This is a genomic window from Ancylobacter oerskovii (genome assembly GCF_018390555.1).
In the GTDB taxonomy this organism is placed as follows: domain Bacteria; phylum Pseudomonadota; class Alphaproteobacteria; order Rhizobiales; family Xanthobacteraceae; genus Ancylobacter; species Ancylobacter oerskovii.
In genome coordinates this window covers 170303-226770 of record NZ_JAHBGB010000027.1, presented here as the reverse complement: position 1 = coordinate 226770, position 56468 = coordinate 170303, and the positions used below count along the sequence as shown (strand labels likewise).

At 69.3% G+C, this 56468-nt stretch carries 52 protein-coding genes (2 of these 52 running past the window's edge); 26 read left to right on the top strand and 26 right to left on the bottom strand.

All coding sequences use genetic code 11. From position 1 onward, the window contains the following. From KHC19_RS12900 to KHC19_RS12885, 4 genes are all read right to left on the bottom strand, one after another. On the bottom strand, positions 1-362 hold the 5' portion of the coding sequence (locus tag KHC19_RS12900) for an NAD-dependent malic enzyme (RefSeq protein WP_213352761.1). It extends 1258 nt beyond the left edge of the window; only the first 362 of its 1620 coding nucleotides appear in the window; the start codon lies at positions 360-362; its stop codon lies off the left edge, out of view. A gap of 180 nt (positions 363-542) precedes the next feature. Beyond that, entirely contained in the window at positions 543-2615 is a 2073-nt protein-coding gene (locus KHC19_RS12895; protein WP_213352760.1) for a TRAP transporter permease, read from the bottom strand. A 15-nt stretch (positions 2616-2630) separates the two neighbouring features. Continuing rightward, positions 2631-3611, bottom strand: a complete 981-nt coding sequence (locus KHC19_RS12890; RefSeq protein ID WP_213352759.1) for a TAXI family TRAP transporter solute-binding subunit — start codon at positions 3609-3611, stop codon at positions 2631-2633. 241 nt (positions 3612-3852) lie between these two features. Continuing rightward, a complete protein-coding gene (locus tag KHC19_RS12885) occupies positions 3853-4746 on the bottom strand; it encodes a LysR family transcriptional regulator (RefSeq protein WP_213352758.1) in 894 nt (297 codons plus the stop codon). Positions 4747-4889: 143 nt separating this feature from the next. Between KHC19_RS12885 and choX the strand changes: the two genes are divergently transcribed. Beyond that, positions 4890-5846 (top strand): choline ABC transporter substrate-binding protein, encoded by a 957-nt coding sequence (gene choX / locus KHC19_RS12880; RefSeq protein WP_213352757.1) that lies wholly within the window; start codon positions 4890-4892, stop codon positions 5844-5846. Positions 5847-5922: 76 nt separating this feature from the next. Next, on the top strand, positions 5923-7437 hold the full coding sequence (gene betC, locus KHC19_RS12875) for a choline-sulfatase (RefSeq protein WP_213352756.1): 1515 nt from the start codon (positions 5923-5925) through the stop codon (positions 7435-7437). 112 nt (positions 7438-7549) lie between these two features. On the opposite strand, the gene KHC19_RS12870 is transcribed toward betC, so the two are convergent. Next, positions 7550-8227 (bottom strand): GntR family transcriptional regulator, encoded by a 678-nt coding sequence (locus KHC19_RS12870; protein WP_246548803.1) that lies wholly within the window; start codon positions 8225-8227, stop codon positions 7550-7552. 256 nt (positions 8228-8483) lie between these two features. Between KHC19_RS12870 and KHC19_RS12865 the strand changes: the two genes are divergently transcribed. Genes KHC19_RS12865 through mdcH form a run of 8 tightly spaced genes read left to right on the top strand, consistent with a single transcriptional unit; the run spans position 8484 to position 15859 of the window. Further along, on the top strand, positions 8484-9827 hold the full coding sequence (locus KHC19_RS12865; RefSeq protein WP_213352755.1) for an SLC13 family permease: 1344 nt from the start codon (positions 8484-8486) through the stop codon (positions 9825-9827). A gap of 10 nt (positions 9828-9837) precedes the next feature. After that, positions 9838-11490, top strand: coding sequence for a malonate decarboxylase subunit alpha (gene mdcA, locus KHC19_RS12860; protein ID WP_213352754.1), 1653 nt, complete (start codon positions 9838-9840; stop codon positions 11488-11490). A 3-nt stretch (positions 11491-11493) separates the two neighbouring features. Continuing rightward, complete coding sequence (locus tag KHC19_RS12855) at positions 11494-12369, top strand: triphosphoribosyl-dephospho-CoA synthase (RefSeq protein WP_213352753.1); 876 nt, start codon at positions 11494-11496, stop codon at positions 12367-12369. Between the two features lie 3 nt (positions 12370-12372). Then, positions 12373-12660 (top strand): malonate decarboxylase subunit delta, encoded by a 288-nt coding sequence (locus KHC19_RS12850; protein WP_213352752.1) that lies wholly within the window; start codon positions 12373-12375, stop codon positions 12658-12660. Further along, positions 12657-13520: a biotin-independent malonate decarboxylase subunit beta gene (locus tag KHC19_RS12845; RefSeq protein WP_213352751.1), complete on the top strand. Its 864-nt coding sequence runs from the start codon at positions 12657-12659 to the stop codon at positions 13518-13520. Before KHC19_RS12850 ends, KHC19_RS12845 begins: the two co-directional genes overlap by 4 nt. Further along, positions 13513-14319: a biotin-independent malonate decarboxylase subunit gamma gene (gene mdcE, locus KHC19_RS12840; protein WP_213352750.1), complete on the top strand. Its 807-nt coding sequence runs from the start codon at positions 13513-13515 to the stop codon at positions 14317-14319. Before KHC19_RS12845 ends, mdcE begins: the two co-directional genes overlap by 8 nt. After that, complete coding sequence (locus tag KHC19_RS12835; RefSeq protein WP_213352749.1) at positions 14310-14975, top strand: malonate decarboxylase holo-ACP synthase; 666 nt, start codon at positions 14310-14312, stop codon at positions 14973-14975. The genes mdcE and KHC19_RS12835 overlap by 10 nt, the downstream gene beginning before the upstream one ends. Then, the gene (gene mdcH, locus KHC19_RS12830; protein WP_213352748.1) at positions 14972-15859 is read left to right on the top strand and encodes a malonate decarboxylase subunit epsilon; all 888 of its coding nucleotides are present in this window, start codon (positions 14972-14974) and stop codon (positions 15857-15859) included. Before KHC19_RS12835 ends, mdcH begins: the two co-directional genes overlap by 4 nt. Before the next feature lie 25 nt (positions 15860-15884). On the opposite strand, the gene KHC19_RS12825 is transcribed toward mdcH, so the two are convergent. From KHC19_RS12825 to KHC19_RS12775, 11 genes are all read right to left on the bottom strand, one after another. After that, positions 15885-17609, bottom strand: coding sequence for a nitrilase-related carbon-nitrogen hydrolase (locus KHC19_RS12825; protein ID WP_213352747.1), 1725 nt, complete (start codon positions 17607-17609; stop codon positions 15885-15887). 419 nt (positions 17610-18028) lie between these two features. Beyond that, positions 18029-19018: an acetamidase/formamidase family protein gene (locus KHC19_RS12820; protein ID WP_213352746.1), complete on the bottom strand. Its 990-nt coding sequence runs from the start codon at positions 19016-19018 to the stop codon at positions 18029-18031. Between the two features lie 27 nt (positions 19019-19045). Next, entirely contained in the window at positions 19046-19759 is a 714-nt protein-coding gene (locus KHC19_RS12815; RefSeq protein ID WP_213352745.1) for an ABC transporter ATP-binding protein, read from the bottom strand. Next, complete coding sequence (locus tag KHC19_RS12810; protein WP_213352744.1) at positions 19752-20507, bottom strand: ABC transporter ATP-binding protein; 756 nt, start codon at positions 20505-20507, stop codon at positions 19752-19754. The genes KHC19_RS12815 and KHC19_RS12810 overlap by 8 nt, the downstream gene beginning before the upstream one ends. Next, positions 20507-21583, bottom strand: a complete 1077-nt coding sequence (locus tag KHC19_RS12805) for a branched-chain amino acid ABC transporter permease (protein WP_213352743.1) — start codon at positions 21581-21583, stop codon at positions 20507-20509. Before KHC19_RS12805 ends, KHC19_RS12810 begins: the two co-directional genes overlap by 1 nt. 17 nt (positions 21584-21600) lie before the next feature. Next, positions 21601-22473, bottom strand: a complete 873-nt coding sequence (locus KHC19_RS12800) for an ABC transporter permease subunit (protein WP_213352742.1) — start codon at positions 22471-22473, stop codon at positions 21601-21603. Between the two features lie 448 nt (positions 22474-22921). Continuing rightward, on the bottom strand, positions 22922-24172 hold the full coding sequence (locus tag KHC19_RS12795; RefSeq protein WP_213352741.1) for an urea ABC transporter substrate-binding protein: 1251 nt from the start codon (positions 24170-24172) through the stop codon (positions 22922-22924). Positions 24173-24191: 19 nt separating this feature from the next. Then, a complete protein-coding gene (locus KHC19_RS12790) occupies positions 24192-24848 on the bottom strand; it encodes an ANTAR domain-containing response regulator (protein WP_213352740.1) in 657 nt (218 codons plus the stop codon). Beyond that, positions 24848-25993: a transporter substrate-binding domain-containing protein gene (locus tag KHC19_RS12785; RefSeq protein ID WP_343207710.1), complete on the bottom strand. Its 1146-nt coding sequence runs from the start codon at positions 25991-25993 to the stop codon at positions 24848-24850. Before KHC19_RS12785 ends, KHC19_RS12790 begins: the two co-directional genes overlap by 1 nt. A gap of 285 nt (positions 25994-26278) precedes the next feature. After that, a complete protein-coding gene (locus KHC19_RS12780; protein WP_213352738.1) occupies positions 26279-26734 on the bottom strand; it encodes a GNAT family N-acetyltransferase in 456 nt (151 codons plus the stop codon). A gap of 177 nt (positions 26735-26911) precedes the next feature. Further along, entirely contained in the window at positions 26912-27205 is a 294-nt protein-coding gene (locus tag KHC19_RS12775) for a YciI family protein (RefSeq protein WP_213352737.1), read from the bottom strand. A 345-nt stretch (positions 27206-27550) separates the two neighbouring features. Here KHC19_RS12775 and tauA point away from each other — a divergent pair, with 345 nt between their 5' ends. From tauA to KHC19_RS12760, 3 genes are all read left to right on the top strand, one after another. Continuing rightward, the gene (tauA, locus tag KHC19_RS12770; protein WP_213352736.1) at positions 27551-28555 is read left to right on the top strand and encodes a taurine ABC transporter substrate-binding protein; all 1005 of its coding nucleotides are present in this window, start codon (positions 27551-27553) and stop codon (positions 28553-28555) included. Between the two features lie 131 nt (positions 28556-28686). Then, entirely contained in the window at positions 28687-29463 is a 777-nt protein-coding gene (locus KHC19_RS12765) for an ABC transporter ATP-binding protein (RefSeq protein WP_213352735.1), read from the top strand. 95 nt (positions 29464-29558) lie between these two features. Then, positions 29559-30350 (top strand): ABC transporter permease subunit, encoded by a 792-nt coding sequence (locus KHC19_RS12760; RefSeq protein ID WP_378297105.1) that lies wholly within the window; start codon positions 29559-29561, stop codon positions 30348-30350. A 101-nt stretch (positions 30351-30451) separates the two neighbouring features. Here KHC19_RS12760 and KHC19_RS12755 read toward each other — a convergent pair whose 3' ends face one another. Beyond that, a complete protein-coding gene (locus KHC19_RS12755) occupies positions 30452-31402 on the bottom strand; it encodes a DUF2950 domain-containing protein (protein WP_213352733.1) in 951 nt (316 codons plus the stop codon). 21 nt (positions 31403-31423) lie between these two features. Next, the gene (locus KHC19_RS12750) at positions 31424-32854 is read right to left on the bottom strand and encodes a DUF3300 domain-containing protein (RefSeq protein ID WP_213352800.1); all 1431 of its coding nucleotides are present in this window, start codon (positions 32852-32854) and stop codon (positions 31424-31426) included. A 747-nt stretch (positions 32855-33601) separates the two neighbouring features. Between KHC19_RS12750 and KHC19_RS12745 the strand changes: the two genes are divergently transcribed. The 11 genes from KHC19_RS12745 (at position 33602) to KHC19_RS12700 (ending at position 45480) form a co-directional block, all read left to right on the top strand. After that, a complete protein-coding gene (locus tag KHC19_RS12745; RefSeq protein WP_246548798.1) occupies positions 33602-34579 on the top strand; it encodes a formylglycine-generating enzyme family protein in 978 nt (325 codons plus the stop codon). A 1-nt stretch (position 34580) separates the two neighbouring features. Continuing rightward, entirely contained in the window at positions 34581-35642 is a 1062-nt protein-coding gene (locus KHC19_RS12740) for an HAD family hydrolase (protein WP_213352732.1), read from the top strand. A 1-nt stretch (position 35643) separates the two neighbouring features. Then, the gene (locus KHC19_RS12735) at positions 35644-36615 is read left to right on the top strand and encodes an AAA family ATPase (RefSeq protein WP_213352731.1); all 972 of its coding nucleotides are present in this window, start codon (positions 35644-35646) and stop codon (positions 36613-36615) included. A gap of 8 nt (positions 36616-36623) precedes the next feature. After that, positions 36624-37646 carry a DUF58 domain-containing protein gene (locus KHC19_RS12730; protein WP_213352730.1) on the top strand — a complete coding sequence of 341 codons (1023 nt, stop codon included), beginning with the start codon at positions 36624-36626 and terminating at the stop codon, positions 37644-37646. Next, positions 37643-38098 carry a DUF4381 domain-containing protein gene (locus KHC19_RS12725; RefSeq protein WP_213352729.1) on the top strand — a complete coding sequence of 152 codons (456 nt, stop codon included), beginning with the start codon at positions 37643-37645 and terminating at the stop codon, positions 38096-38098. The genes KHC19_RS12730 and KHC19_RS12725 overlap by 4 nt, the downstream gene beginning before the upstream one ends. Before the next feature lie 2 nt (positions 38099-38100). Next, positions 38101-39096, top strand: a complete 996-nt coding sequence (locus KHC19_RS26215) for a VWA domain-containing protein (protein WP_213352728.1) — start codon at positions 38101-38103, stop codon at positions 39094-39096. Beyond that, positions 39093-40019, top strand: a complete 927-nt coding sequence (locus KHC19_RS12715) for a VWA domain-containing protein (protein ID WP_213352727.1) — start codon at positions 39093-39095, stop codon at positions 40017-40019. Before KHC19_RS26215 ends, KHC19_RS12715 begins: the two co-directional genes overlap by 4 nt. Further along, the gene (locus tag KHC19_RS25905) at positions 40016-40663 is read left to right on the top strand and encodes a hypothetical protein (RefSeq protein WP_246548791.1); all 648 of its coding nucleotides are present in this window, start codon (positions 40016-40018) and stop codon (positions 40661-40663) included. The genes KHC19_RS12715 and KHC19_RS25905 overlap by 4 nt, the downstream gene beginning before the upstream one ends. Next, positions 40660-41973, top strand: coding sequence for a hypothetical protein (locus KHC19_RS12710; RefSeq protein ID WP_246548790.1), 1314 nt, complete (start codon positions 40660-40662; stop codon positions 41971-41973). Before KHC19_RS25905 ends, KHC19_RS12710 begins: the two co-directional genes overlap by 4 nt. A 49-nt stretch (positions 41974-42022) precedes the next feature. After that, positions 42023-43672 (top strand): arylsulfatase, encoded by a 1650-nt coding sequence (locus KHC19_RS12705; protein ID WP_213352725.1) that lies wholly within the window; start codon positions 42023-42025, stop codon positions 43670-43672. A gap of 152 nt (positions 43673-43824) precedes the next feature. After that, positions 43825-45480: a Na/Pi cotransporter family protein gene (locus KHC19_RS12700; protein WP_213352798.1), complete on the top strand. Its 1656-nt coding sequence runs from the start codon at positions 43825-43827 to the stop codon at positions 45478-45480. Between the two features lie 76 nt (positions 45481-45556). Here KHC19_RS12700 and KHC19_RS12695 read toward each other — a convergent pair whose 3' ends face one another. The 6 genes from KHC19_RS12695 to KHC19_RS12670 form a co-directional block, all read right to left on the bottom strand. Further along, positions 45557-46822: a four-carbon acid sugar kinase family protein gene (locus KHC19_RS12695; RefSeq protein ID WP_246548789.1), complete on the bottom strand. Its 1266-nt coding sequence runs from the start codon at positions 46820-46822 to the stop codon at positions 45557-45559. An 8-nt stretch (positions 46823-46830) separates the two neighbouring features. Continuing rightward, positions 46831-48117 (bottom strand): ribulose-bisphosphate carboxylase large subunit family protein, encoded by a 1287-nt coding sequence (locus tag KHC19_RS12690; protein WP_213352723.1) that lies wholly within the window; start codon positions 48115-48117, stop codon positions 46831-46833. A 109-nt stretch (positions 48118-48226) separates the two neighbouring features. Further along, positions 48227-48787: a VOC family protein gene (locus KHC19_RS12685; RefSeq protein ID WP_213352722.1), complete on the bottom strand. Its 561-nt coding sequence runs from the start codon at positions 48785-48787 to the stop codon at positions 48227-48229. Positions 48788-48825: 38 nt separating this feature from the next. Continuing rightward, positions 48826-50691 (bottom strand): TRAP transporter large permease, encoded by a 1866-nt coding sequence (locus KHC19_RS12680; RefSeq protein WP_378297107.1) that lies wholly within the window; start codon positions 50689-50691, stop codon positions 48826-48828. Between the two features lie 47 nt (positions 50692-50738). Next, positions 50739-51758 (bottom strand): TRAP transporter substrate-binding protein, encoded by a 1020-nt coding sequence (locus KHC19_RS12675; RefSeq protein ID WP_213352720.1) that lies wholly within the window; start codon positions 51756-51758, stop codon positions 50739-50741. A 72-nt stretch (positions 51759-51830) separates the two neighbouring features. After that, positions 51831-52628 carry an SDR family NAD(P)-dependent oxidoreductase gene (locus KHC19_RS12670; protein WP_213352719.1) on the bottom strand — a complete coding sequence of 266 codons (798 nt, stop codon included), beginning with the start codon at positions 52626-52628 and terminating at the stop codon, positions 51831-51833. Positions 52629-52919: 291 nt separating this feature from the next. Between KHC19_RS12670 and KHC19_RS12665 the strand changes: the two genes are divergently transcribed. After that, complete coding sequence (locus tag KHC19_RS12665; protein ID WP_213352718.1) at positions 52920-53972, top strand: LacI family DNA-binding transcriptional regulator; 1053 nt, start codon at positions 52920-52922, stop codon at positions 53970-53972. 24 nt (positions 53973-53996) lie between these two features. On the opposite strand, the gene KHC19_RS12660 is transcribed toward KHC19_RS12665, so the two are convergent. Both KHC19_RS12660 and KHC19_RS12655 read right to left on the bottom strand, forming a co-directional pair. Further along, positions 53997-54497 (bottom strand): hypothetical protein, encoded by a 501-nt coding sequence (locus KHC19_RS12660; RefSeq protein ID WP_213352717.1) that lies wholly within the window; start codon positions 54495-54497, stop codon positions 53997-53999. A gap of 85 nt (positions 54498-54582) precedes the next feature. Next, on the bottom strand, positions 54583-55761 hold the full coding sequence (locus tag KHC19_RS12655; protein WP_213352716.1) for an MFS transporter: 1179 nt from the start codon (positions 55759-55761) through the stop codon (positions 54583-54585). A 138-nt stretch (positions 55762-55899) separates the two neighbouring features. On the opposite strand from KHC19_RS12655, the gene KHC19_RS12650 reads away from it, so the two are divergent. Further along, positions 55900-56468: the 5' portion of an ATP-binding protein gene (locus KHC19_RS12650; protein WP_213352715.1), read on the top strand. 2281 nt of this gene lie beyond the right edge of the window; only the first 569 of its 2850 coding nucleotides appear in the window; its start codon is at positions 55900-55902; its stop codon lies beyond the right edge, outside the window.

Here is a 56468-nt window from a genome sequence, read left to right as displayed (position 1 = left end):
CCCTTGGCCGTGATCGGCAGGTAGAGGCCGCGGGGTGCCCGCAGGATATGGTCGAACTTCTGGCAGGCTTCGCCGACCGTTGGGGTATAGACCAACGGCATGAAGGTCGCCGGATCGGACATCAGCGTGGCGTAGTAAAGTGTCTCGTTGCGCGCCTGCAGATCGCTCAGCAGCAGGTATTTCTGCAGGTCGTCCTCCAGTACGCCCAGTTGCAGGTGGACACGGGCAATCTGGGTGGCCAGCGTGTCGGCGCCGGGTGGCAGCAGGCCTTCGAGGCCGAGCCGGGCCCTGTCCTCCAGCGGGAACGCGCTGCCGCGATTGTGAACCGGATCGTGAAGCAGGGTCGGGCCGGTGGCAGTCATGGCAATCCTCTGGAAATGTCGCGGTCAGCGCGTGGCCGCGGGCGGATGAAGGGGCGTCCGCAACCGGCGCGGTTCCGTCGCTCTCTCCGTGGATGGAAGGTCGCAAGCGATCAGGGCGCGCATTCTCCGCTATCGTGCCAAGACGCCTGCCGACCCGAACGCGCTTTCGGAACATCACCCCTATTGTGGCGAGAACGATCCGTGCTGGGCCTGCGTCCTTCTTGCCCGCTGGATGAGCAGCACCGGTATGAACAGGGCCAGGCCCAGCAGCGACGAGTAGAGTTCCGGGGCCACCAGCAGCAAGGCCGCCACCGCCAGCACCAGCCGTTCCCATGCACGCAACCCGGTAAGCATCCAGCCCGAGATGCTGGCGCCGAGGCAGGTGATGCCGATCACGCATCCCGCGAAGGCGAGCACGAAGTCCGGCCAGTTGAAGCCTTTGGTCACGAGCAGCAGCGACGGCGAGAACACGAAGACGAAGGGAACGAGCACCTTGCCGAGGCCGAGGCGGAAGGCGGTGTTCCCGGTACGGAACGGGTCGGCATTGGCCATGCCGGCGGCGGCATAGGCCGCCAGAGCCACCGGCGGCGTGATGTCCGCGAGGACGCCGTAATAGAACACGAAGAAATGGGCGACGATCGGCTCGACCCCGAGCAGGCCGAGCGCCGGCGCGGCGATGGTGGCCATGATGATGTAGTTCGCCGTCGTCGGAATGCCGCAGCCCATCAGGATGCAGACCACGCCGGTCATGAGCAGCGTGAACAGCAGCGTCAGCGTCTGCGGTGCGGCGAGGGCGGCCGGCAGCGCCGCGCCTGCCCAGGACGCCATCGAGGCGGCGGTCGAGGTGACGATGAACGACACCTTGAAGCCGACGCCGCTGAGCGTCACGACGCCGACGACGATGCCGACGGTGGCCGCCGCGGCACCGACGGCGAGTGCGTATTTGGCGCCGTCGCGCAGGCCCTCGGCGATGTCGGTGAGGCTCATCCGGTTGCGCGGGTTGAGCAGGCCGACGGCTATGCACAGCGTGATGCCCCAGAAGGCGGCGAGATAGGGGGTGTAGCCGGCGAGCAGGATGGCGATCAGCGCCACCAGCGGGATGATGGTCGGCCAGTCGCGCTTCAGCGCCGCCTTCACATCCGGCATCTCGTGCGGTTCGAGACCGCGCAGGCCGTTGCGCTTCGCCTCGAAATGCACCTGGATGAACACGCCGAAGAAATGCATGAAGGCCGGCACGATCGCCGCCAGGATGATCGTGGTGTAGGGCAGGTTCAGGAACTCGATCATCAGGAACGCCGCCGCGCCCATGATCGGCGGGGTGATCTGTCCTCCCGTCGAGGCGGTGGCCTCCACCGCGGCGGCGAAGTGGCGCTTGTAGCCGAGACGGATCATGGCGGGGATGGTGAGCGAGCCGACCGTCACGGTATTGGCGACCGAAGAGCCGGAGATCATGCCGAACAGCGCCGAGCCGAAGATCGACACCTTGGCCGGCCCGCCGGCATAGCGCCCCGCGACCCAGGCGGCGCAATCGAGGAACAACTGGCCGAGGCCGATGCGGGTGGCGAACACGCCGAACAGCACGAAATGGAACACATAGGTCGCCACGACGCCGAGGGCGACGCCGTAGATGCCCTGCGTGGTCAGGTAGAGATGGTCGATCAGCTGGGAGACGCTGGCGCCAGGATGCACCAATATGCCCGGCATGTACGGCCCCCACAGCGCATAGGCCATGAAGACGAGGGCGATGATCGGCAACGGCACGCCGAGCGAGCGCCGTGTCGCTTCCAGCAGCGCGAGGATGAGGAGGCCGCCGAGGATGACGTCGAGCGTCGTCGGGTTGCCGACCCGGAAGGCGAGGTCGTCCAGCGGGATCAGGGGAATGTGCATCACCGCCACGACGGCGGCGATGGCCAGTACCCAGTCCGGCAGAGCGATGCCGAGCGGACGCAGCAAGCCGGCGCGCGCCGGCTGCGTGTAGCCGCGTCGCGTCGCCGGGAACACCAGGAAGACAAGGCCGAGCACGAAGGACAGATGGATGCCCCGGTGCATCGTTTCCTGCAGCAGCCCGAAGCCCGCCGTGTAGTAGTGGAACAGCGACAGGACGACCAGCAAACCGCCGACCAGATAGCCCACTCCCGGCGCCAGCGGCCGGAAGCGGATCTCGGGATCATAGGCCTCTTCCAGCTCCCGGACCTTCGCCTCGTCGAGCTCGAGGCGGATGGCGTCGGGGGAGGGGGATTCTTCCTTGCTCATGGGAGGGCGCCGGGGCTACTTCAGCACGCCCGCTTCCTTGTAGAAACGCTCCGCACCGGGATGCAGCGGGACGCCGAGGCCGTTGGTGGCGTTCTGCAGGGTGATCAGCTTGCCCTTGGCGTGCCCGGCATCGAGCGCCGCGCGAGAGGCATCGTTCCACAGCACCTTGACGATGTCATAGACGAGCTGGTCGGGCTGCTTGGCACTGGTGAGCCACTGCGCATTGACCGAGATGGTATCCGTCGCGCCCACGCCCTTATAGGCATCGGCCGGCACCTTGTCCCTGGCGAAGAACTTGTAGTCGGCGAGCAGTTTGTCCACCTCCGGTCCGGCAATGGGAACGAGCTCGATGCCCGAGGACGAGGCGAGCTCCGAGATCGCGCCGGTTGGGTAGCCGCCTACGAAGAAGAAGGCGTCGAGCGCGCCGTCACGCAGCCGGTCGCCGGCGGGGCCGGGCTTGAGATATTCGGGCTTGATGTCCTTTTCGGTCAGCCCATAGGCGGCGAGCACGATGCGCGCATCGACCAGCGTGCCGGAGCCCGGCTCGTCGAGCGCGACGCGCTTGCCCTTGAGATCCTTCACCGACTTGATGCCGGCGGACTTGGCCGCGACGAGATGGATCGTTTCGGGGTAGAGCGTGGCGATGATGCGCAGGTCCTCGACCTTCGGCTTGCCTTCGTAGAGCCCGGTGCCGGTATAGGCCCAATAGGCGACGTCGGACTGGGAGAAGCCGGATTCGGCGCCGCCGGATTGAATGGCGTTCACATTGGCCACCGAGCCGTTGGAGGCGATGGCCGTCGCCACCAGGCCGGGAACGCCCTTGTCGCCGGCAGCCGAGATGGCGTTGGCGATCAGGCCGCCGATCGGATAGTAGGTCCCCGCCGTGCCGCCGGTGCCGATGCGGAAGAAAGTGGGTTGTTGAGCCAGCGCCAGCCCCGTCAGTGCCGTCAGGCCGGCAAGGGTCGCCACGAGATTCAACTTGCCGAAGAACTTCATGAGCCGTCTCCGCTTCTGCTTTCAGTGGTCGCGAAACCGCGATGGTGCGCTCTCGTTGCGGAACCGGCAAGAGAGCCCTGAAGATTGCGCCGATCTTGCCTCGGCTTCCATCGGGCCGTCTTGTCCAGTGTGCGCTCGTCGACGCCGCCGTTTGCATCGTGACCAGCTCGGGCCGGCTGGTGGTTCCTGGCCTTGGCAAAGCGCGATGCATCGCTCGATCCGGGGAGCGCCGTTCGCGGGATCAGCGCCGTACCTGTTCGATGATCCAGTCGATGAGGTCGCGTGCGGGAGCGGAGGTCTCGGGGCCGGGCCGCATCCAGTACCCGCTGTCGGGACGCGAGATCGATGGGCCGACCGCGACCAGCGTGCCGTCCGCGATCGCGCCGTCGATCAGGCCCGCCCATCCAAGTGCCACGCCCTGATCGGCGATCGCCGCCTGGACCACCAATCCGTAGGTGTTGAGGCCGAGGTCCCCCGGTCCCGGCTCGCGCGCCATATGCATTGCGGCGAACCAGTCGCTCCAGGTGAACCAGCGTGGAAACGGCGTGCTTTCCAGATGCAGCAGCGGCAGTTCGACGATGCGGCGAGGGTTGTCGGCCAGCCCGTGGCGGGCGGCGAATTGCGGGCTGCAGACCGGATAGACGCATTCCTCGAAGAGCAGAGTGGCGCCCTCGCCGAAATCCGGCCGTGCGCCGAACAGCACGGCGACGTCCTCGGCTTCGTCAGTGCCGGGATCTGCAGCGGCGGAGGCGATGATGTGCACCTCGGTATCGGGGCGCACCTGCCTGAACTGCGCGACGCGCGGCATCATCCAGAACGAGGCGAAGCCGTAGTCGGTGTACAACCGCACCACCGGCCGCCGGCTCATGCGGCGGATGGCGCGCGCACCGGCATCGAGCTCGGCGACCGCCGCGCTGGCGGCCCGGTGCAGGCGCTCGCCGGCCGGCGAGAGCGTGCTGCCGCGATGCCCGCGCAGCAGCAGGGAAGTGCCGAGCTGCTGCTCGAGAATGCGCACGGTGTAGCTGACCGCGGGTTGCGACAGGCCCAGCTCATGCGCCGCCGCGGTCAGGCTGCCGAGCCGTCCGACGGCTTCGAGCACCCGTATCCAGCCGAGGTCGAGGACACGCTCAGCCATAAAGATTCATGAGGGCTGCCATCGAAAAGACCGTGCTTCACAGGGGCAGCCATTTAACGGTCTGATGCGTCAGGGAACAAGATGGCGCAGATCCGAATACGGACAGCCTTTTCGCAAGTCATGTGGCTTCCAGAGGTTCGACCATGAATCGCTTCGCTAGGGCTGCTTGTGCCCTCTCCATATCTCTCCTCTCCACCTCTCTCCTCGCCGGGGCGGCCGCCGCCGCCGATGCGCCCGCCTGCCGGACGATCCGCATGTCCGATCCAGGCTGGACCGACATCACCTCCACCAATGCCATCGCCGGCGTGCTGCTGGCCGGGCTCGGCTACACGCAGGACGTCAAGACGCTCTCGGTGCCGATCGGCTATGAGTCGATGAAGAACGGCAATCTCGACGTCTTCCTCGGCAACTGGATGCCGGCACAGCAGAAATTCATCGATGCCCTCAACGAGGCCAAGGCGGTGGAGGTGCTGGCAACCAATCTGAGCGGCGCCAAGTTCACCCTCGCCGTGCCCAACTATGTCGCCGAGGCGGGGGTGAAGGACTTCAAGGATCTCACCGCCAATGCCGACAAGTTCGGCAAGCAGATCTACGGCATCGAACCGGGCGCGCCGGCCAATGCGAACATCCAGAAGATGATCGATGCGAATGATTTCGGCCTCACCGGCTGGAAGGTCGTGGAATCCGGCGAGCAGGCGATGCTGGCGCAGGTCAAGCGCTCGGCGAACGGCAAGGGATGGATCGTGTTCCTCGCCTGGGCTCCCCATCCGATGAACGAGACGTTCGACATCACCTATCTCTCCGGCGGCGACGCCTATTTCGGTCCGAACTACGGCGGCGCCGACGTGCGCACCCTGGCACGCACCGGCTGGCCGGCGCAGTGCCCCAACGCCGCGACCTTCTTCAAGAATCTGAAGTTCGACCTCTCCATGGAAAACGCCATGATGGGCAAGATTCTCGACGAGGGGCTGGAGCCCGCGGCGGCCGCGAAGGCGTGGCTCAAGGCGCATCCCGAGGTGCTCGAACCCTGGCTTGCCGGTGTCACCACGCTGGACGGCAAGCCCGGCCTGCCGGCGGTGAAGGCGGCTCTCGGGATCTGATCCGCCGCTACGAAATGTTCGGAAGGGTGCGCCGACGCAGGCGTGCCCTTCCTCCTTCTCCGCGGCGGAGCCCGGCATGACACGCCCGAACGTCCTCATCCTCATGGTCGATCAGCTCAACGGGACGCTGTTCCCGGACGGGCCGGCGGCTTTCCTTCACACGCCGCATCTCGACGCTCTGGCGCGGCGCTCCGCCCGTTTTGCGCATTGTTACACGGCAAGCCCGCTCTGCGCGCCGGCGCGGGCGTCCTTCATGTCCGGCCAGCTGCCGAGCCGCACCCGCGTCTACGACAATGCGGCGGAGTTCACCTCCGACATCCCGACTTTCGCGCATCATCTGCGCCGCGCGGGCTATCACACCGCGCTCTCGGGCAAGATGCATTTCGTCGGTCCCGATCAGTTGCACGGCTTCGAGGAGCGGCTGACCACCGACATCTACCCTGCCGATTTCGGTTGGACGCCGGATTACACGCGGCCGGGCGAACGCATCGACTGGTGGTATCACAATCTCGGCTCCGTCACCGGCGCCGGGGTGGCGGAGATCACCAACCAGCTCGAATATGACGATGAGGTCGCCTATCACGCCGGGCGCAAGCTCTATGATCTCGCCCGCCGGCAGGACGACAGGCCGTGGTGCCTGACGGTGAGCTTCACCCATCCCCACGACCCCTATGTCGCCCGCCGGCGTTTCTGGGATCTCTATGAGGGCTGTCCGGCGCTGGCCCCGGTGGTCCCGCCGATTCCGTTCGAGGCACAGGACCCGCATTCGCAGCGCCTCATGCTCGCGAGCGACCACGCCGCGAGCCATGTGACGGACGAGGATGTGCGCCGCTCGCGCCGCGCCTACTTCGCCAACATCTCCTATATCGACGAGAAGATCGGCGAGCTGATCGACATCCTCGAACGCTGCCGGTTCGCCGACGATACCATCATCCTCTTCGTCTCCGACCATGGCGACATGCTCGGCGAGCGTGGATTGTGGTTCAAGATGAACTTCTTCGAGGGATCGGCGCGCGTGCCGCTGATGATCGCCGCACCGGGTTTGCCGGCGGGGCGGATCGACCGGCCCGTCTCGACGCTCGACGTGCTGCCGACCCTCGCCGACCTCGCGGCACTGGACCTCTCGGGCATCATGCCGTGGACCGATGGTGAAAGCCTCGTGCCGCTCGCCCGCGGGAGCGGCGCGCGCTCCGCGGTGCCGATGGAATATGCGGCGGAAGGCTCTGAGGCGCCTCTCATCGCCTTGCGCGACGGGCCATGGAAGCTGGTCCTGTGCGAGCTCGATCCGCCGATCCTGACCAATCTGGAGGAGGATCCGCACGAAATCACCAATCGCGCGCAGGATCCCGCCTGTGCCGGGGTGCTCGCCGCCCTTACCGCGGCCATGCGCGCGCGGTGGGATCTCGCCCGCTTCGACGCCGAGGTCCGGGCGAGCCAGGCCCGCCGGCACGTGGTTTATGAAGCCCTGCGCAACGGCGCCTATTATCCATGGGACTTCCAGCCGCTGCAGAAGGCCTCGGAGCGCTACATGCGCAACCATATGGACCTGAACATTCTCGAAGAGTCACAGCGTTATCCGCGCGGGGAATGACGACGTGTGACCTCCGGCCGAATCTGGCGACGTCCGGCCCGGGCCGATCCCGGCGGGGTCACGTCGCGTCGTTCAAGCGCCTGCGCGGATCTTCCGGCCCAGGCGCCGGCGCCTAATCTTCGCCGGCATGGGCAAGGCTGGCGAAGAAGTCGCGCAGGCGATCCCCCTGGATCAGCACATGATCGCGCAGTTCGCGCTCGGCGCCCTCGGCGTCGCCGGCGAGGATGGCCGCGACGATCCGCTCGTGCTCGGCGAAGGAGGCCGCGATGCGGCGTCCGGCGCGCAATTGCAGGCGGCGATACGGTTGCAGCCGGGCCTGAAGCTGGCGGGACTGCTCCGCCAGAAAGGCATTGCGCGCCGCGCGATAGATGATCTGGTGGAAGACTTCGTTCGCCTGGTAGTAGCTGTCGCTGTCGCCGTCGGCGGCCTCCCGGCGGCAGGCCTCGAGCGAGTTCAACAGGGCCTCCCGGTCGGACGCCACTAGCCGCCGCGCCGCCAAGGCCCCGCACATGCCTTCGAGCGCCGCCATCATCTCGAACCGCTCGACGATCTCCTGGAAGGTGAGCGACACGACGAAGGCGCCGCGGCGGGGTTGCAGCGTCACCAGCCCATTGGCGGCGAGCTGCGCCAGGGCCTCCCTCAGGGGAGTCCGCGAGACGCCGAAGCGATCGGCAAGCCGTTGTTCGTCCAGTCTTTCGCCGGGCTTGAAGACCCCCGTCACGATGTCGGCTTCCAGCGCCTGGCGCAGCCGGTCGGCATGCCGGGTTCCGGTGTCGCGATCGGCGGCCAAACTCGTCAACATGAACCCCATTTTCCGCGGTGCTTGCAACGCGCCAAGCTAGCTTGCGCGATGGCCTTCGCACAATATCGAGCTTCTTGTATACGAAAAAGTTGACTTGGCATTCTATTCGGCGATGATCGCACACGGGTAGACATACAAACCAATCGCCCTGAGGAAACGCCAATGATTGTGACAGCGAAGCTGCGCCCCGGGCGCGGTTGGATGGCTCATGTGCGCGTCGCTCGCCGGACGGGGGAGGTGCGCCATGTCGCATGAACTGATTTCGATCTTCGGGCTGGTGCTGATGTTCGTCGTCGCGACGATCCTGCCGGTCAACATGGGTGTGCTGGCCTTCGCCGGCGCCTTCCTCGTCGGCACGCTGCTGGCAGGACTGACGGCGACGAAGATCATGTCGTTCTTCCCGTCGGGACTGTTCCTGACCCTGGTCGGCATCACCTATCTCTTCGCGATCGCCCAGACCAACGGCACCATCGACTGGCTGGTCCGCCTGGCGGTCCGGGCCGTCCGCGGCCATGTCGCGGCGATCCCGTGGATCATGTTCCTCATCGCGGCCGCGCTGACCTCGGTGGGGGCGGTCAGCCCCGGCGCGGTGGCGATCATCGCGCCCATCGCGCTGGGCTTCGCGGTGAAATACGGCATCAGCCCGTTGATGATGGGCCTGATGGTCATCCATGGCGCACAGGCCGGCGGCTTCTCGCCGATCAGCATCTATGGCGGCATCACCAACGGCGTGGTGGCTAAGGCGGGATTGCCGCTCGATCCGATCGTCACCTTCCTCGCCAGCTTCTTCGTCAACGGAGGTGTGGCGGTTCTGCTGTTCTTCGCCCTGGGCGGGCTGAAGCTTCTCGGCCGGCGGGCGGAGATGGCGGGCGCCCCTGCGGGCGCGGGCTATCCCGCGGCGACGCCGCCCCGCTACGGAGATGCCGAGACCGAGGCCATCACCCTGGAGCGGCGGATCGCGGAAGGCGGGGTGGCCAATGGCGATCCGATGGCGAACAACCGGCCCTACCAGTATCTCACCCTCGCCGGTCTGATCCTGCTGGCGGTGCTGACGCTGGCCTTCAATCTCGACATCGGCTTCTGCGCCATCACCATCGGCCTCGTGCTGTCGCTGGTGGCGCCGACGCTCCAGCGCAAGGCGGTCGCGCAGGTCACCTGGCCGGAGATCGTGCTGATCACCGGCGTGTCCACCTATGTCGGCGTGATGCAGGCCATGGGCACCATCGACTACGCCGCCAACGGCGTCGCCGGCCTTGCGTCCCCGCTCATGGCGGCACTGGTCCTGTGCCTCATCGGCGCGGTGGTCTCGGCCTTCGCCTCCTCGACGGCGGTGCTCGGCTCGCTGATCCCGCTCGCCGTGCCCTTCCTCCAGGCGGGGACAGGGGTGGAGGCGATCGGCTTCATCGCCGCCATGGCGGTGTCCTCCACCATCGTCGATGTCAGCCCGTTCTCGACCAACGGCGCCCTGGTGCTGGCCAACGCGCCGGAAGCCTCGCGCGACGGCTTCTTCAAGCAACTCGTCGCCTATGGCGCGATGGTCACCCTGGTCGCGCCCTTCGTGGTGTGGCTGCTCTTCGTGGTGTTGTGAGGAGGCATCCATGACCAGACCGGACGGGACGGAGCGTTCCTGGTCGACCCGGCGCGAGGACAAGCAGCGCCGCCTCGAGCGGGCGGCCGCCTTCGCCGACGGCCGCGTCCTGAAGCCCGACCGGATCGTCGAGGCGCTGGAGACGATCATCGTCTCCGGCGACCGCGTCGCGCTGGAGGGCGACAACCAGAAGCAGGCGGACTTCCTCTCCCGCTCCCTCGCGAAGGTCGATCCGGCGAAGGTCCATGACCTGCATATGCTGGTGTCCAGCATCAGCCGTCCCGAGCAGATCGACATCTTCGAGACCGGCATCGCCCGCCGCATCGACTTCGCCTATGCCGGCCCGCAAAGCCTGCGGGTCGCGCAGCTTCTGGAGGACGGCAAGCTCGAGGTCGGCGCGATCCATACCTATGTCGAGCTTTATGCCCGTATGTTCGTCGACCTCACGCCGCGCGTGGCGCTGGTGGCGGCGGAAAAGGCGGACCGTGCCGGCAATCTCTATACCGGCGCCAATACCGAGGACACGCCCACCATCGTGGAGGCGGCCGCCTTCGGCGGCGGCATCGTCGTGGTCCAGGTGAACGAGATCGTCGACGTGCTGCCGCGCGTCGACATTCCCGCCTCGTGGGTCGATTTCGTGGTGAAGGCCGACAGGCCGGCGGCCATCGAGCCCCTGTTCACCCGCGATCCGCGCCTCATCACCGAGCAGCACATATTGATGGCCATGCTGGCCATTCGCGGGGTCTATGAGCGCCATGGCGTGGTGTCGCTCAACCACGGCATCGGCTTCAACACGGCCGCCATCGAGCTGCTGCTGCCCACCTATGCGCAATCGCTCGGCCTCAAGGGCAAGATCGCCCGGCACTGGACGCTGAACCCGCATCCGACGCTCATCCCGGCGATCGAGAGCGGCTGGGTGGAGAGCGTCCATTGCTTCGGCGGCGAGGTCGGCATGGAGGGCTATATCGAGGCGCGCTCCGACGTGTTCTTCACCGGCCCGGACGGCTCGCTGCGCTCCAACCGCGTGCTGTGCCAGCTCGCCGGCCAATATGCGGTCGACATGTTCATCGGCGCGACCCTGCAGATCGACGGCGACGCCAATTCCTCGACCGTGACCACCGGGCGTCTCGCCGGCTTCGGCGGGGCGCCGAACATGGGGCACGATCCCGGTGGCCGCCGCCATGCCAGCAAGGCCTGGCTCGACCTCAAGACCGACACGAGTCCGCTGGCGCGCGGCCACAAGCTGGTCGTGCAGATGGCCGAGACCTTCCAGTCCGGCGGCGTGCCGACCTTCGTGGAAGAGCTCGACGCCATCGAGGTCGGCCAGGCGGCGGGCATGCCGATCGCGCCGGTGATGATCTATGGCGAGGATGTCAGCCACGTCGTGACGGAGGAGGGGGTGGCCTATCTCTATCTCGCCCGCGACGAGGAAGAGCGCCGCGCGGCGCTCGCGGCGGTGGCCGGCGTCAGCCCCGTCGGCCTCCGGCACGATCCCGCCCGCACGGATGACCTCCGCCGGCGCGGCCTTGTCGCCTATCCCGAGGATCTCGGCGTGCGGCCGACGGAGGCGAAGCGCTCGCTGCTGGCGGCGCGCACCATAGAGGATCTCGTCGTCTGGTCCGGGGGGCTTTATCAGCCGCCCGCGCGCTTCAGGAGCTATTGAGCCATGACCATCGCTCTCGTTCCTTCTCCCACGGCCCCGGACCGGCTTGCCCGCGCGGGGCTGGCCCAGGCCGAGCGGCTCGCCGCCCTGGTGGTGGACGCATTGGTGGCGGAGGCGGTGCTGACGCCGAAGCCCGGCCTCGTCGACAGGCGCGGCCCCGGCGCCCATGCCGATATCGAGCTCGACACGCTGATCGCTTCCGCCGGCGCGTTGCGTTCCTGCTTCGTGCAGATGGCGCAGGCGGGCGAGGGGCGTGCGGCCTCGCAGGAACTGCGCGAGGAGCTGGCACGGATCGGCCGCGCCGGCGAGGAGGCGATGTATGCCGTCACCGGCGGCGCCAACACCCATCGCGGGGCGATCTGGGCACTGGGCCTGCTGGTCGCGGCCGCGGCCGGCGCCGGTGGCTCGGTCGAGGTGGATGCGATCTGCGATCGTGCCGGAGCCATTGCCCGCCATCGCGATCGCTTCGCCCCGGGCGACGACACCCATGGCGCCCGCGCCTGCCGCATCTGGCGCGTTTCCGGGGCGAGGGGCGAGGCGGCCGCGGGCTTTCCCCATGCCCGCCTTGCCTTCGATGTCCTGCGCCGGCGGCGCGCAGCCGGTGCCGGCGAAGACGAGGCCCGGCTCGACGCCCTGGTCGCGGTGATCGCCCGGCTCGACGACACCTGCCTCCTGCATCGCGGCGGCCGCCGGGCGCTCAGGGTGGCGCGGCTCGGCGCCCGTGCGGTGATTGCGGCGGGCGGCATGCGCGAGCCCGCCGGGCGGGCCGCGCTCATGGCGCTGGACCGCCGGCTGCTGGCGCTCAATGCGTCCCCTGGCGGCGCCGCCGACATGCTGGCCGCGGCGCTGTTTCTCGATAGCCTCGGCAGGGAGGGTTGATCGATGGAGACGCTCGAACTCAGCTTTCCCGGGGAGCGCAGGATATCCGGGCGCGCCCATGTCGGTGTGGTGGCCTCGGGGGATCTCGAAGTGCTGCTCTGGCCGGCAGAGACCACGACAGTGACCGTGCGCACCAGCGTCGATGGCTTCGGCGCCGTCTGGCGCGCCACGCTGGAGCGCTTCTTCGCCCGGCATCCCGTCGCCGTGCGGGTCGAGATCAACGATGCGGGCGCGACCCCCGGTGTCGTCGCGCTGCGCCTTGCCCAGGCTCTCGAGGAGACCGCGACATGAATTCGGCCGCTCTTCTCGCTCGCGACAGTTTCGTCGAGATGGGTGCCCGCGAGCGCGCCCGCAGGCTGCTTGACGCCGCCGGTTTCCGTGAATTGCTGGGGCCGTTCGAAGGGGTCGAGTCGCCGTGGCTCGCCCGGCAGGGCGTGGTGCCGCAAAGCGACGACGGTGTCGTCGTGGCGCGTGGCACGCTCGACGGCGTGCCCGCGGTCGTCCTTGCCATCGAGGGCGCCTTCCAGGGCGGCAGCACCGGCGAGGTGTCCGGCGCCAAGATCGCCGGGGCGCTGGAACTGGCGCTGAAGGATGCCGAGGCCGGCGTGCCGATCCGCCCCGTCCTGCTGTTCGAGACCGGCGGCGTCCGGTTGCAGGAGGCCAATCTCGGGCTCGCCGCCATGGCGGATATCCATGCAGCGCTGATCGCGCTGCGCCAGCATGTGCCGGTGGTCGGCGTCATCGCCGGCATGGTCGGCTGCTTCGGCGGCATGTCGATCACCGCCGGGCTGGTCAGTCGGCTGATCATGACCCGGCAGGGGCGGCTCGGCCTCAATGGACCCGAGGTGATCGAGCAGAATGCCGGCATCGCCGAGCTCGACAGCCGCGACCGGCCGCTGATCTGGAGCCTCACCGGCGGCGAGCAGCGCGTCGCCACCGGCTTTGCGGACATACTGATCGAAGACGATGCCGAGGCCATCGGCCAGGCGGTGCGGGCAGCCTTCGCCGCCGGCATGCCGGCAGCCCATGCCAGCCAGCGCGTGGCGTTCTGGCGGGAGCGTCTGGCGCAGCTGCCGGAACGTGCGGAAGGTACGGCGCTTCGCCGACTCTGGTCGGAAAACGGCTCGGATCGGGAGGCGGGTGATGAGTGAGGCGGCAAGCCTGCGCGGCAGGCGTTGGTTCGAAGGGCTCGCCGGCGGCGTGTCGGCGCTCGCCGGCGACGTGGCCTCGGTGCTGGCCGCCGATGCTCCCCTCGGGCCGGATACGGCGCGTATCATCGCCGTGGTGCCCGATCCGAACAATCGCCTGCCCCGCGCACGGCAGGGAGAGATCGGCATCGACGAGGGGTGGGCGATCGCGGCCCGGGTGCGCGAGGCGATCGACGGCTCGGGGCGCCCGATCCTCGCCATCGTCGACGTGCCCAGCCAGGCCTATGGGCGGATGGAGGAACTGCTCGGCATTCACCTGTCCTGCGCCGGGGCGGTGGACGCGTATGCCACCGCGCGGCTCGCCGGCCATCCGGTCGTGTCGCTGGTGGTGGGAAATGCTCTCTCCGGCGCCTTCCTCGCCCATGGCTACCAGGCGAACCGCGTGCTGGCACTGAACGATCCGGGAGTATCCATCCATGCCATGGGCAAGGCGGCCGCGGCGCGTGTCACCCGGCGCAGCGTCGCCGACCTCGAACGGCTGGGCCGGGATATCCTGCCGCTGGCCTATGACGTGGCTTCCTTCGCCCATCTCGGCCTGTTGCATGCGCTGATCGACGGCGTGAACGCGGATTCGCCGACGGCGGCAGATGTTTCTCGCGTCCGCGAGCAGCTCGTCGCGGCGATCGCCGACGCGCGGCATGGCCCGCGGGACCTCTCCAGCCGCCGCCTTTCGGACGAGGCGCGTCGCAATCGGGCGGCTTCCATCCTCGTGCGCGAGAAGCTGGCGGCGGAATGGAACTGACCCTGGCCGACGACCGGAGGCCGCGGGAGCGCCAACTTGGGGTCCACGATCTGCTGCGGCTTTCTTCCCCGGACGCGGTCGCGGTCGCGGACCCTCCTTCATGGCTGGCCGGGGCGCTGGCGGCGACGCCCTGGGTGGTGGTCCGCCGGGCCCCGCCGCGCGGCGGACGGGTGGCCGTGGGCATAAGGGGGGCTGGCCGGGAGGAGCGTTGCGCCGCCTTCCTGGCACCCTCCGCGATCGTCGAGAGGGTTCGCCCCGAAGATCTGGCGCGTCGACGCGCCTGGGAAAGCGCGGACCGGGCCGGACATCCCGTCATGCAGGCACTACGGCACATCGCGCCGCGGCTCGATGCCGCCGGCCTCCCATGGGGCATCGCCGGCGGCGCCGGCTTCGAGCTGGCGACGGGGCGCCCGGTGCTGCGCGAACAGAGCGATCTCGATTTGATCGTTCGGGCGGAGCTTCCGTGTCCGCTCCTGCCACTGCGGCAAATGCAGGCGATCTGCGAAACGGCGGCGGTGCGGGTTGATGTGCTGGTGGAGAGCAGGCAGGGCGCGGTGTCGCTGGCGGAGCTCTGCGGCACGGCGGAACAGGTCCTGCTGCGCGGGGCGGAAGGGCCGCGGCTCGTCTCCCGCGCCATGCTGACGGCGCAGGCATGAGCACGGCGCTGCTGTTCCCCGGCCAGGGCAGCCAGATGCCCGGCATGCTGGCCGGGCTGCCGCCCCATCCGGCGGTTGCCGCCACGCTGGAGGAGGCGAGCGACCGGCTCGGTCGGCGCTGGCAGGAACTGGACACCGAAGCGGCACTGGCCGGCACCGAGGCCGCGCAGCTCGGCCTGCTTGTCGCCGGGGTCGCGGCGGCGAGGGCGTTGGCGGCTGAAGGCCGGCATGTCGATGCCGTGCTGGGTCATTCGGTCGGCGCCTTTGCGGCGGCTGTCGCGGCGGAGTGTCTCGACTTTGCCGACGCGCTGCGCCTGGTGTCGGCGCGCGGCTCTTTGATGTCCGGCCTGTTCCCGTCCGGCTACGGAATGGCCGCGATACTGGGCCTGCCGGCGCGCCGGGTGGAACGGCTGGTCGCCGAGAGCCGCGGCGCCGGCGACCTCTATTTGTCCAACTATAACGCGCCCCGCCAGATCGTGGTGTCCGGCAGCGACGCGGCGCTGGAGCTGCTGTGCCGGCTGGCCGTGCAGGCCGGGGCACGAAAGGCGGAGAGGCTCGCGGTCGTCGTGCCGTCGCATTGCCCGCTGCTGGCCCCGGTCGCGGAGGCGCTCGCCCGTGTCGCGAGGGACATTCCGTTTCGCGCGCCGCGCCTCGTCTATGCCAGCGCCCGCCGCGCGCGGGTGCTCGGCGCGGCTGAGGCCGTTGCGGAGGATCTGGTACGCAACGTCGCCGAGCCGGTGCGCTGGCACGATGCGATGGAGCTTCTCGTCGAGCGGGGCGTGAACGAGGTGCTGCAGGCGCCTCCGGGTAGGGTGCTGGCCGATCTGGTAGGGGAGGCGCATCCCGGGATGGTTGTGAGAGCCATGGAGCAGGCCTGGCCGTAGCCGTTCCTGGCCGTAGCCGGTCGGTCTATGCGATCAGGGGACGATAATGGTGGGGATGGCGCATCGCGACCAGATCCTTGCGTCGAACGACATTGGTGGGATAGCGCGTATCGAGGTTGGTGGTGTCCATCTCGGCGGTGACGCTGCCTTCTTCCCCATCGAGGATGGCTTCGCGGCGCGGAAACGCGAAGGTATCCGGCCCGAAGACGCCACTTTTCCCCTTGTAGCCAGCGGCTTCGTCGAGAATGTTGGCGAAGGCGAGATACAGGTTGTTCTCGCCGGCGCGGGTGCGCATGAGATGCCAATGATGGGCGGTGGCGCCGGTGGGGATCGGATAATCCTGCGGCACCTTCGATCCGGCATGGGCGGCGACCAGCGGGCCGCGCAGCGCGGCCAGGCAGAGCACCAGATCGCACCCCCTCAGCGCCAGCACCCGGCCCGCTTCCGGGAAGGCGGCGTCGTGACCGATCAGTAGACCGATGCGTCCAAATCCGGTGTCGAAGACGCCCCATCGATCGCCCGGCTTCGCCCAGTTGTGATCGGAGGCGTCGAGATGCAGCTTGCGGTAGCTGCCGACCACGCCTTGCGGGCCGACCAGCACGGCGCTGTTGTAGAGCGTGCCGTCCCGGTCCTCTTCCGCGAGGCCGGCGGCGATGTGGAGACGATGGCGCGTGGCGAGGGCGACGAGCCGGGCCACCGCCGGACCATCGAGCCGTTGGGCGTTCGGCGCGTCGAGGCCGGTGATCGCGCGCTCGGGGAACACGACCAGCTCGGCGCCGTCCTCGCGGGAGGCCTGCACCGCGAGTTGCTCGATGCGGGCGAGATTGGCGGCGACGTCGCCGGTCGGGGCGAATTGCGCGACGGCGATGCGCGAGCGCCGGCCGGGCGGCAGCGGGCGGTGGCCGTAGAGGCCGAAGAAATCCAGCGGGTTCCAGCTATAGGTGCTGGTCGCCAATTCCATGTAGAGCTCCGGCCGGCGCTGCTCGAACACTTTCTCGCCCAGCACCCGCCGCGCGCGGGCGCGTTGGAGGTCGAGCTCGGCAAAGGCGATGCCGTCGCCGGCGTCGATCACCGCCTCGATGGCGCCGTCCGGGCCGATGACGCAGCTGCCGCCGGAGAACTGCACCGTGCGCTCCAGCCCCCAGCGATTGGCCTCGATGAGGTAGCAGCTGTTCTCCGCCGCGCGGGTGATCCAGTAGGGGGCCGGAGTGCGCTCGGCCAGCCAGTTGGAGATATGGCAGATGATGTCGGCGCCGCCGAGCCCGGCGAGGCGCGCGGTCTCGACGAAATGGATGTCCATGCACACCAGCATGGCGATGCGGCCGATGGGGGTATCGAACACCTGATGGCCGAGATCGCCCGGCGCCGACCATTTCGGCTCGGAAATATAGGGGTGCGTCTTGCGGTGGGTGCCGACCACGCCTTCCGGCCCGATCAGCACGGCGGCGTTGTAATAGAGGTTGGTCGCCGGATCGACCTCCGGCATGCCGATGACGATGTAGCTGCCATGTGCGCGCGCCACGGCGGCGAAGCGTTCGGTGGTCGGGCCGGGGATCGGCTCGACGAAGGGCGCGACCTCCTCGCGGTCGAACCAGCAATAGCCGGTGGTGCCCATCTCCGGCGTCACGATCAGCTTCGCGCCGGCCGCGGCGGCTTCCGCGACCATGTCGAGGAGGCGGGCGATGTTGCGTTCCTTCTCGAACATGGTCGGCTCGAACTGGACGGTCGCGACTTTCAGCGGCGTGGTCATGGGAGGCTCCGGGCAAGGAGGGGGCGTCCGGCGCGCCGCAAGGGGCGGGCGGTCACCGGGAAAAGAGGTGGTTGGGCGATCTGTCGGAATCATCCTCTCCCCGCCCGAACTCGGCTGTTGCCGAGTTCGGTTCCGGCAAAGCCGAAGCCGGAAACATCCGGCTTCGGCGGAGAGGTGGCCCGCGAAGCGGGTCGGTGAGGGGTGACGACATTGGGGAGCCGGGAAGACCCCTCACCCCACCCCTCTCCCCAACGGGGAGAGGGAGGCGATAGCTTCCCGGCCGCACGCCATCCATGTTCCCTCACCCCAATCCTCTCCCCAATGGGGAGAGGGAGCTACGTTGCTTGGGGCGGTTGGGGTGGACGTCAGCCGAATTCGGTGCCGGGAGCGGGAGACACGTCTCTCTGCCGGGTCGTCCCTCAGCCGAGATAGGACTTCAGGATGGAGGCGCCCATCGTGTATTTGGGGTCCACCATGTTGCCGAGGCGCACGCGGCCGCACTGGGTGAGCAGCATGTAGGCCTCGATCTCGTCGAAGCCGTAATCGGCGGCCATCCAGCGGATCAGGTCGCGATAGGCCATGCGGGTGGCGTCCTCCATCGGGCGGGTGGAGCCGATGGACATGATGAAGTCCTTGGTCTCCAGCCGCGGCGTGTGGATGGTCCAGCCCTTGATCAGGTCAATCTGCACCGTGGTGACGGTCGGGTGCTCGAGCGCCACGCCGCACAATTCGCCGTCGCCCTGGGTGGCGTGGCAGTCGCCGAGATAGAGCAGGCCGCCCCTGGTGTTCACCGGCAGGTAGATCACCGCGCCGACGCCGACATCCGGCAGGTCCATGTTGCCGCCGTAATAATCCGGCTGCAGCGAGGTGATCGCCTCGATCTCCGGCGAGGTGCCGATGGTGCCGATGAACGGCACATAGGGCAAAGTGAGCTTGTCGCTCCATTTGGTGCCGGTCTCGGCGTCGACATGCAGCTTCTTGACCTTGATCGGCAGCGGCGCGTTGAGCATCGCCGTGTCCTTGGTCGGCACCAGCCCGCCGAAATCGGGCATGATCAGCGTGGTGCCGACCGGCTGCTCGCCGCGCGGGACGATGCTCTTGATGTAGACCGCCAGCGTGTCGCCCTTCTCCGCGCCCTCGACGAAGATCGGGCCGTTCTGCGGGTTCAGATAGGGGAAGTTCAGGATCTCGAGCGGGTTGTCGGTCTCGTGCCTGATCTTGCCCTCGAAGGCGTCATGCGTCTCGGCGGCGACCACCGCACCGGGCTGCACCTTCAGCACCGGGTCGACATAGGGGCCGTAGACATAATGGTAGGTGCCCTGCTCCGCCTCGGTGAGGGTGTGGGTGGCGCCGGCCTTGCCCTTGGCAAGGCCCTTGCGGGCCATGAGGGAGCTTTCGAGCCAGGACATGCTGTTCTCCTTGAAAATGGCGGTCGGTTAGACGGCGAGATGGCGGCGCATGGCGTCGCCGTCGGCGAGCTCCTCGCGCCCGAGCGCGGCGACGACGCGGCCCTTGTCCATGACGTAGCAGCGCTGGGCCATCGCCCGGATCATGTCGATGTTCTGCTCGACGAGGACGACGGTGACGCCGGTGTCCCTGTTGAGCTGCACCATGATGCGGGCGATGTCCTGCACGATGTTGGGCTGGATGCCTTCCGACGGCTCGTCGAGAAGGATCAGCGAGGGGTTGGCGACCAGAACCCGGCCGATGGCGAGCTGCTGCTGCTGGCCGCCGGACATGGTGCCGGCGCGCTGGTTCCAGCGCTCCTCCAGGATCGGGAAATAGCCGAGCACCCGCTTGCGGTCGGCCTCGGAGACGCCGCCGGCCCGCAGGCCGCCGACCGCGATGTTCTCGCCCACGGTGAGGCGCGGGAACACGTCGCGGCCCTGCGGCACGTAGCCGATGCCGAGCCGCGCCCGCTTGAAGGCGGAGAGCCGCTCGACCTGGCTGCCCTGATAGACGATGGAGCCGTCCATGGTGGGGACGAGGCCGATCAGGCTCTTCATCAGCGTCGACTTGCCGACGCCGTTGCGGCCGATCACCGCGACGATCTCGCCCTCGCGCACCTCGAGGTCGAGCCCCTGCAGCACCGGCTTGCCGCCATAGCCGGCCCGGAGGCCGATGGTGGAGAGCATGACTTCCTTACGCATGGAGCCCTCCCGGCTGCTGGTGGGCGGTCGCATGGGCCGTCGTCTGCCCGAGATAGATCGCGGCGACGTCCTCATTGGCGACGATGTCGTCGATGGACCCTTGAGCAAAAACCTTGCCGAGATGCAGCACCGTGACCTTGTGGGCGACCTGCCGCACGAAGGCCATGTCGTGCTCCACCGCCAGCACCGTCATGCCCTCGGCATTGAGGCGCTGGATCATCTCGCCGGTGGCGTGGGTCTCCTCCGGCGACATGCCGGCGGTGGGCTCGTCGAGCAGCAGTAGGCGCGGCTTGAGGCTGATCGCCATGCCGATCTCCAGCCATTGCTTCTGGCCGTGGCTGAGATTGCCGGCGAGGCGGCCGGCATCGGCGGTGAGCTTGAGGAAGGCGAGCAGCCGGTCGATCTCCTCGGCGAGATGCGCGGGCTCGTAATGGTGCTGCATCGCGATTTCGAGGTTCTGCCGCACGCTCAGTGCCTTGAAGATGCCCGGCACCTGGAACTTCACGCTCATGCCGCGGCGGATGCGCTGGAAGGATTTCAGCGCGGTGATGTCCTCGCCGGCGAACAGGATGGCGCCCGAGCTCGGCGTGTGCTCGCCGAGGATCAGCCGGAACAGCGTCGACTTGCCGGCGCCGTTGGGGCCGATGAGGCAGTGCACCTCGCCGGTCTCCAGCGCGAGGTCGACATTGTTGGTGACGTGCAGGCCGCCGAAGCGCTTGTTGAGGGCCCGGGTCTCGATGAGCGGCATTACGCGTCTCCCCGCAGGTTGTTGTTCTCCCGTCTGGTGAAGGGGCGGGCGACGAGCCTGGCGAGCGCGAGGATGAGGCCGCTCGGCGCCAGGAGCACGGTGAGCACCAGCATCGCGCCCATCACCACCAGCGCGTACTGGCTGCCGTGGATGGTGAGCGCCTGGAACACCGCGAGCACGGTGACGGTGCCGACCAGCGTCGTGGTGAGATCGGAGCGCCCGCCGACCGCGACCCAGACGATGGGCAGGGCGGCGGCGGTCATGCCCATGCTGGAGGGCGTGATGTACTGGCCCCAGCTGGTGTAGAGCACGCCCGACAGGCCGGCCAGCGCCGCGCCGATGACGAAGGTGCCGAGCTGGTACTTGCGGATGTCGTAGCCGAGCATCTCGGCGCGCTCGGGATTCTCGCGGATGGCGACCAGCACGTTGCCGAAGGGCGAGTTCACCAGGATGCGCAGGCCGAGATAGACCACCACCAGCATGCCGAGCACCACGTAGTAGAGCTGCACGTCGGGGAACAGCACGATGTCGCCGCCGGGCCAGGGCAGGGTGAGCGGCGGCATGTTGCTCATGCCGTTGAAGCCGTTGAGCCGGGCGTTGCCGATGCGCCATTCCGGGCCGGCGGTCTGCGCCATGAAGCGTTCCAGCACCAGCGTCACCGACAAAGTGACGATGCCGAGGAACACGCCGGAGATGCGGCCGAAGAACAGGAAGTAGCCGAGCAGCGCCGCGAACAGCGCCGCCAGCGCCACCGCGAGAATGAGCGCCACGAAGGTGAAGCCGTAGGCGGCGCCGAAATTGATGGTGAGGATGCCGTAGCCATAGCCGGCGATGCCGAAGAAGGCGGTCTGCCCGAAGCTCAGCGCGCCGCCATAGCCCCAGATGAGGCACAGGCCGAGGGCCATGAAGATCCAGGTGAAGAAATACACCGTGTTGCCGACCGTGTAGCCGTCCGAGAACAGCGGATAGGCGCAGGCGCCGGCGAGCACGACGAGGAAGCCGGCCCAGAAGGCGGGGCCGCGGCCCAGCGTCTGCGGCCCTTCGAGGCGGTGGAGGAAGCGGGTAAGCGCGTTCATGTGTCTCGTGTTCCCGCTCAGGCGCGCTCGCGCAGAAGGAGGCCGGAAATGCCGCGCGGCAGCACCCGGATGACGACGATCACGGCCATGAGCAGGCCGATCTGGCCGAAGAGCTGGCCGTACCAGGAGGTCATGGTGGCCTTCACCACCGCGAGCAGCGCCGCCGCCGGCGCGGTGCCGAGGAACACGTCGGCGCCGCCGACCACCACGGTCACGAAGGCCTCCATGATGAAGGTGGTGCCCATGGTCGGCACCAGCGTCATGGTCGGGGCGTAGAGCCCGCCCGCCAGCCCGGCGAGGCCGGCGCCGAGCGCGAAGGTGAGGCTGTAGACGCGGCGGGTATCGACGCCGAGCGCCGCGGCCATGTGCGGCACCTGGATGGTGGCGCGGGCCATGACGCCGAAGCGCGTCCAGTTGAACAGCGCGTAGAGCCCCGCCAGCACCGCGACCGCCGCCGCGAACAGCACGAGGCGATAGACCGAATAGGAATAGGCGCCGACCTGGAAGCTGCCGAACGGCGTGCCCACCCCGGCCATGGTGGAGCCGAGCAGGATCAGCGTGCCCTGGGTGCCGATCAGGCTGAGGCCCCAGGTGGCGACGATGGTGTCGAGCGGCCGGTCGTAGAGATGCCGGACCACCACGATCTCCACCAGTGCGCCGACCATGCCGGCGACGAGGGCGCCCAGCGCGATGGCCAGCGGCAGCGGCAGGCCGGCATGGGCGGCGGAGACGGTGACATAGGCACCGCACATGATGAACTCGCCATGGGCGAGGTTGATCACCCCCATCATCCCGAAGATGACGGCGAGCCCGCAGGCGGACAGCACCAGGAAGGCGAAGGCGTCGCCGAACTGGTAGAGGGCGGAGAAGGCGAGGGTTCCGACATCCATCGGCGAAGCGGCCTTGTGCTGGAAAAGGAAAGGGTTGCCCCGGCTCGAGGGGGGCGGCCGGGGCAACGGGCGCGGCGGGGAAGGGGACGCCGCCGCGCGAGAGAGCGGGCCGGACCGGCGATCCGGTCGGCAGCGGGCCTGAAGGGGCGCTTCAGAGCCCACCCAATTCCCTCTCCCCGCTCGAACTCGGCTGTTGCCGAATTCGGTCCTGGCGAGACCCAAGCCGGAAACATCTGGGCTCGGCGGAGAGGTGGCCGCCCTCGGGTCTCGCCGTCGGCGAGCCCGAGGACAAGGTCCGCGGGTCGGTGAGGGGCTCTAGCGATGGGGAGCCAAGGAAGACCCCTCACCCCAACCCTCTCCATCGAACCCGGCTGTTGCCGGGTTCGATGTTCCCGGATGCCAAACTCGGCAACAGCCGGGTTCGGTGCGGGGAGAGGGAGATTACCCGTCAGGGCTTCGGCGGCGGGTTCGAGGGCGTGTACTGCGCGCTCGGGTCGCTCTTGGTCAGGTCGCAGCCGGCTTCGCCCAGCCAGTAGGGCTTGATATCGGTCCAGACCTTCGGGAAGGAGATCGAGTGATCCTCGCCCACCTTCGCCAGATAGATGGTGTGCGACATGTGCTGGCTCTTGGGATCGAGGCAGACCTTGCCTTCCGGCGCGTCCATGCAGACGTCGCCCTTGGCGATCTCCTTGCGCAGGTCCTCGCGCTTGGTCGACTTCGCCCGCTCCACCATCTGCTTGTAGAGATAGACGGCGAGGTAGGAGTTCTCCGCCTCCTGGTTCACATAGGGCTCGTCGGGGAATTTGGCCTTGAACTTGGCGAGGAACGCCTTGGAGGCCGGGCTGTCGACTTCCTCGATGTAGTTGGTGGTGACGTACATGTCCTTGAGCGACGGCGGCTTGAAGCGCTTGTGCTCGTAGCCCTGCCCCACATTGACCGAGGAGGCCATCGGCAGGTTCACGCTCGCCGCGGCGGCCTGCTCGTAATAGGAGGCCTGCGCGGTGCCGACCAGCAGCGTCACCACGAAGTCCGGCTTGGCCTTCTGGATGTTCTGGATGTTCTGCGAGAACTGCGAGACGCCGAGCGGGATGAAGTCCTCGCCGACCATCTCGCCGCCATGCTCCTTGACGATGTTGCGCACCCATTCGGCCGAGATCTGGCCGAAATTGTAGTCGGCGGCGAGCGTGTAGACCTTCTTGCCGTACTTCTCCATCATCCACGGGATGAGGGTGGAGAATTGCTGCTCGGGCACCGCGCCGGTGACGATCATGTTGGCGTCGCAGACGCCGCCCTCATACTGGTTGTTGTAGAAGGCGAGCCCGTCGAACTGGTTGACGATCGGGCGGTAGGCCTCGCGCGAGGCCGAGGAGAAGCCGGCGAACACCGCGTCCACCTTGTCGCGCTGGAGCACGCGGCGCATGAACTCCTGGTAGCGGGTGTTGTCGGACTGGGTGTCGTAGACGACGAGTTCCAGCGGGCGCCCGTCAATGCCGCCGGCCTTGTTGATCTCCTCGGCGGCGAGCTGGATGGCGTGCACCTTGCCGATGGTGGCGGCGGCGAAATCGCCGGACTGATCCTCCAGCACGCCGAGCTTGATCGGGTCGGCGGCCAGCGCCGGGGTGAAGCCTTGGGCGGCGCCGAGCAAAAGCGTCCCCGAGAGGGCTGCGGCACGCAGCCCCCGCATGGTCTTCCCAGTCATGTGGTTCTCCTGTGAAAGGTTATCGTCTTGCCGCGCTATGTCCCGTGATGCGCGGTTGCACCGGTTGGCCGAGCGTCTCGGCCCTCTTCCTCATGAACGCCTCGCAATAGTCCTCGAGGGGCTGCCGCGAGCGCATGCTTTCGCGCCGAAGCCATTCATAGGCCTCGTCGTCATCCACGCCCGTCTCCTTCATGCAGGCGATGATGGCCTTCACCACCGCGCGGCGTCCGCGCCGGCGGCGATCCATGTCGTCGAGCCGCGCCCGCAGGTCGCCGCGCAACGTGAACTGGTTGATGCCCAGGAACAGGGCGGTGTAGACGGCGGCGCCATGCACCGGCTTGCGCAGGAACGCCGTCGCGCCGAGATTGACGAGGTGCTTCAGCCGGCTCGGGGCTTCCACCCCGACGAGGCCGATCACCGGCACCGGCGGCTGGCGCGAGCCGGGATCGATATCGAGCGCGATCGGATTGTCGAGGTCGCTGTCGATGAACAGAATGTCGCGCTCGGGCTGAAGGCCGGCGAGGTCGAGCGCCGCGCGCCCGTCGGCGAGGGGCACGAACTCGGCGCTCACGCCGAGCTTGCCGAGGGTGACGGGCAGCGCCTCGACGGCGGAGAGGCTGGTGGTGACGATATGCGCCCGGCCGCCATTGAAATTCTGGAGCAATCGAGGAGCCATCACCTCACCACCTTCAGCGACGTGTTGCGGGGAGCGACTGCATAGCGCGGCGAGGATTGCACCAGATAGGGATCCGGGCGCACCGGGCCGGGCGCCTCGACGAGGATGTCGAAGCGCGATTCCAGGTTGGAGATGCCGATGCGCGGCGTCAGATAGGCGTGCAGCGTCTGCGGATCGATGCGTACTTCGCCTTGCGGCGCGACGAGATGCTGGCGCGTCACCGCCTGCTTCACGGCCTCCACATCGTCCGTGCCGGCCTCCGCCAGCGCCAGGACCAGCAGCTTCATCGCGATGTAGGAAGCCTCCGCATCGGCGGAGGTGGAAGGGCCGTCCGGGAAGGTCTCGCGATAGGCGCGGGTGAAGGCGGAGCTGGCCGGCGTCGCGAGAGAGGAGAAATAGACGCTGGAGCTCAGATGACCGTCCACGGCCTCGGTGCCGATCTCCTCCAGCTCCGGCTCCGACAGCGTGCAGCTCGCCACCGGGATGACCCGCGGCTGGTCGATGCCGCGTGCCGTGCAGGCGGCGCGGAAGGCGCGGAAGAAGGCGTAGTTGCTGATGCCGATGAGATTGTTGAACACGAAGCTCGGCCGCGCCTCGAGGATCGCCTCCACCACCTGGTCGAATTCGGTGTCGCCCACCGGCACATAGCGCTCGGCCAGCACCCGCCCGCCCTGCGCCAGCATGGCCTCGCGGAAGATGCGGGTGTTCTCCCATGCCCAGATGTAGTTGGAGCCGATGCAGAAGGCACTGGTGCCGACATGCGCGAGCATGTGGTCGACGAGCGGCAATACGTGCTGGTTCGGCGAGGCGCCGGTATAGATGACGTTGTTGGAGCTTTCGAAGCCCTCATAATGCGAGGGATACCACAACAGCGCGTCATGCTTCTCGAAGCAGGGGATGACCTCCTTGCGGCTGGAGGAGGTGTAGCAGCCCACCACGTGCCGGATGCCGGATTGCAGCAGCTCGCGGCTGAGTTCGGCATAGCGGGCGAGGTCGCCGCCGGGATTCACCACCACCGGCTCGATGGCGACGCCGGGGACCGCCTCCGCCACCGCCAGCAGCGCACCGTTCAGCATCGAGTGCGGAACGACGCTGTATGGCCCCGTGGTCGAGAACATGACCCCTATGCGGTAGTGCTGCGTCACCCTGCGCTCCGACCAAAAACAAAAAACGCCCGCCGGCCGTCTGGCCGTGGGCGTCCTTGCCGCCAACCTGCAGAGCCGCGAAAGCAGCGCCGTCGTTGGAAATGTTCACCAATTTGCTGCGACATTAGGCATCCTTGCCCGTCGCTCGTTTCTTAGGCTCGCGTGAAGTCATGTTTTTGTCAAGTGCTTCCGTCGGGCAAAACCGGATAAAGGCGCGGTTTCGATGCCGAGATGGCGGGCGATCGCCGGCAGGGTTCGAGCCGGGGCCTCCGGCCGTGTTTGCCGTCAGGCCCGGGGCGCCAGCACGGCCGCCATGTGAACGGAGCGCGGGGAAAGCCCCATCCGCCGGTAGAAGCCCTGTGCGGCCATGTTGGCCGCCGATACGTTGAGGCTGAGCGCGCCGGCATCCTCTTCCTTCAGCCAGCGCCGCATGGCCTCGAACAGCGCGGCGCCATAGCCGCGTCGCCGATGCGCCTCGTCGATGCCGAAGGCCATGATGAAGGCCTCCCTGGGGTAGGGGGCATCCGGGCGCTGGGAGAAGTCCAGCAACCGGACGGCGCTCAGGCCGATGACCGTTCCGTCCCGCTCGATCACCATCGTCCGGCATTGCTCGATCAGCTGCAGCAGCCGCTCGTCGCTGCAGGACGGGCCGTAATCCGGCTCGTCGGCTTCCGCCGCGATCTGGCGGAGAAGGCCGATAATGGCCGCTTCATCGGCCGACGTCGCGTCCCTGACCAGCATGATGGCGGTTGCCCATTGTCGCCGGCGGCACGGGCGGCGCGGCCCTCTCCGGTGTCGTCATCCGGCGCTGCGCGGCGACCGCAGGCCATGGCCGCGTGACGCGTGTGAGGAGGGCGCGCCGTCTCCGGCCGGTGAGGGAAGGTAGGCCCCTGCCGATTCGGCGCGCTCCCGGTCGTGCTAGGCCGCGACCACGCCGTCCTTCACCACGACCCGGTAGCCCTTCAGCTCCACCCGCTCGAACAGCCCGGCATGGCTGTAGGGATCGTCGTTCACCAGCTTCTGCGCGGCCGCCAGGTCTTCCGCCTCGTACACGATGATGGAGCCGCAGGGCTTGCCTTCGGCGTCCAGCACCGGGCCGGCGAAGACGATGTTGGCGGCGATGGCGCGGAGATAGTCGAGATGGGCGGGACGAACCTCGAGGCGCAGCGGCAGGGCACCGGGACGGTCATAGGCGGTCAGGGCGAAATTCATGAACAGGCTCCAACAGGTGAGGGCGCCACTATAGCGGCTGGCCGGAGCCGTGGGGCAGGGAGTTTCGCCCTTGTGGACGGAAAGGCGGATTGGCGGGAATCGGGAATAATCTATATAAAAAGTCGAAAATATATTGACGTTTCGCCGCGCCTGCGTTCACATGATGAAACCGACGCCGGAGGCCCGCTCGCGAGCGGGCCGCGTCGAGGAAATGGGGGCGCAAAATGACCTGGACCTGTCGACGCCGCTGATCGTTCCGGCCCGTGCCGGTTTCCCGTACATCCCAATCCGGCCGTGACGCCGGCGCCATGCGAGCGCCGCGACGGCCCCGCCATGGAAATCCCGATGTCTTTCCTGTCCCGCCGCGCGCTCCTCGCCGCCACGGCCGTGCTCGGCCTGTTCACCGCCGGCCTCGCCCATGCCGCCGACGTCACCATCGCCTATCAGACCGGCGCCGATCCGGCCAAGGTCGCGCAGGCCGACGGCGCCTATGAGAAGGCCACCAAGGCCAGCATCGACTGGCGCAAATTCGATTCCGGCGCCGACGTCATCGCCGCCATCGCCTCGGGCGCCGTGCAGATCGGCTATGTCGGATCGAGCCCGCTCGCCGCGGCGGCGAGCCGCGAGGTTCCCATCGAGACCTTCTATGTCGCGGCCCTGCTCGGCGATGCCGAGGCGCTGGTGGTGCGCAACGGCGCGGGGATCGCCAAGCCGGAGGACTTCAAGGGCAAGAAGGTCGCCGTGCCCTTCGTCTCCACCACGCATTATTCGCTGCTGGCGGCGCTGAAGCACTGGGGCGTCGATCCCAGGAGCGTCGAGATCCTGAACCTGCGGCCGCCGGAGATCGCGGCGGCCTTCACCCGCGGCGACATCGACGCCGCCTATGTGTGGGATCCCGCGCTCGGCAAGATCAAGGAGAACGGCAAGGTCTTCACCTCCTCGGCGCAGGTCGCGAAATGGGGCGCGCCGACCTTCGACGCCTGGATCGTCCGCAAGGATTTCGCGCAGAAGCATCCCGAGATCGTGGCGCAGTTCGTCAAGGTGACCGCCGATTCCTATGCCGACTATGCGAAGAACGGCGCGTCCTGGACGGCGGCCTCGCCGCAGGTGGCCGCGATCGCCAAGCTCACCGGCGCCAAGCCGGAGGAGGTCCCGGATCTGCTCAAGGGCAACCAGTTCCCGCTGCTCAAGGAGCAGCTTTCCGAGGCGCTGCTCGGCGGCGGCACCGTCGAGGCGCTGGCGAAGACTGCCGCCTTCCTGAAGGAGCAGGGCCGGATCGACGCCGTCCTCAAGGACTACGGCCCCTATGTGAGCCGCACCCCGGCCGAGCAGGCCGCCAAGCTCAACTGATCCCCGGCGAGGTTCCCGAGCGCCGTGGTCGAGGCTACCGAACGGCGTCAACTCGGCCCGGCCCGCCGCACTCCGGTGCTGCGGCGCCGGGCCGCTCTTCTCGGGAGCCGGTTTCGCACAGGCTGAACGCGATGAAGCTCACCATTGACGGCCTCGCCGTCCGCTTCCCCACACCCGACGGCGGCACCGCCACCATCCTCGAGAACATCAGCCTCGCCGTCCCGGCCGGAGAACTCGTGGTGTTGCTGGGGGCTTCCGGCTGCGGGAAGTCGACGCTGCTCAACGCCGTCGCCGGCTTCAATCCGGCCTATGACGGGGCGATCCGCGTCGAGGGGCGGCTGGTGCGCGCCCCGGGGGCGGATCGCGGCGTGGTGCTGCAGACGGATGCGCTCTATCCCTGGCTCAACGCGTGGGAGAATGTCGGCTTCGGCCTGCGGATCAAGGGCCTGCCGCAACGCGAGCGCGACGCGCGGGCCGAGCAGGCGCTGGCCCTGGTCGGCCTCGCCGGCAAGGGCGATCATTCGAGCTGGCAGCTCTCCGGCGGCCAGCGCCAGCGGGTGAGCCTGGCGCGCGCCCTGGTCGCCGACCCGGAAATCCTGCTGATGGACGAGCCGCTCGGCGCGCTGGACGCGCTGACCCGCGAGCAGATGCAGGACCTCGTGCTCGATGTCTGGCGCCGCACCGGCAAGACCATCCTCTTCGTCACCCACGGCCTCGACGAGGCGCTGTACCTCGCCACCCGCGTGATCGTGCTTGCCGGGCGGCCGGGGCGGATCGTTGTCGACGAACCCTCGTCCTTCGGCCGCCGCTCGCTGGCGCCGGGCGTCGGCGCGAGCATCAAGTCGACGCCGGATTTCGCCGCCGCCCGCGAGCGGCTGCGTGCCGCCCTGTTCGAAGGAGCCGCCTGATGTCCTCTCCGGTGCCGGTCTCCGATTTCGCCTTGCCGCTGCTCGTGCCCGCCGAGGGGCTGCCGCGGGATTTGCCGCAGGGAAGGACGCCCGGGATGCGGGCGCCCCGTCAGCGCCGCTGGCCGCCGCTTCGCCTCGTCATTTCGCTTGCCACCATCGCCGGGCTGGTCGCCCTGTGGTGGGCGGCGAGCGCGACCGGGCTCGTCAGCAAGCTGTTCCTGCCCTCGCCAGCGGTGGTGGTCGAGCGGCTCGGGCGCATCGCCAGCGAAGGTTTCGTCGACGCCACGCTGGCGCAGCATCTGGGCGCCAGCCTCGCCCGGGTCTTCGCCGCCCTCGTCGCCTCGCTGGCGATCGGCATACCCGCCGGCTTCGCCATCGGCCTGTCGACGCTCGGGCGCGGCATGCTCGATCCGATCGTCGAGTTCCTGCGGCCGATTCCGCCGCTGGCCTATCTGCCGCTCGTCGTCATCTGGGCAGGCATCGGCGAAACCACCAAGGTGCTGGTGATCGCGCTCGCCATGCTGCCGCCGATCATCATCGCCACCTCCACCGGCGTGCGCGGGGTGGCGCGCGACCGCCTCAACGTGGCGCGCGCGCTCGGCGCCACCCGCTGGCAGGTGCTGCGGCTGGTGGTGCTGCCCTCCGCCCTGCCGTCGATCTTCACCGGCACCCGCATCGCGCTCGGGGCCGGCTGGTCGACGCTGGTGGCCGCCGAACTGGTGGCCGCCACGCGCGGCGTGGGGTTCATGATCCAGTCCGCGGCGAATTTCCTCGCCACCGACGTGGTGGTGGCAGGCATCCTCGTCATCGCCGGCGTCGCCTTCGCCCTCGAATTCGCCATTCGGCTCCTCGAGCGGTGGCTGGTCGGATGGGCCATGCAGGCCTGACGGGCGCCAAGCGCGGCAGGCAAGCGACGACGGCCCGGACGGACGGGATCAGGCGAGGCCGTCCGCCGGTTTCTCCGCCGGCATGATCGTCGGCGCCGCGGTCAATCCTTCACGATCTCCCAGCTCTTGTCCGGGTCGAAGCGGCGGATCTTCTCGACCCGCGCCGCGGTGTCGGGGCCGAGGTCCTTCTCGTAGACGATGCCGGCCTGGTTCACGACGAAGCTGTGCACGCCGGTTTCGCCATAGGCGACCGGCCAGGCGATCAGGCCGAAGCCGGCGATCATGTTGCCGTTGATGACATAGTCGTAGCGCCCGCCCGCCACCCTGTCGCCCTGGCCCTGCAGGATGCGGAAGCGGTAGCCGAAATAGCCCTTGCCCTGCTTCGCCTTCTCCAGCGAGCCGGCATCGATGGCCGGGCCGGCCGGGCTGTCGCCGTCGCCCTGTTCCGGCGGCCAGTAGAGGCCGTCGGTCTGGCCCGGCGAGCTGATGAGCTTGCGGGCGAATTCGAGCACGCCGTCGCCGTCATGGTCGGCGGTGGCGTAGGTCCGCTGGGCGTCGACATAGGCGCGCAGCGTGGCGATCGCTTCGATCTCGTTCTCGCCGATGCGCCGGTTTTCGATCTCGTCGAGCCCGGCGGCGGTGTCGAAGGCCCATTTTCCTTCGGCGTTCTTCACCAGCGGGAAGGGCAGGGGCCACAATTCCCGGCCGATATCGAGGATCTTGCGGTCGGCGGCGACATCCTCGACCTCCAGACGCTCGGCGGCGCCCTGCCGGATCTTGTCGAACGTGTCCATGACGCCGTCGCTGGCGCGCAGCTTGCCGGCATCGAGGCCGAGCAGGCGGGCCACGCCGTCGAAGTCGTTGCCGGCCAGCGCGGCCTTCAGCGCCTCCACCGCCTGGGCGGGATCGCCAAAGCCCGGCGATGGCTGGCGGGCGGCAACATCGGCCGGCGCCTGCGCCAGCGCCGCCGGCGTCCCCAGCGATGCGGCCCCCACCGCGACGACGAAGGCGGCCGCTGCCGAGATGGTTCCGCGACGAAGAGCGTTCAGCATGTCCATGTCCCTCCCTCCGTCTCAGCGCCGCCGGCCGCCGCCATGGCCGCCCATATGGCCACCGCCGCGCCCGCCGCCCATGGCCCGCGGGGGCATGGCGCGCTGGCCGCCGCCGCGCACCGAGGCGCCACGCGCCGAATGCATCTGCACGCTGCGCCCGGAGCGCACCTCGCCGAGCCCCGAGGGGACCCTCGGCCGGTTGTCGACCCGCCCGCCGGGCTTGGGCGCGCCGGACGGCCGGTGCACCTGCCCGCCGGACGGCCGGTTCGCCGGGCCGGCCCGGTCGCCGCCGGGGCGATTGCCGGCATTGGGGCGCTGGGCGATGGCGTTGCCGGCGCCGGGCCGGCCCGCGGCACCGGGGCCGGCGCCGGGACCGGGCCGGTTGCCGCCGCCCGCCTTCAACCCGTCGAGCGTGCTCTTGCGCACGTCGTTGACCGGGCCGGGGCGCGGCCTGCCGGGATTGTCGCGGCGGATGTCGCCGGCCTTCGCCCGGAGATCGTTGCCGTGATCGGCCTTGAGCCCGTCGCGGATATTGGTGCGGTCGATCCGGTTGATCTGGCTGCGGTCAATGTTCAGCTTGCTGCGATCGACATTGCGCCAGTCGATGTCGTTGATGTCGACCCGGCCGTTGAAGTTGCGGTTGTTGAAGCAGTTGTTGCAGTCGACATCGACGTCGCCGCGCCAGCGCCCGCCCCACACGCCCCAGTCGTCCCAATCGACCGCCGCCGCCCAGACGGCGCCCGTCACCGCCGCGGTGAAGAAGGTCGCCGCGGGCCAGAGATAGGAGGGGTAGGGGTCGGCATAGGTGACGGGCACCGCGGCATAGCCGGGCTCGTAGAGCATCTGCGGCGCGTATTGCGGCACATAGATCTTCTCGGGATTGGCGGACTGGATGACGACGTTGTCCTTGTCCTTCGTCACCGTGACCTTGTCGTCGGACTTGATGATGCCGGCGGCCACCGCCTGATCGCGCAGCTGCTGGATGGCGACCAGCACGTCCTTCTGCTGGTTGGCGAGCGCCTCGCCGAGCTGCTGCGTCCAGTCGAGGTCGTCGCTCATCATCTTGACGATCTCCGGGTAGTTGAGCAGCGAGATGACGCTGCCGTCCCAGCTCGCCTTGGGCTGCAGCTTCGGGTCCTTCTGGCGCGCGTCCAGGAAGCGCTGGGCCTCGACGATCTGCAGCGGATAGAGCGAGGCGGCCGAGATCAGGGCGACCAGTTCGTCCGGGTAGAGCGCGATGCGCGCGACCAGCACTTCCAGTTCCTGTTCGGTCAAGGGTTGCGGGGCGGCCTCGGCCTGCGGGGCGGCATCAGCCTGGGCGGCGGGGGCGGCCGGCGCGGCCTGGCCCTGCGCGAAGGCCGTGCCCGTCAGGTGCGAACCGGCAGGCGCGGCCGAGACGAACGCCGCGCTCAGCAGGAGAAACGGCCAGCCGAGCCCGCGGAAAGAGCGCATTGTTCGCGTGGCGCCGGCTTCGACGGTGCCGACGAGGCGAGGGGCGATCTGAAATTTCGCGCCGGAGCATGGGGCAAACAGAAATCTCATGATACCTCCTCCCGGCAGCCACGGCCCGTTTGTTGGTCGGCTATGGCCATTGCGCCCGCACTTTGCTCGACAGGCCTACGGGAAAGATGTCCGCAGTTCCACCCGGCAAGCAAGCGGATTCATGCGCCGTGAGGCAGGTGGTTGTGGGAAAAGAATGCAGTTTAGGTCAATGGCGCTGCCTTTGATCGTGGCATATGAAATGCATACGACGTTTCGATGCGAGAAAATTTTGTTTTGGGGATAATGACATCCATGTGAGTTTTTCCATTAAAGGAAAGAATTTAGATATGGCCTCTCGAAGAATATGAAATTCGACAAGCATGATTTGAAATTTAAAAAGAAGTATGGATATTTTCTTTGAGTTCAGGGGTTGGGGGGAAGGAAAATCCAGGCGAATTCGTTGCGGAAAATGACGAAGGGCACGCTCGGGAGCCGGATGACCGGACGCGTCGGCGGCGGATCGTCAGGGAGGGCAGGGCTCCCCACTCTTGGCGGGCACGCAGGCCCCCGCGCCGGAGCGTCATCGGAAGCGAATACGCGCATGTCGGTTGTCGGCTATCAGGACAGATCCGCACAGATCGGCATTCGCTCTCCCGAGCCGCCTCGTGGTGGCTTATACTGCCGCTTCAATGCCCGCTATCAACTGGATCATGCGGCATGAACCGACATCATCGCCAGCGTTCCCCTGTGACGCCGTCGCTCGCGGACGAGATGGTGTGGGTAGAGGGCGGCACCTTCCACATGGGCTCGGACCGGCACTATCCCGAGGAGATGCCGGCGCATCGCGTGACGGTGGACGGGTTCTTCATCGATGCGACGCCCGTGACCAATGCCCGGTTCCGCGCCTTCGTCGAGGCGACCGGCCATGTCACGGTGGCCGAGATCGCCCCCGATCCCAAGGATTATCCCGGCGCCCGGCCGGAGATGCTGAAGGCGGGTTCGCTGGTGTTCACGCCGCCGGACCATCCGGTGGACCTGCGCGACTGGCGGCAATGGTGGGCGTTCCGCTTCCGCGCCAGCTGGCGCAAGCCCTATGGGCCAGGCTCCTCGCTCAAGGGGCTGGACGACCATCCGGTGGTGCACATCGCCTATGCCGATGCGCTGGCCTATGCGCGCTGGGCCGGCAAGGACCTGCCGACCGAGGCGGAGTGGGAATTCGCCGCGCGCGGCGGGCTCGACGGCGCGGAATATGCCTGGGGCGAGGAATTCACCCCCGACGGCCGGCAGATGGCCAATACCTGGCAGGGGGAGTTTCCGTTCCAGAACCTCGCGCTCGACGGTTTCGAGCGCACCTCGCCGGTGAAATCCTATCCGCCCAATGGCTACGGGCTCTACGACATGATCGGCAATGTCTGGGAATGGACCGCCGACTTCTGGACCACGCGCCATCCCGAGGACGCGCCCAAGGCCTGCTGCGTGCCGCAGAACCCGCGCGGCGGCGCGGAGGAGGCGAGCTACGATCCCGGGCAGCCGGCGATCCGCATCGCCCGCAAGGTGGTGAAGGGCGGCTCGCATCTGTGCGCGCCGAGCTATTGCCGGCGCTACCGGCCGGCGGCGCGTCATGCCGAGCCGGTCGACAGCTCGATGAGCCATATCGGCTTTCGCTGCGTGCGGCGGCCGGCACCGGAGGCGTGACATGAGACGATCCAGCCCTGGCGCCCTGCGCCCCACCCGTCGCCATGTCGTCGCGGCCTTGCTGTCATGGATCGCCCTGGCCGGGTTGCCGGGAGCCATCGTCCCCCACGCCAACGCCCAGTCGGTCGCCGCCCAAGCCGCCGACCCGCTGCCCTCATGGAACGAGGGGACGGCCAAGCAGTCGATCCGGGCCTTCGTCGAGAAGGTGACGCAAGAGGGCGGCGGCGACTTCGTGCCGGTGGCCGAGCGCATCGCCGTCTTCGACAATGACGGCACGCTGTGGTCGGAGCAGCCGGTCTATTTCCAGTTCATGTTCGCGCTCGACCGGCTGAAGGAGCTGGCGAAGGCCAATCCGGCGCTGGCCGGGCAGGAGCCCTACAAATCCGCGCTGTCGGGCGACCCGAAGGCGCTGGCCGCACTCGGCGAGAAGGGGCTGCTGCAGATCGTGGCGCTCACCCATTCCGGGATCACCGTCACCGAGTTCAACACGCTGGTGCGCGACTGGCTGAAGACCGCCCGGCATCCGCGCTTCGACCGGCCCTATACCGAGCTCGTCTTCCAGCCGATGCTGGAGCTGCTCGCCTATCTGCGCGCCAACGGCTTCAAGACCTTCATCGTGTCGGGCGGCGGGGTGGAGTTCATGCGCGCCTTCACCGAGACGGTGTACGGCATTCCGCCCGAGCAGGTGGTCGGCTCCTCCGGCAAGACCGAATTCGTGCTCGACGGCGACGTGCCGGCGCTGCGCAAGCTGCCGGAGGTCGAGTTCATCGACGACGGCCCCGGCAAGCCGGTGGGCATCAACCGCTTCATCGGCCGCCGGCCGGTCTTCGCCGCCGGCAATTCCGACGGCGATCAGCAGATGCTGCAATGGACGACGCTGAACACCGGCCCGCGCTTCGGCCTCATCGTGCATCACACCGATGCGGTGCGGGAATGGGCCTATGACCGTGCGTCCCATATCGGCAAGCTCGACAAGGCGCTCGACGAGGCGCCGGCGCGCGGCTGGCTGGTGGTCGACATGAAGGCCGACTGGAAGACCATCTATCCGTTCGAGGCAAAGTGACATGTCGGCACGCGAATCCGTCCTCGAGATCCAGTCCCGCGTGAACCGCGCCGTCATCGGACAGGAGCGGGTGGTCGAGCGGCTGGTCATTGCCCTGCTGGCCAATGGCAACGTGCTGCTGGAGGGCTTGCCGGGCCTCGCCAAGACCCGCGCCATCAAGAGCCTGTCGCAGGCGCTGGAGAGCGAGTTCAGCCGCATCCAGTTCACCCCGGACCTGCTGCCCTCCGACGTCACCGGCGGCGAGATCTACCGCACCGATGCGCAGGGCACCGGCAGCTTCGAGTTCCGCAAGGGGCCGATCTTCGGCAATCTCGTGCTCGCCGACGAGATCAACCGCGCCCCGGCCAAGGTGCAGTCGGCGCTCCTGGAGGCGATGGAGGAGCGGCAGGTCACCGTCTCCGGCACGCGCTACCCGATGCCGGACCTGTTCATGGTGCTGGCGACGCAGAACCCCATCGAGCAGGAAGGCACCTATCCGCTGCCCGAGGCGCAGATGGACCGCTTCCTGATGCATGTCACCATCGGCTACCCGAGCGATGCCGACGAGGCGAAGGTGCTGCGGCTGGTGCGCGCCGAGGAGGCCGGCACCGCCGAGGCGCCGCCGCCGAAGATCGCCCAGAGCATCGTCTTCGACGCCCGCAAGGAGATCGACGCGGTGAAGATGGTGGAGGCGGTGGAGAGCTACATCGTGTCGCTGATCGCCGCCACCCGCCGTCCGGCCGAGTTCGGCGACCAGCTGAAGCAATGGATCGGCATCGGCGCCAGCCCGCGCGGCACGCTGGCGCTCGACCGCGCCTCCCGCGCCTATGCCTGGCTGCAGGCACGGGACTATGTGACGCCGGAAGACGTGCAGGCCGTCGCCCATGACTGCCTGCGCCACCGCGTCTCGCTCACCTATGAGGCGAGCGCCGACGGCAAGCGCGCCGACGACGTGATCGACGAGCTGATCCGCCAGGTCGCGGTCGCGGTGTAGGGGGGGCGATGGCACGGACCGTCCAGCCAGAGGCCCGCGCATCCGAGGCTCGCAGGGGAGACGCCGCCACCCGGCAAGCGCGCGCTTACGTCACCCTCGACGAGCTGCTGCGGCTGAACCACCGCGCCAAGGGCTTCAGCTTCCTGCCGAAACAGCCGGTGCATTCGCTGCTGGCCGGCCGCCATGCCTCGCGGCTGCGCGGGCGCGGGCTCGAATTCGAGGAACTGCGCCACTACTACGAGGGCGACGACGTGCGCGCCATCGATTGGCGGGCCACCGCCCGGCTGGGCGAGCCGCAGCTGCGCGTCTATACCGAGGAGCGCGACCGGCCGGTGCTGCTGCTGGTCGACCAGCGGCTCTCCATGTTCTTCGGCAGCCGGCTCGCGATGAAGTCGGTGGCGGCGGCGGAGGCGGCGGCGCTGGCGGCGTGGCGGGTGACGTCGCTCGGCGACCGCATCGGCGGAATCGTCTTTTCCGAGAATGGGATGGACGAAATCCGGCCGCGCGCGCGGCAGGCGGCGATCGGGCCGCTGTTCGAGGCCGTCATCCGGCACAACAACGCCTTGCGGGCCGATGATGCGCGGCCCTCCGACCCCGGCCTGCTCAACGCCGCGCTTGAGAGGGTGCCGCGGTTGCTGCCGCATGACGGGCTGCTGACGCTGATCACCGATGCGGCCGGGGCGGATGCCGAGACGGTGCGGCTGGTGACGCAGATCACTGCCCATAACGACGTGCTCACCGTCTTCGTCTTCGATCCGCTGGAAGAGGAACTGCCGGAGATCGGCCGCGCCGTGGTCGCCGATGCCGGAAGCCAGATCGAGATCGATAGCTTTTCCAGCGGGTTGCGCCGGGATTTTGCCGCCGACTTTCAGGAACGGCGGGAGGCGATCGACGGCTTTTCCCGCCGGCGGGCCATTCCGGTGCTGCCGCTCTCGACCGGGCGCGACACCGCCGACCAGTTCCGCGAACTGCTCGGCCGGCGGCTGGCGCGCCACGTCGCGCCGGAGCATCAGGCGAGTGCGGTGAGATGACCGATCAGGCCGATCTGTCGCGTCTGGCCGATATCGTGGTGCCGCCGCCGGTGCCCTGGTGGCCGCCGGCGCCGGGCTGGTGGATCCTGCTGGCGGCGCTGCTCGCCGCGATCCTCATCCTGCTGGCGGCGGGGAGCCGGCATTATCGCCGCAACGCCTATCGGCGGGAGGCGCTCGCCGCGCTCGACAGGTTGGGGACGGTCTCCGACGCCGCCGGGATCGCGGCTGTCTCGGCCGTGCTCAAGCGGACGGCGCTCGTCGCCTATCCGCGCCGGCAGGTGGCCTCGCTGACCGGGGGGGAATGGCTCGCCTTCCTCGAGCGCACCTCCGGCCGCGGGGACTTCGCCGCCCTCGGCTTTGCCGGGGCGCTGTCCGGCGGGCCGGCCGGCGACGGGGCGGCGCTGCTCGCGGCGGCGCGGCACTGGGTGAGGCGCCACCGGGAGGAGGGCTGACGATGCTGTCCGTCGCCTATCCCTGGCTGGCTTTGCTGCTGCCGGCGCCGCTGCTGGTCTATTGGCTGCTGCCGGCGCACGCGACCCGGCGCCCGGCGGTGCGGGTGCCGTTCTTCGCGACGCTGGCGCGGCTCTCCGGTGCGCCGGCGCGCGAGGGGGCGGGCATCGGCCGGCGCGGGCCCTGGCGACTGGCCGCGCTGCTGCTGTGCTGGCTGCTGGTCCTTGCCGCCCTGATGCGTCCGCAATGGGTGCTGCCCCCCGTGCATCAGGACCGGCCGGCGCGCGACCTGCTGCTGCTGGTCGACCTCTCCGCCTCCATGGACACGCAGGACTTCACCGACGCGGCGGGGCAGAAGGTGAACCGCCTCGTCGCGGTGAAGCAGGTGCTGGACGACTTCCTCGCCCGCCGGCAGGGCGACCGGGTCGGCGTCGCGGTGTTCGGCAATGCGCCCTTCGCGCTGGTGCCGTTCACCACCGATCTCGACCTCGCGCGGCAATTGCTCGGCGAGATGCAGGTCGGCATGGCCGGGCCGCGCACCGCCTTCGGCGACGCCATCGGGCTAGGCATCAACCTCTTCGCCGCCTCCACCGTGCCGGCCAAGACCATCATCGCGCTGACCGACGGCAACGACACGGCGAGCCAGGTGCCGCCGGCCGAGGCGGCGCGGGTGGCGCACGACAAGGGCATCGTCATCCATACCGTCGCGGTGGGCGATCCGGCGGCGGCGGGAGAGGAGAAGCTCGACGAGGCGGCGCTGAAGCAGGTGGCGGAGCTGACCGGCGGCGGCTTCTACCGCGCGCTCGACCGCGACCAGCTGGCGCAGATCTATACGCGGCTCGACCAGGTGGAGGCGCGCAAGGTCGACATGGTTTCCTTCCAGCCGAAGGTCGAGCTGTACTGGCTGCCGCTGGCGGCGCTGGCGCTGCTGTCGATGCTGGTGCAGGCGCTGCGGCTGCTGCGCTGGCCGCGCCGGCATGCGGCGGAGGCGGCGCCATGACGGGCGGCACCCTGACGGCAGCGCTCGCGCAGTTCCATTTCCTGCGCCCGTGGTGGCTGGTGCTGGCGCTGCCGGCGCTCGGCCTGTGGTGGCTGCAGCGGCGCGAGGCCGACACCACGGCGCGCTGGCGCAAGGCGATCGACCCGGTGCTGCTGCGCCATCTCACCATAGGCGGCGAGCGACGGCGGCGGTTGAGCCCGGAGAACCTGCTGCTGGCGGCCTGGGTCCTTGGCATCGTCGCGGTGGCGGGGCCGAGCTGGCGGCAGGTGCCGTCGCCCTTCGCGCAGGCGGCGCGCCCGGCGATGTTCGTCGTCAAGGTCACGCCCTCGATGCTGGAGCGCGACCTCGCCCCGACCCGGCTCGACCGCGCGCGGCAGAAGATGGCGGACCTGCTCAAGCTGCGCGAGGGAGCGCCGACCGGGCTGGTCGCCTATGCCGGCTCGGCGCATCTCGTGCTGCCGCCGACGCCGGATGGCGAGGCGCTGAACGCCATGGCCGGCGCACTGGCGCCCGACCTGATGCCGCGCCAGGGCGACGCGCTCGCCGACGCCGTGGCCATGGCGGCCGAGGTGCTGCGACGCGGCGGACAGGGCGGCTCGATCGTGGTGTTCGCCGATGCCGCGCCGGCAATGGCCGAGGGCGCGGCGGGAGCGCCGGTGTCGCTGTTCGCCATGCTGCCGCCGGACCGTGCCGCCGCCGATCCCGCGCTGGCCGCGGCGGCGGCGGCGCTGCATGCCGACAGGGTGGAGCCGACCCTCGACGACGGCGACGTGCAGGGGCTGGCGCATGTGCTCGCCACCGCCGGCCCGCCGCCGCCGGCGCCGGGGGAGGGCGAGCGCTGGGAAGAGGCCGGCTACTGGCTGACGCCGCTGCTCGCCCTGCTGGTGCTCGCCTGGTTCCGTCGCGGATGGGTGCTGGCATGAGGACGGGACGCGCCTTCGCCCTTCTCGGTGCGGTGCTTGTCGTGGCGCTGGCCCTCGGCTTCTGGATGGCCGGATGGCGCGGGCTGTGGGCCAGCCCCGACCAGCGCGGGCGCTATCTGTTCGAGCAGGGGCGCTTCGCCGACGCCGCCGAAAGCTTCCGCGACCCGATGTGGCGCGGGGTGGCGCAGTTCCGCGGCGGCGACTTCAAGGCGGCGGAGGCGAGTTTCGCCGCCATCGACACCGCCGACGGCGCGTTCAACCAGGCCAATGCACTGGTGATGCTGGGCAAATACCAGGATGCGGTGGCGCGCTACGATCATGCGCTGGAGCGTCGCCCGGGCTGGGCGGAGGCCGAGGCCAACCGCCGCATCGCGGCGCTGCGCGCCGAGCAATTGAAGGCGCCCGGCGCCGATGCCGGCGACCAGCGCGAGGGCGCCGACCAGATCGTCTACGACAAGGACGCGAAGAACCAGGAGGGACAGGAGACCCAGACGACCGGCGGGCCGATGAACGACGAGGCGGTGCGCGCGCTCTGGCTGAAGCGGGTGCGCACCGAGCCGGCGGACTTTCTGCGCGCCCGCTTCGCCTGGCAGTTGCAGGCGCAGCAGGCGCCCGCCGGCGCGGCCGGGGGAACGGCGCCATGAGGGCGCTTCTGGTCCTTCTGATGCTGCTGGGCCTCGCCTTGCCGCTCGCCGCGCAGGAGGCCGGGGCCCCGGCGGCGCCCGCCCCGCCGGGCGTGGTGGTGCGCCAGAGCGCCGATTCCGCGAACGGCATCGTGGTCGGCCAGCATGTCGCGCTCTATGTCGATGTCTTGTTCCCCGGCGAGATGCCGCATCCGCCGCGGGTGAGCCTGCCCGACGTGCCCGGCCTGCAGATCTTCCGCTTCGAGACGCAGGGGACGACGATGCGCGAGAGTATCGACAGCCAAAGCTATGTCGGCCAGCGTTTCGAGTTCGCCCTCTATGCGCGTCGCGGCGGCGCCTTCGACATCCCGCCGGCCGCCGTGACGCTGCTCGACCGCGAGGGCGGCGAGACGGGGAGGGCGCAGGGGCAGGCGCTGCGCCTTGAGGTGATGGTGCCGCCGGGCGTCGACGTCTCGCAGCCGGTGGTCGCCACCCGCCGGCTGACCCTCGGCGAGCAATGGGACCCGGTGCCCACCGGGCGCTTCAAGGCCGGCGACGCGGTGGTGCGGACCCTCATCCGCAGCGCCGAGGACGTGCCGGGCCTCGCCATGCGCGACCTCGCCTTCGCGGCGCCCGAGGGAGTGCGCGTCTATGCCGACCCGCCGGATATCGAGGACCGCAGCAATCGCGGCGTCGTCACCGGCCGCCGCACCGATCGCGTCACCTATGTGTTCGAGCATGGCGGTTCCTTCGTGCTGCCGGCGGTGGTGCAGCCCTGGTGGGACCTCGGCACGCAGCGGCTGGACACCGCGACGGCCCCGGCGGTGACGGTGGCCGTCGAGGCGGGCGCGGCGGCGGCCGGCGGTGGCCGGCACTGGACGGGGCGGGGGCTCGCCTGGACGGGACTCGCCTGGACGGGGCTCGGCCTCGTGGCGCTCGGCGCGCTGGGATGGGGCGCCTGGCTGGGAGCGCGGCGGCTGCGGGCCCGGCGCGCCGAGCCCGAGCGCGCGACCTTCGCGGCGCTGCGGCGCGCCTGTGCCGGCGCCGATGCCGCTGCGATCTATCGCGACTTCCGCGCCTGGGCGGACCAATTGCCGCCGTCGCGGCGGCGGACGGCGAACCGCGAGGCGGAAGCGCTGCAGGCGGCGCTGTTCGCCGGGCCGTCGGGAGCCGCTGGCCCGGGGGGATGGACCCCGGAGGATTCACGCCGGCTGCTGGCCGGCCTCGACGCTCTTCGCCGGCGGCCGCCGTCGGCCGAGGTGCCGGCGGCGCTGCCGCCGCTCAACCCCGCCATGCCGGCCCGGCAGGGCCGGCGGGAGGCAAGTGCATGAAAACAAGAAAATTGTCGCAGGCAACGTAGAGCACGAAGGAGAGAGACAGATGTCTACGGACGATACCGGCACGCCCACGAACGGCACGATGAGCCGCCGCTCGCTGCTGGCGGGCTCGACCGCGCTGGTCGCGGCGGCTGCGACGATGGCCACGGCATCGCAGGCCGCGGCGCAGGGGCAGCCCGCCGCCGGCGGCGCGGCCTCCGGCAAGCAACCGAACATCCTCGTCATCTTCGGCGACGACATCGGCATCTCGCAGATCAGCGCCTACACGATGGGGCTGATGGGCTACCGCACCCCCAATATCGACCGCATCGCCGCCGAGGGCGCCATCTTCACCGACAGCTACGGCCAGCAGAGCTGCACCGCCGGCCGTGCCTCGTTCATCCTCGGGCAGGAGCCGTTCCGCACCGGCCTGCTCACCATCGGCATGCCCGGCGATCCCCACGGCATCGCCGACTGGATGCCCACCATCGCCGACGTGATGAAGACGCGCGGCTACGCTACCGGCCAGTTCGGCAAGAACCATCTCGGCGACCAGGACCAGCACCTGCCGACCGCTCACGGCTTCGACGAGTTCTTCGGCAATCTCTACCACCTCAATGCCGAGGAGGAGCCGGAGGGCTATTTCTACCCGAAGGATCCCGACTTCCGTAAGAAGTACGGGCCGCGCGGGGTGATCCACTCCCATGCCGACGGGCGCATCGAGGATACCGGGCCGCTCAACACCAAGCGCATGGAGACGATCGACGAGGAGTTCCTCGGCGCCGCCAAGGACTTCATCGACCGCCAGCACAAGGCGGACAAGCCGTTCTTCGTGTGGTTCAACGCGACGCGCATGCACGTCTTCACCCACCTCAAGCCCGAGAGCAACGGCAAGACCGGCAAGGGCATCGAGGCGGACGGCATGGCCGAGCATGACGGGCATGTCGGCCAGCTGCTGAAGCAGCTCGACGATCTCGGCATCGCCGACGACACCATCGTGCTCTACACCACCGACAACGGCGCCGAGCTTGCGCTGTGGCCGGATGGCGGCATGACCCCGTTTCACGGCGAGAAGGGCACCACCTGGGAAGGCGGCATGCGCATTCCGATGATGGTGCGCTGGCCGGGGGTGGTGAAGCCGGGCTCGCAGATCAACGACATCGTCACGCTGATGGACTGGATGCCGACCTTCGCCACCGCGGCGGGGCTGCCGGACCTGAAGGAGAAGATGAAGACCGGCTTCCAGGCCGGTACCAAGACCTTCAAGGTGCATCTCGACGGCTACGACCTGACCGAGCTCCTGAAGGGCACCGCCAAGACGCCACCGCGCGACGTGATGTACTATTTCGACCAGGGCGGCAATCTGAACGCCATACGCTGGAACGACTGGAAGCTGAGCTTCGCCGTCGCCAGCGAGGGCAACATCGCCACCGCCGTGCGCGAGCAGCCGAGCTGGGCGCTGATCGCCAATCTCAGGATGGACCCCTATGAGCGGGGCATGAAGGAGGGCGGCGGGGCCGTGGAGTTCCTCGGCCGCAACATGTGGCTGCTGGTGCCGATCCAGGGCAAGATCAAGGAGTTCTTCGCCGACTTCAACGACTTCCCCTACCAGGAAGGCAGCACGCTCAATCCCAGCGGCATCAATTACGGCATGCTGCGCCAGCAGGCGGCGATGAAGCGCCTGCAGGACATGGAGCGCCTCGCGCCGCGCTGAGCCTCGATTGCGCGTCCCGGCGGCAGCAGGACCGCCGCCGGGGCGGGCAGGCCACCCGTCCGCCGCGACCGGCCGGCAGCTTCGCCGGCGCGGCGGGGGCGGGCTTCTGTAGGCCCTTGCCCCGCCGGGCGAAAAGGCATTTGCTCGCCCGCATGACCTTTCCCGCCAGCCTCATCGACCTCGCCGGTTTCATCGCGCTGCTGCTATGGGGCACCCACATGGTGCAGACCGGCGTGCAGCGCGCCTTCGGGCCGCGGCTCAAATCGATACTCGGCGCCGCGCTGGGCAACCGGTTGCGCGCCTTCGCCGCCGGCCTCGGCGTGACGACCCTCCTGCAGAGCAGCACGGCGACGGGACTGATGGTGACCGGCTTCGCGGCCGGCGGGCTGGTGGAGCTGGTGCCGGCGCTGGCGGTGATGCTGGGTGCCAATGTCGGCACCACGCTGATCGTCCAGCTTCTCTCCTTCGACATCGCCGTGGTGGCGCCGGCCTTCATCCTTGTCGGCGTGATGATGTTCCGCCGGGACTCGTCCTCCCAGACGCATGATCTCGGGCGGGTGCTGATCGGCCTCGGCCTGATGCTGATGGCGCTCGACAACCTGCTCGACCTCATGCGCGACTACGAGGACGCGCCCAGCCTGCGCATCCTGCTCGGCGCCATTTCCACCGTGCCGCTGCTCGACGTGCTGCTGGCCGCCGGGCTGACCTGGGCGGCGCATTCGAGCGTGGCCGTCGTGCTGCTGGTCATGTCGCTGGCGGCGAATGGCGCGGTGCCGCCCAACGCCGCCTTCGCCCTGGTGCTGGGCGCCAATATCGGCACGGCGATCAACCCGCTGCTGGAAGGCGTCGCCGGCACCGATCCGGCGGCGAAGCGCGTGCCGCTCGGCAACCTGCTGACGCGGCTGGTCGGCGTGGCCATCGCGCTGGCGGCGCTGCAGCCCATCGGCCGCTTCATGGTCACGCTCCAGCCGGTCGACGCCCGCGCCGTCGCGGACTTCCACACCCTCTTCAACGTCGTGGTGGCGGTGGTCTTCCTGCCGGTGCTCGGGCCGTTCGGGCGGATGCTGACCGCCCTGCTGCCCGACAGTAGCGCCCGGGCCGATCCCTCCCGGCCGCTCTATCTCGATCCGGCGGCGAAGGAGACGCCCATCGTGGCGCTGGGCGGCGCCGCGCGCGAGGCGCTTCGGCTGGCAGACGTGCTGGAGACCATGCTCACCGGCGCCCGCGACGGGCTGCGCAGCGGCGACCGCCGGCTGATCGCCGAGACACGGCGCCAGGACGACGTGATCGACCAGCTGAACACCGCCATCAAGGCCTATCTGACCTCGATCGATCCCGACGAACTGGGGCCGCACGACCATCGCCGGCTGCAGGAGGTCCTCAGCTTCACCATGAATCTCGAACAGGCCGGCGACGTCGTCGATCGCTACCTGCTGCCGCACACCTCCAAGGGATTGAAGCGCGGCCTGGTCCTGCCGCCGGACCGCCAGGCGGAACTGCTGGCGCTGATGGACCGGCTGATCGCCAATCTGCGCACGGCGGCGTCGCTGTTCATGACCGAGGACCCCCGCGCCGCCCGGCTGCTGGGCGACGAGAAGATGGCCTTTCGCGACGCGGAATCCCGCGCCACCCTCCAGCACTTCGAGGGGCTGCGGGACAGCGAGCTTCCGACCGCGCAGGCGAGCGCGCTGTATCTGGACCTGCTGCGCGACATGAAGCTGATCAACAGCCATCTCGTCGCCGCCGCGGCCTACCCGATCCTGGAGCGAAGCGGCGAGCTGCTGCCGAGCCGGATCGCGCGCAACTGAGGCGGGGAGGGGCTTCCCCGCATCGCCCGTCCCGGCCTGCCGCCGGCGGCCCGGCGGCCCGGCGGGTGGCGGGGCGCTATTGCCCCACCGCGGCGAAGAAGTCGCGCGGCCCCATCTGACCGCCCTTCAGGATGATCTCCAGCCTGTCGAGCCAGGGATGATCGGCATGCGCGCGGCACAGCGGCGCGCCGGGAACGCAGGCGGCGCGATAGGAAAGCCCCCAGATCGGCAACGCCCGAACCGCCATCGTCGAGGTGTCGCCGCCGGCGACGACGAGCCGCGCCGGCCGTGCTTCCTCCATCACGGCGGCGAGCAGCCTGCCGGTGGCCGTCGCCACCGCACCCGCCTCGACGGGCGGGCCGTCCGGGCGATCGGTGACCAGTATCGCATTGCCGCGGGCGAGGGCGGCGATCGCCTCGCTCCGCAGGTGCCGGCCATGGGCCGCATCGGACAGCAGCCGCCCCGGATCGACGGCGATCCTCGCATAGCCGTGCGCGGCCTCGACCTGGGCGCGGGTCACCGGCGACAGGCTGCCGACCAGCGCCAGCACCGGACCTTTCGCGCGGGGCGGCGGCGAGGGGGCCCGCGCGTCGGAGCTCGTCGCCTCCGCCGCGGCCAGGGCGCGGGCGACCGAGCTGGGACCGACGGCCAGCATCGGCCCGGCATCGAGGCGCGAGGCGACGAGCCGGCCGATGGCCGCGAGATCCGCCTCGCGCGCCACGTCGAACAGCACCGCGCCGGCCTCGTCCGGGAGACCTGCCAGGCCGTCCGGCGCCTCATGGGCGCGGTAGTCGACGAGTACCACCGGCGCCAGCCCCTGCGCGCCGAGATGGAGGCGCAGATCCGCCTCCGTCATCGGCGTGACCGGGTGCCGGCTCATGGTGGGATGGCGGTCGATGCGGTGCACCGTGCCGTCGCCGGCGGCGGCGAAGAGCTGGCCGAACAGGCAGTAGCGCCCGAGATTGGGCTGGCCGCCGACGATCGGGATCAGCGGATTGGGAAAGAAGCCGCGCAGCGCCGCGACCGCCGCGCCGATGCTGCCGACCTGCGGTGCGCTGTCGAAGGTCGAGCAGCATTTGTAATGCAGCAGCGCCACGCCGGCCGCCGCGAAGAAGCGCCCGGCCGCCTCGAGCTCGCGGGCCATGTCGGGCGGCGCCAGGGTGCGGGTGGCGCCGGCGATGCCGATGGCGTCGAGCGGGCCGGCCGCCGCGAGCTGCCCGGGCGTCGGGAGGCCTAGGAACAGCAGCGCGCGCCGGCCGCGCTCGGCCAGCGTCGCCAGCGTGTCGGTGGCGCCGGTGAAATCGTCGCCATACCAGCCATAGCGCGGCGCAGGGATCGCCATCGCCGCCCTCATGCCGCCTTGCCGCCGAAGAAGGCGAGCGCCTGGCCGAGCTCGGCATGCGTCCGCGCCGCCTCGTCGAGCGACACGCCGGCGGCGACCGCCGCCCAGGCCTGGCGGATGCTCGCCACGCCCGCCTTGGCCCCTCCGGGATGGGCGAGGATGCCGCCGCCCGCCATGAACAGCAGGTCGTCATGGCCGATGGCGTCCCAGGTCGGTTGCGCCGTGCCGGCCCACTGGCCGGAGGAGAAGGCCGGCAGCACGCGGTCGTCGATCCCAGGCGCGAGCGGGGTCACGCAGTCCGTCGCCGAGGCCACCACTTCCGCGTCCTCCTGCGCGAACTTGCCCTGCACGCCATGGACATGCATGTGGTCGACGCCGGCGAGCCGCCAGAGCGCCTGATAGGCCTGGAAGGAGATGCCGAGCAGGGGATGGCGCGAGAAGGCGCCATAGCCGTTGCGATGGCCGTGCAGGGCGAGATCGGTCGAGCGGCGCAGCGTCTCGACGGCCGAGAAGCCGCACCAGTTCAGGCTCGCCATCACGCAGGTGCCGCCCTCGCGTGCCACGAGGTCGGCATGCCGGCGCATGGCGTCGGTCTCGTCGGTGATGTTGAAGGCGACCATGACCTGCTTGCCGGTGCGGTCGGCATGCCGGCGCACCGCCGCCATCACCGCCGGCACGCGCTGCGCCAGCGGGGCATGATCGGGATCGGCGGAGATCTCGTCGTCCTTGATGAAGTCGAGGCCGCTGGCGCAGAGATCGGCGACCAGCGTGGCCGTCTCCCCGGCGCTCAGCCCGACATTCGGCTTGATGATGGAGCCGACCAGCGGCCCGCCGGCGACGCCGGTGAGCGCGCGGGTGCCGGCGATGCCCTGGCGGGGCAGCGGGAAGCGCGCGCGATAGCTCGCCGGCAGCGCGAGGCTGTCGAGCCGGAGGCCGGTGACTTCGCCGAGGTCGAACAGGTTGCCGGCGACCACGGAGGCCAGCGTCGGCAGGTTGGCCCCGACATTGGCGGTCGGAAACGAGATCGTCACCCGGGCCCGGCGCCACGGTCCCTTGATGCGTTTGCGCGTCAGCCAGGCATTGGGCAGGCTCGGCTCGCCGACGCTTTCCAGTTCGTCGATGCGGGTGACGACGGCGCGGGTGCGGGCGCGCAGTTCGTCGGTCTCGCCGGCGACGCGGGTGAAGGTGCCGCTGGACTGCTCGCCGGCCATCACCTCGGCGACGTCAGCCGGATCGAGCGGCGTCTCGATCAGGTAGCTCGCTTCGAGGCGGTCGGGGGAAATCGGGAAGGACATGGGTTCCCCTTTGCCGGGTCGCGCCCGGTCAGGCGTCACGGGCCGCTGCGGTGCCGGGGCGGGCAGCGGCGGGAAGGAGGTGGGGTGTCCGGGTGGGCCGGGCCGCGCGTTACGCCGCCGCCGGGCTGCCGGCCAGCCGGGCGAGGTCGGGGAAGGGCCGCACCGGATCGGTGCCGTCCCAGTTCTCAGAGGCTTCCCGGATCAGCCGGAACATCTCGCCCTTCGGGCCGGCGACTTCCGACAATTCGATCACCGTGCCCGGGTGGTAATGGGTGTCGAAATAGACGAAGCGGCCACGCTCGCCGACCTCGCCGCTCATCACTGGGGTGAAGCCCAGCGCCGTGAGGCGCTGGAGATCGGCGTCATAGTCCGAGGTCCAGTAGGCGACGTGCTGCAGGCCGGTGAGGCCGGATTCGGTGAAGTCCCTGTACATGGACGGCACGTCGTTGCGGCACTGGATCAGCTCGATCTGCAAGGGCCCGGAATTGGCCAGCGCCACCGAATTGTGCGGCTCGTAGGCCTCGCCCTTGTAGCGGTAATTCCGTATCGGCACCTTGGGGTTGTAGAAGAAGGGGCCGATGCCGAGCGCCCGGCTCCAATAGTCCATCGCCGCCTCGATATCCGGGACGACGTAGCCGGCCTGACGAATCTGGCCAAAGAAGCGGCTCATGGGATGCGTTCTCTCGCTGTGAGATGAAGAGGGGAAGCTCAGGAATTGAGGAAGCCGATGGAGATCCACGGCACGGCCGCCACCAGGAGCAGGCCGACGAGAAGAGCCAGCATGTAGCCCCAGATGAACTTCAGTCCTTCGTCCGGGTTGATCTTGCTGATCGCCGCGGCGCCGTAGTAGCCGACCCCGAAGGGCGGGGCGAAAAGGCCGATGCCCATGGCGAAGATCACCACCATGGCGTAGTGGACCTCGTGGACGCCCACCTGCTTGGCGATGGGGAACATCAGCGGCCCGAACAGCACGATGGCAGGGATGCCCTCCAGCACGCTGCCGAGGATGATGAAGGCGAGGATGGAGACGCCGAGGAAGCCCCAGGTGCCGCCGGGAACGCCCGCCATCAGCTTCGCCAGATCCTGCGAGAAGCCCGATTGGGTGAGGCCCCATGCCATGGCGGTGGCGCAGCCGATGATGAAGATGATGGCGCCGGTGAGCGAGGCGGTCTCCACCAGCATGTGCGGCAGGCGGCGCCAGTCGAACCGGCGGTAGATCAGCAGGCCGGCCACGACGGAATAGGCGATGCCGATGGTGGACACCTCGGTCGCGGTGGCGACGCCCTCGACCACGGCGGCGCGGATGACGAAGGGCAGGGCGATGGCCGGTGCCGCGACGAGCGCCAGCTTGAGGATCTCCCGCGCCGTCGGCCGCGGCACCCGGCTGAGGTCCTCGCGGCGATAGCGCCACCAGACCACGAGCCACAGCGCCGCGCCCAGCACCAGGGCCGGCAGCATGCCGCCGGTGAACAGCGCGGCGATCGACACGCCGGTGACCGAGCCGATGGTGATCAGCACGATGGAGGGCGGGATGGTCTCGGTCTGCGCCCCGGTGGCCGACAGCAGCGCCAGGAGGTCGCCGGGCTGGGCGCCGCGCTTCTTCATCTCCGGGAACAGCACCGGCGCGATCGCCGCCATGTCGGCGATCTTGGAGCCGGAAATGCCCGACACCAGGTACATGGCGCCGATCAGCACATAGGAGAGGCCGCCCCGCACATGGCCCAAGAGCGAGGCGAGGAACTGGATCATGGCGCGGGCCATGCCGGTCATCTCGATCAGCGCGCCGAGGAAGATGAACAGCGGCACCGCCAGCAGGATGAGATGGCTCATGCCCTCGTCGAGGCGCCCGACCATGACCAGCATCGGCGTCGAGGTGGTGAGCGACAGATAGCCGAAGGTCGCCAGCGCGAAGGAGAAGGCGATCGGCACGCCGGCGAAGACATTGGTGGCGACGATGCCGACGAAGAAGACCAGCAGGTTGAGCTTGCCGAGCGGCTTCAGCGCAGGTCCCGCCAGCCAGAAGGCCAGCACGAGCAGCGCCGTCAGGACGATGGCGATCGCCACCGGCCGGAACGAGCCGGCGCGCAGGAGCCGCAGGCCGCCGGCGACCAGCATCAAGGCCATGCCGGTCGGCAGGGCGGCGGCGCGCCAGGCATTGGAGATCTCCAGCGCCGGCGTGACGATGAAGGACTCTTCCTGCGCATATTCCAGCGCATGCGGCAGGATCAGCAGCAGGAAGCCGATCGAGGCGGTCAAGGCGAACGCCTCCAGCAGCGTGCGCAGCCGCGGCGGCACGCGATTGACCAGCCCGGTCATCCGCATGTGCTCGCCACGCCGCAGCGCCACCACCGCCCCGAGCATCGACAGCCAGAGGAACAGGATCGAGGCCAGCTCGTCCGACCAGACGAGCGGCGCGTGGAAGCAGTAGCGGGCGACGACGCCCGCTCCCAGGACGACCACCTCGATGGCGACGAGGGCGGCGGTCGCCGCCTCGACGGCGCCGCCCAGGAGGCGATCGATGATCGCCGCCAGGCGCGCCATGCCGAAGGAGGGCGGCGGGGCCTCGACGGCCATGGGTGCAGCGTGTCCAGCCATGTTGTGTTCCTGCCCGTGCCGGTGCCTCAGGCGAGCCGCCCGACCGTGCCCTCCAGCACGCTCCACGCCTCGTTGCCGAAGCGGCCCTGCCATTCCTGGTAGAAGCCGGCCTCGCGGAGCTTGGCCTGGAAGCCTTCCGGCTGCGTCTCGTTGAAGGCGAGGCCCTTGGCGGTCAGCTGGGCGCGCAGCGTCTCGTTCAGCTTGCGCAGGTCGGCGCGCTGCTGCAGCCCGGCCTCGTTGAAGGCGCGGGAGACGATGGCCTTGTCGGCGTCCGGCAGGTTGCGCCAGGAGCGGCCGTTGAAGACCATGTGGTAGCCGTCCCAGCTATGGTTGGTGAGCGAGCAGAACTTCTGCACCTCGTAGAGCTTGGCGGTCTCGACGATGGCGAGCGGGTTCTCCTGCGCGTCGACGACCTTGGTCTGCAGCGCCGAATAGACCTCGCTGAACTGCAGGCTGGTCGGCGACGCGCCGAGCGCCTGGAACAGCGCGATCCCCATCGGGCTGACCGGCACGCGGATCTTCAGGCGCGCGAGATCCGCGGGGGCGGCGATCGCCCGGTTGCTGGTGGTGATCTGCCGGAAGCCGTTGTCCCACATCTTCTCGAAGGTATGGAGCCCGACCTTGGCGAAGGCGGCGCGGATCAGGTTGCCCAGCGGCCCGTCGACCGCGCTCCACACCTGATCGTAATTGGCGAAGGCGAAGCCGACGCCGGTGATGGCGCTGATCGGCGCCAGGGTGGCGATGACCAGCGTGCCGGCATTGAAGATGTCGATGCCGCCGCTGCGCACCTGCGACAGCATGTCGGTGTCGCCGCCGAGCTGGTTGTTGGGGAAGATGTCGACCTTCACCCGCCCGTCGGTCTCGCGCGCGATGCGCTCGGCCGCCTCGGCGGCGCGGATGTTCAGCGGATGGCTGGCCGGCAGGTTGTTGCCGAATTTCAGCGTGATCTCGGCGGCGCGGGCGGGGCGCGGCAGCCCGGCGGCAAAGCCGGCGGCCGGCACGAGCAGCAGGCCCTTCAGCACGTGTCGGCGGGTGGTGGCGGTCATGGTCGTTTCCCCTGTTGTGTGCCTTGCCTTCTGGCAAATGCTCGAAAGGCCCGAGGCTGCGGGCCGGCTCGTCTAGTTGCAGCGCGCGTGCAGGCCGCCGTCGACGAACAGCTCCACGCCGTTGATGTAGCGGGCCTCGTCGCTGGCGAGGAAGACGGCGGCATGCGCCACGTCCCAGCCATCGCCCATCCGGCCGGTGGGCGACATGCGGTGGCGCGCGGCGACCATCGCCTCGTTATCCTGATAGAAACCGGAAATCTGCTTGTAGATGTGCGGGGTGTCCATCACCCCCGGCAGGATGCAGTTGGCGCGGATGCCCTTGCCGGCATATTGCAGCGCCACGCTCTGGGTGAGACTGTTCACCGCGCCCTTGCTGGCGGCGTAGGCGCAATAGGCATAGCCGGTCCAGCGCACCCCGCCGAGGGCGCCGATATTGACGATGGCGCCGGCGCCCTGCGCCTCCATGACCGGCAGCACCGCCTTGCAGGTCAGGAACATGCTCTTGGCGTTCACCGCCATCACCCGGTCCCAGGTCTCCTCGCCGGTCTCGACCGGGCCGCCCTGGGAGGTGATGCCGACATTGTTGTGCAGGATGTCGATCCGGCCGAAGGCGGCGCGGGCCGCCTCGATGCTCTGCTGCACCTCGTCGAGGCGGGTGGTGTCGGCCGTCACCGCGATGGCCTCGAACCCTTCCGAGGCAATGACGGCGCGGGTGGCCTCGGCGGCCGCGGCATCGAGATCGACGGCGACGACGCGGGCGCCCGCCCGGGCATAGGCGACGGCGGCGGCCTTGCCGTTGCCCCAGCCCTCGCCGATGGAGCCGGCCCCGAACACGATCGCCACCTTGCCGTTCAAACGCGGACCCGACACCTGCTTCTCCTGCTTCGGTCCCGCGCCGTTGCCGGCGATGACCTGATGTGATTGATGTTTTTTGATGCGAAATGGCCGAGCGCCGATGCCGGGCCTATCCCGGCCTGCCGCGCGCGGCGGCGCCGGCTCCAGGCGGTCAGCGCCGGCTTTCCGATCCTTTGAATGACATGATGGCGCTCATTTCGGTCTCCCGTTCCGATTATTCGGCTGCGCATTTCACGCTTGCAGGAAATTTACGTTCGCCTAGAACATGAGGTCAAAGCCGAATTTTGATGTTATTTGATGTTTCCGATGTCGATTGAGGACAACGCCAGGACCCGCCAGCTGCCGACCCTCGCCGATGTGGCCGCCCGCGCCGGGGTCTCCACGGCGACGGCCGACCGTGCGCTCAACGGCCGGGCGGGGGTGCGGCCCACCACGCTGCGCCGGGTGCTGCAGGCCGCCAACGAGCTCGCCTACATCACCGATGCCAGCGAGCGCGCGTCCGCCGGCCTGCGGCCGCTGCGCCTCGCCTTCCTGCTGCCGGCCGGCGAGAACAGCTTCGTGACGCTGCTGGGACGCCTGATCGGCGGCGCGCAGGCCCAGTTCGCCGCCGTGAACATGTGCGCGCGGATCGAGCGCATCGAGAGCTTCCGTCCCGACCTGCTCGCGCAGAAGCTGAGGAAGATCGGCCGGGAGGTGGACGGCGTCGCCTTCATGGCGCTGGAGCATCCGCTGGTGCGCGAGGCGGTCAACGGCCTCGCCGAGCGCGGCGTGCCCACCGTCACGCTGATCACCGATGTCGGCAACAGCGCGCGCGTCGCCTATGTCGGGCTGGAGAACCGCTCGGCGGGCCGCACCGCCGGCTATCTGATCGCCCGCTTCATCGGGCCGCGGCCGGCCAAGGTGGCGATGATCGCCGGCAGCCTGAGCTATCGCGCCCATGAGGAGCGCGAGATGGGCTTCCTGCACCTCTTCGAGGAGGCGTTTCCCGCCATCGAGGTGGTGGGGCTGCGCGAGGGGCTGGACGAGGATGCGCGCAATTACCGCCAGACCAAGACTCTGTTGGGCCGGCATCCCGACCTCGCCGGCATCTACAATATCGGCGGCGGCCCGACGGGCGTCGCGCGGGCGCTGAAGGAGGCCGGCCGCCAGCACGAGGTGGTCTTCGTCGGCCATGGCCTGACGCGCGAGACGCGGGCGCTGCTGCTCGACGGGACCATGGATGCCGTCATCACCCAGAACCCGCAGGCGACGCTGGCGAGCTGCCTGTCGATCTTCGCCAATCTGCGGGCCGGCCGCCCCGCGACGGAGGCGGTGCCCGCGCCCTCGATCGACGTCATCTTCCGCGAGAACCTGCCGTGAGAGGCGCCGCGGCCCGCGGTCGCCTCACGCGGCCGGCGCGGAGCGTTCCCGGCACAGGCCGCCGACATGCTGCCAGGCGCGGTGGATATTGGCGAGGATATGCTCGATCGACCCGGACACCTCGGCCAGCTGGTTGCGCTCGACCTGCCGCTTGACGGCCTCGGCATGCAGCACCACCGCGGTGAAGGCATTGATGGCCTCGACCATGGCCGGGCCGTCGGCGCCGCCGGCATGCACCGGCGTCCATGTCCAGGCCGCCTTCGGCTCGCCGTCCCGTTCGACGGCGACATGCACCGCGGCGACCTTGCCGTCGGCATCGCGCTCCAGCCGCACCTGCACCCGACGGCGCACCGGCAGCACGCTGCGCAGCCGCACCATCTGCTCGATCTCGCAATCCTCTCCGCTGTCGAAGGCCTCCGCCATCGCCTGGCGGACCAGCTCGAACTCGCGCGAATCGAGCGGATCGGCCTCCGCTCCGCCTGCGGGCGGGTCCCACCGCATGGCTGGTCCGATCGCCTTGGTCATGGCCCCTCTCCGGCCGCCACCTGGCGGCACGCATGAGTTAGCCGATGCACCGCCGGCAAAGGTGCAAAAAACTGTAAAATCTCGATCAGGCCGGCTGGCGGATCGCCTGCGGACGCAGCGACAGCGCGAACAGTGCCGCCGCCGCCGCCACGGCGGCGATGGAGGTGGCGATCAGCGCCTGGGCGCCGAACGCATAGACGAGGCCGCCGATCGCCGGCCCGGTGGACAGGCCGAGCTTGGAGGCGAAGCCGGCCAGCACCGCCGAGCGGCCGCTGCTGTCGCCCTCGGCGCAGAGCGCGAAGGCGTAGGGCAGCGCCATGGCCATGGTGAGGAACACCGCGGCGACCGCGCCGGCGAACATCGCCGGGTCGTGGCCCAGGCCGATCAGCGCCTTGCTCAAGCCGGCCGCCAGCACGATCGGCACCATCGGGCGCCAGCCGAAGGCGCGGCTGAGCACCAGCATGGCAAGCGCGCCCGGCACGCCCGCCCACAGGCCGAACCCGACCGCCGCCCCGGAGAACGCCGCGGCGTGGCCGAGATCGGCGCCGATGCCGATCAGGAAGGCGCCGAGACCGAGATTGGCGGCCTGGAACAGGAACAGCCCGCCGATCCGCATGAGGCTGCGGGCCGGCAGCCGGGCGGGCGCCGCGTCCGCGCGGCCGGCCGGCTGCGCCGGCGCCTCCAGGGCCGGCAGCCACGGAATCACCAATAGCGCCAGCACGCCGAAGGCGGCGAGGACCAGGAACACCACGCCATGCGTCATGTAGGGCGCGAGGAAGGTGGAGGCGAAGACGCCGAGGCCGCCAAAGCCGAAATGGAACACGAAGAGGATGCCGAAGCCCTGCCGCGGATCCGTCGTGCGGGCGATGAGCGCGTAGCAGAGGCCGACCAGCAGCCCGCCGATCACCCCATGGGTGGCGCGCACGGCGACCAGCGCCTCATAGCTGCGCACCAGCGTGGTGGCGACATCGGCGGCGACGAGGGCGACGAGCAGCGCCACCGCCAGAGGCCGCCAGGGCAGGCGCGGCACGATGAACAGGGCGAGCAGCGCGCCGAGCGTCGAGCCATAGCCGTTGCTGGCGGCGACGAAGCCCGCCTGCGCGGCGCCGAGGCCGTATTCGCTCCGCAGCGCCGCGACGATGGAAGGCATGATGTCGATATAGAGCGGCCCGGCCATCGCCAGCAGCGCCAGCAGCATGGCGACGCGCAGGCCGCCGGGCGGCGTCTCCGCCCGCGCCGCCGCTGCGGAAGAGGTGTGCCTCATGAAACTGCCGTTCCCCTGCGTCGGTCGAACCTGTTGCCGCCGCAGCGAAAATTCGGCGGTTGGTTCTCTTCTCAGACCATGTTTCCGGCCATTATGATAGAGGATGCGATGGCCGAACAGACGTCTCCCGGATCGTTCATGAAACCCGCCTCCCGTGCCGCGCTGTTCGGCCCGTTTCGCCTTTCCCTCACGTCGAAGCAATTGCTGAAGGACGGCGTCGTCGTGCCGATGGGGGGACGCGCGCTGGAACTGCTGGTGGCGCTGGTGGAAAAGCCCGGCGAGGTGCTCACCAAGCAGGAATTGCTGGCCAGCGCCTGGCCGGACCTGTTCGTGGAGGAGGCCAATCTGCGGGTGCAGATGACGGCGTTGCGCCGCGTGCTCGGCGACGGCCAGGATGGGCGGCACTACATCGCCAACATCGCCCGCCGCGGCTACAGCTTCGTCGCCGACGTCACCTTCACCGATGTCGCCGATCGCGACGCCGCCGAGCCCCGCCTGGTCCGGCAGAACCTGCCGCTCAACCTCACCCCGGTGCTGGGGCGCGACGCCGCGGTGGCGGCGATTCGCCAGGAGCTCGCCCGGCATCGCTTCGTCAGCGTCGTCGGCCCCGGCGGCGTGGGCAAGACCACGGTGGCGCTGGATGCGGCCCGGGCCCTGCTGGGGCAGGAGGGAGCCACCGGCCCCGACGCGGCGATCCTGGTGGAGCT

Coding starts and splice junctions, on each gene's coding strand:
- KHC19_RS12895 (WP_213352760.1), bottom strand. CDS start 2,615: ATGAGCAAGGAAGAATCCCCCTCCCCCGACGCCATCCGCCTCGAGCTC.
- KHC19_RS12890 (WP_213352759.1), bottom strand. CDS start 3,611: ATGAAGTTCTTCGGCAAGTTGAATCTCGTGGCGACCCTTGCCGGCCTG.
- KHC19_RS12885 (WP_213352758.1), bottom strand. CDS start 4,746: ATGGCTGAGCGTGTCCTCGACCTCGGCTGGATACGGGTGCTCGAAGCC.
- choX (WP_213352757.1), top strand. CDS start 4,890: ATGAATCGCTTCGCTAGGGCTGCTTGTGCCCTCTCCATATCTCTCCTC.
- betC (WP_213352756.1), top strand. CDS start 5,923: ATGACACGCCCGAACGTCCTCATCCTCATGGTCGATCAGCTCAACGGG.
- KHC19_RS12865 (WP_213352755.1), top strand. CDS start 8,484: ATGTCGCATGAACTGATTTCGATCTTCGGGCTGGTGCTGATGTTCGTC.
- mdcA (WP_213352754.1), top strand. CDS start 9,838: ATGACCAGACCGGACGGGACGGAGCGTTCCTGGTCGACCCGGCGCGAG.
- KHC19_RS12855 (WP_213352753.1), top strand. CDS start 11,494: ATGACCATCGCTCTCGTTCCTTCTCCCACGGCCCCGGACCGGCTTGCC.
- KHC19_RS12850 (WP_213352752.1), top strand. CDS start 12,373: ATGGAGACGCTCGAACTCAGCTTTCCCGGGGAGCGCAGGATATCCGGG.
- KHC19_RS12845 (WP_213352751.1), top strand. CDS start 12,657: ATGAATTCGGCCGCTCTTCTCGCTCGCGACAGTTTCGTCGAGATGGGT.
- mdcE (WP_213352750.1), top strand. CDS start 13,513: ATGAGTGAGGCGGCAAGCCTGCGCGGCAGGCGTTGGTTCGAAGGGCTC.
- KHC19_RS12835 (WP_213352749.1), top strand. CDS start 14,310: ATGGAACTGACCCTGGCCGACGACCGGAGGCCGCGGGAGCGCCAACTT.
- mdcH (WP_213352748.1), top strand. CDS start 14,972: ATGAGCACGGCGCTGCTGTTCCCCGGCCAGGGCAGCCAGATGCCCGGC.
- KHC19_RS12825 (WP_213352747.1), bottom strand. CDS start 17,609: ATGACCACGCCGCTGAAAGTCGCGACCGTCCAGTTCGAGCCGACCATG.
- KHC19_RS12820 (WP_213352746.1), bottom strand. CDS start 19,018: ATGTCCTGGCTCGAAAGCTCCCTCATGGCCCGCAAGGGCCTTGCCAAG.
- KHC19_RS12815 (WP_213352745.1), bottom strand. CDS start 19,759: ATGCGTAAGGAAGTCATGCTCTCCACCATCGGCCTCCGGGCCGGCTAT.
- KHC19_RS12810 (WP_213352744.1), bottom strand. CDS start 20,507: ATGCCGCTCATCGAGACCCGGGCCCTCAACAAGCGCTTCGGCGGCCTG.
- KHC19_RS12805 (WP_213352743.1), bottom strand. CDS start 21,583: ATGAACGCGCTTACCCGCTTCCTCCACCGCCTCGAAGGGCCGCAGACG.
- KHC19_RS12800 (WP_213352742.1), bottom strand. CDS start 22,473: ATGGATGTCGGAACCCTCGCCTTCTCCGCCCTCTACCAGTTCGGCGAC.
- KHC19_RS12795 (WP_213352741.1), bottom strand. CDS start 24,172: ATGACTGGGAAGACCATGCGGGGGCTGCGTGCCGCAGCCCTCTCGGGG.
- KHC19_RS12790 (WP_213352740.1), bottom strand. CDS start 24,848: ATGGCTCCTCGATTGCTCCAGAATTTCAATGGCGGCCGGGCGCATATC.
- KHC19_RS12780 (WP_213352738.1), bottom strand. CDS start 26,734: ATGCTGGTCAGGGACGCGACGTCGGCCGATGAAGCGGCCATTATCGGC.
- KHC19_RS12775 (WP_213352737.1), bottom strand. CDS start 27,205: ATGAATTTCGCCCTGACCGCCTATGACCGTCCCGGTGCCCTGCCGCTG.
- tauA (WP_213352736.1), top strand. CDS start 27,551: ATGTCTTTCCTGTCCCGCCGCGCGCTCCTCGCCGCCACGGCCGTGCTC.
- KHC19_RS12765 (WP_213352735.1), top strand. CDS start 28,687: ATGAAGCTCACCATTGACGGCCTCGCCGTCCGCTTCCCCACACCCGAC.
- KHC19_RS12760 (WP_378297105.1), top strand. CDS start 29,559: ATGCGGGCGCCCCGTCAGCGCCGCTGGCCGCCGCTTCGCCTCGTCATT.
- KHC19_RS12755 (WP_213352733.1), bottom strand. CDS start 31,402: ATGCTGAACGCTCTTCGTCGCGGAACCATCTCGGCAGCGGCCGCCTTC.
- KHC19_RS12750 (WP_213352800.1), bottom strand. CDS start 32,854: ATGCGCTCTTTCCGCGGGCTCGGCTGGCCGTTTCTCCTGCTGAGCGCG.
- KHC19_RS12745 (WP_246548798.1), top strand. CDS start 33,602: ATGAACCGACATCATCGCCAGCGTTCCCCTGTGACGCCGTCGCTCGCG.
- KHC19_RS12740 (WP_213352732.1), top strand. CDS start 34,581: ATGAGACGATCCAGCCCTGGCGCCCTGCGCCCCACCCGTCGCCATGTC.
- KHC19_RS12735 (WP_213352731.1), top strand. CDS start 35,644: ATGTCGGCACGCGAATCCGTCCTCGAGATCCAGTCCCGCGTGAACCGC.
- KHC19_RS12730 (WP_213352730.1), top strand. CDS start 36,624: ATGGCACGGACCGTCCAGCCAGAGGCCCGCGCATCCGAGGCTCGCAGG.
- KHC19_RS12725 (WP_213352729.1), top strand. CDS start 37,643: ATGACCGATCAGGCCGATCTGTCGCGTCTGGCCGATATCGTGGTGCCG.
- KHC19_RS26215 (WP_213352728.1), top strand. CDS start 38,101: ATGCTGTCCGTCGCCTATCCCTGGCTGGCTTTGCTGCTGCCGGCGCCG.
- KHC19_RS12715 (WP_213352727.1), top strand. CDS start 39,093: ATGACGGGCGGCACCCTGACGGCAGCGCTCGCGCAGTTCCATTTCCTG.
- KHC19_RS25905 (WP_246548791.1), top strand. CDS start 40,016: ATGAGGACGGGACGCGCCTTCGCCCTTCTCGGTGCGGTGCTTGTCGTG.
- KHC19_RS12710 (WP_246548790.1), top strand. CDS start 40,660: ATGAGGGCGCTTCTGGTCCTTCTGATGCTGCTGGGCCTCGCCTTGCCG.
- KHC19_RS12705 (WP_213352725.1), top strand. CDS start 42,023: ATGTCTACGGACGATACCGGCACGCCCACGAACGGCACGATGAGCCGC.
- KHC19_RS12700 (WP_213352798.1), top strand. CDS start 43,825: ATGACCTTTCCCGCCAGCCTCATCGACCTCGCCGGTTTCATCGCGCTG.
- KHC19_RS12695 (WP_246548789.1), bottom strand. CDS start 46,822: ATGGCGATCCCTGCGCCGCGCTATGGCTGGTATGGCGACGATTTCACC.
- KHC19_RS12690 (WP_213352723.1), bottom strand. CDS start 48,117: ATGTCCTTCCCGATTTCCCCCGACCGCCTCGAAGCGAGCTACCTGATC.
- KHC19_RS12685 (WP_213352722.1), bottom strand. CDS start 48,787: ATGAGCCGCTTCTTTGGCCAGATTCGTCAGGCCGGCTACGTCGTCCCG.
- KHC19_RS12680 (WP_378297107.1), bottom strand. CDS start 50,691: ATGGCCGTCGAGGCCCCGCCGCCCTCCTTCGGCATGGCGCGCCTGGCG.
- KHC19_RS12675 (WP_213352720.1), bottom strand. CDS start 51,758: ATGACCGCCACCACCCGCCGACACGTGCTGAAGGGCCTGCTGCTCGTG.
- KHC19_RS12665 (WP_213352718.1), top strand. CDS start 52,920: ATGTCGATTGAGGACAACGCCAGGACCCGCCAGCTGCCGACCCTCGCC.
- KHC19_RS12660 (WP_213352717.1), bottom strand. CDS start 54,497: ATGACCAAGGCGATCGGACCAGCCATGCGGTGGGACCCGCCCGCAGGC.
- KHC19_RS12655 (WP_213352716.1), bottom strand. CDS start 55,761: ATGAGGCACACCTCTTCCGCAGCGGCGGCGCGGGCGGAGACGCCGCCC.